At 65.1% G+C, this 57,671-nt stretch carries 46 protein-coding genes, 1 tRNA gene and 1 pseudogene (2 of these 48 cut by a window edge); 18 read left to right on the forward strand and 30 right to left on the reverse strand.

All coding sequences use genetic code 11. The features are described from left to right. From CXY72_RS13065 to dapD, 4 genes are all read right to left on the reverse strand, one after another. On the reverse strand, positions 1-135 hold the start of the coding sequence (locus CXY72_RS13065; protein WP_146071176.1) for a hypothetical protein. Its footprint begins 570 nt before the window's first position; only the first 135 of its 705 coding nucleotides appear in the window; its start codon is at positions 133-135; its stop codon lies beyond the left edge, outside the window. A 149-nt stretch (positions 136-284) separates the two neighbouring features. Continuing rightward, complete coding sequence (locus CXY72_RS13070) at positions 285-902, reverse strand: hypothetical protein (RefSeq protein ID WP_146071177.1); 618 nt, start codon at positions 900-902, stop codon at positions 285-287. Between the two features lie 89 nt (positions 903-991). Continuing rightward, the gene (locus tag CXY72_RS13075; RefSeq protein WP_104128119.1) at positions 992-3,676 is read right to left on the reverse strand and encodes a penicillin acylase family protein; all 2,685 of its coding nucleotides are present in this window, start codon (positions 3,674-3,676) and stop codon (positions 992-994) included. Between the two features lie 94 nt (positions 3,677-3,770). Next, positions 3,771-4,754, reverse strand: a complete 984-nt coding sequence (gene dapD, locus CXY72_RS13080; protein WP_104128120.1) for a 2,3,4,5-tetrahydropyridine-2,6-dicarboxylate N-succinyltransferase — start codon at positions 4,752-4,754, stop codon at positions 3,771-3,773. A 26-nt stretch (positions 4,755-4,780) separates the two neighbouring features. Here dapD and dapE point away from each other — a divergent pair, with 26 nt between their 5' ends. The 3 genes from dapE (at position 4,781) to CXY72_RS13095 (ending at position 7,474) form a co-directional block, all read left to right on the forward strand. Then, a complete protein-coding gene (dapE, locus tag CXY72_RS13085) occupies positions 4,781-5,914 on the forward strand; it encodes a succinyl-diaminopimelate desuccinylase (RefSeq protein WP_255409290.1) in 1,134 nt (377 codons plus the stop codon). A gap of 15 nt (positions 5,915-5,929) precedes the next feature. Then, a complete protein-coding gene (locus CXY72_RS13090) occupies positions 5,930-7,192 on the forward strand; it encodes a hypothetical protein (protein WP_233197819.1) in 1,263 nt (420 codons plus the stop codon). Between the two features lie 105 nt (positions 7,193-7,297). Beyond that, the gene (locus tag CXY72_RS13095; protein ID WP_092108645.1) at positions 7,298-7,474 is read left to right on the forward strand and encodes a DUF3117 domain-containing protein; all 177 of its coding nucleotides are present in this window, start codon (positions 7,298-7,300) and stop codon (positions 7,472-7,474) included. Between the two features lie 74 nt (positions 7,475-7,548). On the opposite strand, the gene CXY72_RS13100 is transcribed toward CXY72_RS13095, so the two are convergent. Further along, a complete protein-coding gene (locus CXY72_RS13100) occupies positions 7,549-8,181 on the reverse strand; it encodes an O-methyltransferase (RefSeq protein ID WP_104128121.1) in 633 nt (210 codons plus the stop codon). A gap of 86 nt (positions 8,182-8,267) precedes the next feature. On the opposite strand from CXY72_RS13100, the gene CXY72_RS13105 reads away from it, so the two are divergent. Further along, on the forward strand, positions 8,268-8,657 hold the full coding sequence (locus CXY72_RS13105; RefSeq protein ID WP_104128122.1) for a sec-independent translocase: 390 nt from the start codon (positions 8,268-8,270) through the stop codon (positions 8,655-8,657). 43 nt (positions 8,658-8,700) lie between these two features. Continuing rightward, positions 8,701-9,522 (forward strand): polyphosphate kinase 2, encoded by an 822-nt coding sequence (ppk2, locus tag CXY72_RS13110; protein WP_104128123.1) that lies wholly within the window; start codon positions 8,701-8,703, stop codon positions 9,520-9,522. 3 nt (positions 9,523-9,525) lie between these two features. On the opposite strand, the gene CXY72_RS13115 is transcribed toward ppk2, so the two are convergent. The 3 genes from CXY72_RS13115 to CXY72_RS13125 are packed head-to-tail and all read right to left on the reverse strand — an operon-like array spanning position 9,526 to position 12,567. Beyond that, a complete protein-coding gene (locus CXY72_RS13115) occupies positions 9,526-10,677 on the reverse strand; it encodes an Mrp/NBP35 family ATP-binding protein (protein WP_104128124.1) in 1,152 nt (383 codons plus the stop codon). After that, entirely contained in the window at positions 10,674-11,249 is a 576-nt protein-coding gene (locus CXY72_RS13120; protein WP_104128125.1) for a DUF1003 domain-containing protein, read from the reverse strand. Before CXY72_RS13120 ends, CXY72_RS13115 begins: the two co-directional genes overlap by 4 nt. Continuing rightward, positions 11,236-12,567 carry a magnesium transporter MgtE N-terminal domain-containing protein gene (locus CXY72_RS13125; RefSeq protein WP_104128126.1) on the reverse strand — a complete coding sequence of 444 codons (1,332 nt, stop codon included), beginning with the start codon at positions 12,565-12,567 and terminating at the stop codon, positions 11,236-11,238. Before CXY72_RS13125 ends, CXY72_RS13120 begins: the two co-directional genes overlap by 14 nt. Positions 12,568-12,702: 135 nt before the next feature. Between CXY72_RS13125 and CXY72_RS13130 the strand changes: the two genes are divergently transcribed. Beyond that, positions 12,703-13,260: a general stress protein gene (locus CXY72_RS13130; protein WP_233197820.1), complete on the forward strand. Its 558-nt coding sequence runs from the start codon at positions 12,703-12,705 to the stop codon at positions 13,258-13,260. Between the two features lie 73 nt (positions 13,261-13,333). Here CXY72_RS13130 and CXY72_RS13135 read toward each other — a convergent pair whose 3' ends face one another. Both CXY72_RS13135 and CXY72_RS13140 read right to left on the reverse strand, forming a co-directional pair. Continuing rightward, positions 13,334-14,878 carry an aminopeptidase P family protein gene (locus CXY72_RS13135; protein WP_104128127.1) on the reverse strand — a complete coding sequence of 515 codons (1,545 nt, stop codon included), beginning with the start codon at positions 14,876-14,878 and terminating at the stop codon, positions 13,334-13,336. Positions 14,879-14,963: 85 nt separating this feature from the next. Further along, positions 14,964-16,016 carry an endonuclease/exonuclease/phosphatase family protein gene (locus CXY72_RS13140; RefSeq protein ID WP_104128128.1) on the reverse strand — a complete coding sequence of 351 codons (1,053 nt, stop codon included), beginning with the start codon at positions 16,014-16,016 and terminating at the stop codon, positions 14,964-14,966. An 86-nt stretch (positions 16,017-16,102) separates the two neighbouring features. Here CXY72_RS13140 and CXY72_RS13145 point away from each other — a divergent pair, with 86 nt between their 5' ends. Further along, entirely contained in the window at positions 16,103-16,972 is an 870-nt protein-coding gene (locus CXY72_RS13145) for a PHP domain-containing protein (protein ID WP_104128129.1), read from the forward strand. A gap of 108 nt (positions 16,973-17,080) precedes the next feature. Here CXY72_RS13145 and CXY72_RS13150 read toward each other — a convergent pair whose 3' ends face one another. Then, positions 17,081-18,691: a DEAD/DEAH box helicase gene (locus CXY72_RS13150; protein ID WP_104128130.1), complete on the reverse strand. Its 1,611-nt coding sequence runs from the start codon at positions 18,689-18,691 to the stop codon at positions 17,081-17,083. 145 nt (positions 18,692-18,836) lie between these two features. Here CXY72_RS13150 and CXY72_RS13155 point away from each other — a divergent pair, with 145 nt between their 5' ends. Continuing rightward, on the forward strand, positions 18,837-19,577 hold the full coding sequence (locus CXY72_RS13155) for a ferritin-like fold-containing protein (protein ID WP_104128131.1): 741 nt from the start codon (positions 18,837-18,839) through the stop codon (positions 19,575-19,577). Between the two features lie 29 nt (positions 19,578-19,606). On the opposite strand, the gene CXY72_RS13160 is transcribed toward CXY72_RS13155, so the two are convergent. From CXY72_RS13160 to CXY72_RS13175, 4 genes are all read right to left on the reverse strand, one after another. Continuing rightward, on the reverse strand, positions 19,607-19,795 hold the full coding sequence (locus tag CXY72_RS13160; protein WP_370446264.1) for a helix-turn-helix domain-containing protein: 189 nt from the start codon (positions 19,793-19,795) through the stop codon (positions 19,607-19,609). A gap of 349 nt (positions 19,796-20,144) precedes the next feature. Beyond that, the gene (locus CXY72_RS13165) at positions 20,145-20,336 is read right to left on the reverse strand and encodes a hypothetical protein (protein WP_104128133.1); all 192 of its coding nucleotides are present in this window, start codon (positions 20,334-20,336) and stop codon (positions 20,145-20,147) included. A gap of 15 nt (positions 20,337-20,351) precedes the next feature. Further along, on the reverse strand, positions 20,352-20,660 hold the full coding sequence (locus CXY72_RS13170) for a hypothetical protein (RefSeq protein ID WP_104128134.1): 309 nt from the start codon (positions 20,658-20,660) through the stop codon (positions 20,352-20,354). A gap of 6 nt (positions 20,661-20,666) precedes the next feature. Continuing rightward, the gene (locus CXY72_RS13175) at positions 20,667-20,891 is read right to left on the reverse strand and encodes a DUF3107 domain-containing protein (RefSeq protein ID WP_092108379.1); all 225 of its coding nucleotides are present in this window, start codon (positions 20,889-20,891) and stop codon (positions 20,667-20,669) included. Between the two features lie 95 nt (positions 20,892-20,986). Here CXY72_RS13175 and CXY72_RS13180 point away from each other — a divergent pair, with 95 nt between their 5' ends. Both CXY72_RS13180 and CXY72_RS13185 read left to right on the forward strand, forming a co-directional pair. Continuing rightward, positions 20,987-24,163 (forward strand): ATP-dependent DNA helicase, encoded by a 3,177-nt coding sequence (locus CXY72_RS13180; protein WP_104128135.1) that lies wholly within the window; start codon positions 20,987-20,989, stop codon positions 24,161-24,163. Continuing rightward, positions 24,160-27,426, forward strand: a pseudogene (locus CXY72_RS13185) (UvrD-helicase domain-containing protein); the annotation flags it as partial. The gene CXY72_RS13180 and the pseudogene CXY72_RS13185, both read left to right, overlap by 4 nt. Positions 27,427-27,437: 11 nt before the next feature. On the opposite strand, the gene CXY72_RS20700 reads toward CXY72_RS13185, so the two are convergent. Then, positions 27,438-28,610: a phosphotransferase gene (locus CXY72_RS20700; RefSeq protein WP_104128137.1), complete on the reverse strand. Its 1,173-nt coding sequence runs from the start codon at positions 28,608-28,610 to the stop codon at positions 27,438-27,440. An 84-nt stretch (positions 28,611-28,694) separates the two neighbouring features. Here CXY72_RS20700 and nudC point away from each other — a divergent pair, with 84 nt between their 5' ends. Next, the gene (gene nudC, locus CXY72_RS13195) at positions 28,695-29,678 is read left to right on the forward strand and encodes an NAD(+) diphosphatase (protein ID WP_104128138.1); all 984 of its coding nucleotides are present in this window, start codon (positions 28,695-28,697) and stop codon (positions 29,676-29,678) included. A gap of 2 nt (positions 29,679-29,680) precedes the next feature. After that, entirely contained in the window at positions 29,681-31,390 is a 1,710-nt protein-coding gene (locus CXY72_RS13200) for an ATP-dependent helicase (RefSeq protein WP_199184048.1), read from the forward strand. Positions 31,391-32,248: 858 nt separating this feature from the next. Here the strand turns inward: CXY72_RS13200 and adhP are convergent. Both adhP and CXY72_RS13210 read right to left on the reverse strand, forming a co-directional pair. Next, positions 32,249-33,259, reverse strand: a complete 1,011-nt coding sequence (gene adhP, locus CXY72_RS13205; protein ID WP_104128306.1) for an alcohol dehydrogenase AdhP — start codon at positions 33,257-33,259, stop codon at positions 32,249-32,251. Positions 33,260-33,389: 130 nt separating this feature from the next. Further along, the gene (locus CXY72_RS13210) at positions 33,390-34,691 is read right to left on the reverse strand and encodes a zinc-dependent metalloprotease (protein WP_104128307.1); all 1,302 of its coding nucleotides are present in this window, start codon (positions 34,689-34,691) and stop codon (positions 33,390-33,392) included. A 225-nt stretch (positions 34,692-34,916) separates the two neighbouring features. On the opposite strand from CXY72_RS13210, the gene CXY72_RS13215 reads away from it, so the two are divergent. The 3 genes from CXY72_RS13215 to CXY72_RS13225 all read left to right on the forward strand — a co-directional run bounded on the left by CXY72_RS13215 (position 34,917) and on the right by CXY72_RS13225 (position 39,319). Further along, positions 34,917-36,020 (forward strand): PDZ domain-containing protein, encoded by a 1,104-nt coding sequence (locus CXY72_RS13215; protein WP_104128140.1) that lies wholly within the window; start codon positions 34,917-34,919, stop codon positions 36,018-36,020. Positions 36,021-36,152: 132 nt separating this feature from the next. Further along, positions 36,153-39,077, forward strand: coding sequence for a UPF0182 family protein (locus tag CXY72_RS13220; protein ID WP_233197821.1), 2,925 nt, complete (start codon positions 36,153-36,155; stop codon positions 39,075-39,077). Between the two features lie 168 nt (positions 39,078-39,245). Next, a tRNA-Met gene (locus tag CXY72_RS13225) sits at positions 39,246-39,319 on the forward strand. Positions 39,320-39,422: 103 nt separating this feature from the next. Here CXY72_RS13225 and CXY72_RS13230 read toward each other — a convergent pair. The 9 genes from CXY72_RS13230 to CXY72_RS13270 all read right to left on the reverse strand — a co-directional run bounded on the left by CXY72_RS13230 (position 39,423) and on the right by CXY72_RS13270 (position 50,753). Continuing rightward, positions 39,423-40,805, reverse strand: a complete 1,383-nt coding sequence (locus CXY72_RS13230; protein ID WP_233197822.1) for a short-chain fatty acid transporter — start codon at positions 40,803-40,805, stop codon at positions 39,423-39,425. Positions 40,806-41,249: 444 nt separating this feature from the next. Then, positions 41,250-42,362 (reverse strand): right-handed parallel beta-helix repeat-containing protein, encoded by a 1,113-nt coding sequence (locus tag CXY72_RS13235; RefSeq protein WP_233197823.1) that lies wholly within the window; start codon positions 42,360-42,362, stop codon positions 41,250-41,252. Positions 42,363-42,628: 266 nt separating this feature from the next. Then, positions 42,629-43,771 (reverse strand): cysteine desulfurase family protein, encoded by a 1,143-nt coding sequence (locus tag CXY72_RS13240; protein WP_104128142.1) that lies wholly within the window; start codon positions 43,769-43,771, stop codon positions 42,629-42,631. 4 nt (positions 43,772-43,775) lie between these two features. Further along, positions 43,776-44,654, reverse strand: coding sequence for a carboxylating nicotinate-nucleotide diphosphorylase (gene nadC, locus CXY72_RS13245; protein ID WP_104128143.1), 879 nt, complete (start codon positions 44,652-44,654; stop codon positions 43,776-43,778). Beyond that, the gene (gene nadB / locus CXY72_RS13250; RefSeq protein ID WP_104128144.1) at positions 44,648-46,267 is read right to left on the reverse strand and encodes an L-aspartate oxidase; all 1,620 of its coding nucleotides are present in this window, start codon (positions 46,265-46,267) and stop codon (positions 44,648-44,650) included. Before nadB ends, nadC begins: the two co-directional genes overlap by 7 nt. A gap of 1 nt (position 46,268) precedes the next feature. Next, complete coding sequence (nadA, locus tag CXY72_RS13255) at positions 46,269-47,579, reverse strand: quinolinate synthase NadA (RefSeq protein WP_104128145.1); 1,311 nt, start codon at positions 47,577-47,579, stop codon at positions 46,269-46,271. 47 nt (positions 47,580-47,626) lie between these two features. Next, positions 47,627-48,346, reverse strand: a complete 720-nt coding sequence (locus tag CXY72_RS13260; protein WP_233197824.1) for an NUDIX domain-containing protein — start codon at positions 48,344-48,346, stop codon at positions 47,627-47,629. A gap of 87 nt (positions 48,347-48,433) precedes the next feature. Further along, positions 48,434-49,204 carry a polyprenol monophosphomannose synthase gene (locus CXY72_RS13265; protein WP_233197825.1) on the reverse strand — a complete coding sequence of 257 codons (771 nt, stop codon included), beginning with the start codon at positions 49,202-49,204 and terminating at the stop codon, positions 48,434-48,436. 4 nt (positions 49,205-49,208) lie between these two features. Next, positions 49,209-50,753 (reverse strand): glycosyltransferase family 39 protein, encoded by a 1,545-nt coding sequence (locus CXY72_RS13270; protein ID WP_146071178.1) that lies wholly within the window; start codon positions 50,751-50,753, stop codon positions 49,209-49,211. 129 nt (positions 50,754-50,882) lie between these two features. Here CXY72_RS13270 and CXY72_RS13275 point away from each other — a divergent pair, with 129 nt between their 5' ends. Beyond that, positions 50,883-51,728, forward strand: a complete 846-nt coding sequence (locus CXY72_RS13275) for a carbon-nitrogen hydrolase family protein (protein WP_233197826.1) — start codon at positions 50,883-50,885, stop codon at positions 51,726-51,728. Positions 51,729-51,732: 4 nt separating this feature from the next. On the opposite strand, the gene CXY72_RS13280 is transcribed toward CXY72_RS13275, so the two are convergent. After that, positions 51,733-52,125 (reverse strand): ATP-dependent DNA ligase, encoded by a 393-nt coding sequence (locus tag CXY72_RS13280; RefSeq protein ID WP_233197827.1) that lies wholly within the window; start codon positions 52,123-52,125, stop codon positions 51,733-51,735. Positions 52,126-52,294: 169 nt separating this feature from the next. After that, a complete protein-coding gene (locus CXY72_RS13285; RefSeq protein ID WP_158252572.1) occupies positions 52,295-53,395 on the reverse strand; it encodes an alpha/beta fold hydrolase in 1,101 nt (366 codons plus the stop codon). Between the two features lie 189 nt (positions 53,396-53,584). Here CXY72_RS13285 and CXY72_RS13290 point away from each other — a divergent pair, with 189 nt between their 5' ends. Next, positions 53,585-54,658 (forward strand): alkene reductase, encoded by a 1,074-nt coding sequence (locus CXY72_RS13290; RefSeq protein WP_104128148.1) that lies wholly within the window; start codon positions 53,585-53,587, stop codon positions 54,656-54,658. A 185-nt stretch (positions 54,659-54,843) separates the two neighbouring features. Here CXY72_RS13290 and CXY72_RS13295 read toward each other — a convergent pair whose 3' ends face one another. Further along, positions 54,844-56,043 (reverse strand): aminotransferase class I/II-fold pyridoxal phosphate-dependent enzyme, encoded by a 1,200-nt coding sequence (locus CXY72_RS13295; RefSeq protein ID WP_104128149.1) that lies wholly within the window; start codon positions 56,041-56,043, stop codon positions 54,844-54,846. A gap of 146 nt (positions 56,044-56,189) precedes the next feature. Between CXY72_RS13295 and CXY72_RS13300 the strand changes: the two genes are divergently transcribed. Beyond that, positions 56,190-57,671: the 5' portion of a S1C family serine protease gene (locus tag CXY72_RS13300; protein WP_104128150.1), read on the forward strand. It continues 138 nt past the right edge of the window; only the first 1,482 of its 1,620 coding nucleotides appear in the window; its start codon is at positions 56,190-56,192; the stop codon falls past the right edge of the window.

Here is a 57,671-nt window from a genome sequence, read left to right on the forward strand (position 1 = left end):
CTTGATGCCGGGCTTCGCCGGGTCGCCGTTTGCGCAGACCGTTGGTGTCGCCGGCGTGTCCGATGCGCTGCGTCCTCGTCGTGGGTGGCTTCCGGTTCCGGTGCCGCTGGAGCCCGTGGTGGTATCTGCTGTCACGTCAACACTGCCGCCGTTAGCTTTCCCACCCGTTTCGGGAGCATCCGGGCAGAGTCCCATTTTTCGATTTTCAGCCGTGCAGGCTGAAATGTCGGCGCGAGAAGGTGATGAGGGTACGACGCTAAACATCATCGCGGCAACCACGCCGATTACGAGCAGAAGTTTGAACCGGACCATATTGGAGACTCCGAAATCAGCAGTTGTCGGGAATTCTTATCGGGGGTAACAAAAACGACGACCATCGGTGATCGCACGGGACGATCTGATTTGACGACAGACTCACCCGCCTTGTTGACCGTGTCGGTGGAGCTGAGATCTAGGCATAGATAGGCTCGAATCTCCCAAGTGGAATCTGGGAGGGCTCGAGACGATTGGATGGTCATTGAATCAAACCGGGTGACCCCGGTAAACGCCCAACCATTTTCTTCCATCAGCTCTCTTCCGCGTATGAGCCCCTCTCGTTCAACCCCAGTCGTCAGGTCTAGGTATCCATCCCAGGATTCGGAGCGCATTGAAGGGACAGCATCGCCCAGCGAGAGATAGTTTCCATACGCGGCTTTCGCGGCAGCCAGAGCCTCGACGTTCGAGGCGAAGACCGGGGGAGTCTCGGTTGGCGCGCCCGTCGCCTTGGCGATGCGTGCGGCCGTGTCGCTGGGTTCGGGAACGGGAGCGCCCATGCATCCGCTGAGCGTGCCCAGGGCGAACGGCAACGCAATAGCAGCGAGCACAAATCCGTGCACGCGGCGGCGACGTGATGGATTTCGCATGCGGTTACCATAGACCGGATCACTGCGATCCCATTTAACTTATGCACAGGCTGGTGTCCCGCCCCAAATGAGGCTAGTAGAACTCCTCCTTACGACGGCGGCTTGAGGGTCAGGGTGTCGGCCGCGTTGCCGTTGATGGCAGCGGGGGTGAACAGCCAGGGGCGGGTTTCATGGTCGCGCCAGAGCGGCGCCTGGTCTGTGTAGTTGGGGTGGAAAGCGTGTCCGGATGCCCCGGTGAGGTTGATCCAGCTGGAGTCGTCGAAGTTCTCCAGGCTGACGACTTGTCGCATCGACGGTACCCAGTCCACCTGGTAGCCCAAGGTGGCATCCCAGCCGACCGCGTTGACGACGGCTGACCCTCCGGCGAGCTCGTACGGGCCTCGGTTGAATAACCATTCCAGCGGGGCAATCCCGGACTTGCCGAAGCTCTGGTTGGTGAGCTCGAGGGTGTGGATATTGCCCCACTGCCAGTCCGTCGGGTTAGATCCCATGAGGTCGGCAGCCTCCACCGACGCATCCGTCATTACTCGACGCAGCATGCTGTCCTGCCCGACGGTTCCGTAGGCGGCGTTGGACCACCACGGGGAGTTCGGCTCAGCGAGCAGGCTTGTGACCACGGAGAAGGCGCGATCACCGCCGGTGAGGGCAGCGCCGGCGGCGATCTTGCCGGTAAATATGTCGTGCACAAGCGTGCGCCAGACCACGTTGAAGTACGCGGCGGCGGCACTGTCGGCGTCCATTTGGTAGTCCCAGCCGTCGAGCAACTTCTGTGCTTCGGTGGCGTCGCCGGTGAGTCGCACCTGCTGCAGGGCCGGCACCAGTGCCGCCGCGATAGCGCTGTAGTTGTCACCCTGAATCTCGCTCATCAGCTCTGCGGTCAGCGGGATTTTCGCGGCAATGAGTTCCTGCAGCTGGGCCGTGATCTGGTTTGCTCGATAGCCCAGGTCCCAATCGGCGGTCAGAAGGTAGGGGTAGCTCTGATCGGCGGCCGCGTTATTGGCCGTGACGATGTATCCGCTCGGCGGATTGAACATGCTGGGCAGGGCGTCAAAGGGGATGTATCCGGTCCAACCGTACTGGCTGGTATAGCCCGGTACCGGCAGGGTGCCGTTGCCGCTGGCCCGAATGGGGATAAGCCCGGGCGCTTGATAGCCGATATTTCCGTCGACGTCGGCATAGGTCAGGTTTTGCGCCGGCACCTCGAACAGGGCGGCTGCAGCGCGAAAACTGGTCCAGTCGGTCGCCTGGTTCAGGGCGAATATAGCGGATGCTGTATGCCCCGGCGTGAGTGCCGTCCACTGTAACGACAGCTCATACGTGGTTGGGTCAGCGCTGGTTGGGTCAGCGCCGGTCTGGCCAGCACCCGCCTCGGCGATCGGAGTTGGAGGCAGACCTGCCGCCTCCGGAAAATCACTGGCGATCTGGGGGTAGGCGGTGCCCTCGAAACCGCTCAATAGCGGACCGTGTCCGGTCGAGCGGATCTCGATCTTGACGTCGTCACCGCCGGCGACGGAAATCTTTTCGTCGCGCAGCAGCAGGGGCCTGAGAACGCCGTCCAACTCGTAGCTGTCGCCGGTGACCTTCTCGATATACAGATCGGCGACGTCAGGGCCGAGGTTGGTGAAGCCCCAGGCGATGCGCTCGTTGTGCCCGATGATCACGCCGGGCATTCCCGAAAAACTGTACCCGGCAACGTCGAACGGGCAGTCGACCGTGATCGACTGGCAGCGTAACCCCACCTGGTACCAGACCGAGGGCAGCGCCGGGCCGAGGTGCGGATCGTTGGCGAGCAGGGGCTTGCCGGTGTCGGTGAGGGCCCCGGCGACGACCCAGGAATTGGAACCGATCTCCCCGCCGGCCGGCCCGAGTAATTCAGGTACCGACCCGAGGTGCGAGCGCAACTCGGTGAGAGCCCGCGCGTACGAATCGACGGAACCGGAACCGGGTGCGTTGGGCGCGATGCTCGGGGTAGCGCCGCGCTCGGCGGCGGGGACATCCGTTGAATCAACGTTCGGCCGAGCGGCCAGCGCCCCGGGTGACGGCTTGGTGACGGCCTGGCTGCCGGTGATGGTGGGATGCTGCTCGGACGGAAAGTCCGGGTGCAGTTGGCGCACCTCGGCGGGGGTGAGCGTCGTTGACAGCAGGGCACGGTCGATCTCGTCGTCGAGGTTGGAACGCAGGTCCCAGGCCATGGCTTTCAGCCACGCGACGGAGTCGGCCGGGGTCCACGGTTCCACCTCGTATCCGGGGTTCTGGAGACCCAAGACGGCATACTCGAGCGACAGGTCGGCTCCGTCGTGGGTACCCAGGTAGGCATTCACGCCATCGGCGTAAGCCTGGTAGTAGCCGAGGTTGACCGGGTCGAGAAGGGCAACCTCCTGCTCGGCGACAGCTCGCCAGCCGAGCGTGCGCACGAATGTGTCGGTGCCGACCTGACTTTCTCCGAACAGTTCCGACAGTCGCCCACTCGTGATGTGCCGGCGAAAGTCCATCTCCCAGAACCGGTCCTGCGCATGCACGTAGCCCTCGGCGAGAAACAGGTCGGCGGCAGTCTTCGCGGTGATCTGGGGAATTCCGGCGTCATCGCGGGTGACCGTGACCGTGTCGGCGAGCCCCGGAATGTCGATGGTGCCGGCCAGCGTCGGAAACGACCGCGTGACCGTCCAGACCCCGAGACCCGCGGTGACCACAACCAGGCTGACTAAGATACCGAGCGCGATCAACACCCGCCGAACGCGACGGTGCCCCCTGCTGCGCGGTGCGTCGGTGCCCACATCACTCCCTCGTGAATCGAGCGATCCCCACCCGAACGGAAGCCGCTACCCGGATGCTAGCGGAACGCGCCGACATCCGCTTGGCGGCCGCCGTCTACGCGTGCAACGCGGCGTTCAGCGTGATGCCGCTGCCACGGCGAGCGAGCACCTCGACGGCGCCGGAGATGGAGTTGCGGCGAAACAGCAGGTTCGGCACGCCGGAAAGCTCGACCGCTTTCACCGTGGACGGGGCGCCCTCCGCTGTGACCACTTCGCCGACCAGGACAACCTTGGTGCCGGCTGTGACGTAGAGCCCGGCCTCCACAACGGTGTCGTCGCCGATGGCGATACCGACGCCGGAGTTAGCGCCGAGCAGGGCGCGGGCGCCGATCGAGATCCGCTGCGTTCCCCCGCCGGACAGGGTTCCCATGATGGATGCTCCGCCACCGATATCGGCGCCGTCACCGACGACGACACCCTGCGAGATACGGCCCTCGACCATGGAGGAGCCGAGGGTTCCGGCATTGAAATTCACGAAGCCCTCGTGCATCACGGTCGTGCCGGGGGCGAGGTGGGCGCCGAGCCGCACGCGGGAGGCATCCGCTATTCTCACGCCGACCGGCACGACGTAGTCGAGCAGCGGCGGAAATTTGTCGACGCCGCTGGCCTGGATGCCGGCGCGTTGCAGGGTAGGGCGAAGCCGGGCGAAGTCGATGGGCAGCATCGGGCCGGCATTGGTCCAGACCGCCGTGGGCAGGTGCGCGAAGATGCCGTCGAGGTTGATGGTGTTGGGCCGAACGAGCAGGTGCGAGAGTAGGTGCAGCCGGAGATAGGCATCCGAGGTGCTTGCCGGCGGCGCATCGAGAGTGATTTCCACCGTGATGGCCTCGAGACGCACCGCGCGGCGCGCGTCGTCACCGGCGGCTTCGCACAGTTCGGCCGGAACGATCCAGCGGTCGCGGCCGGTCGGCAATGCTCCCAATGTCGGGGACGGAAACCAGGTGTCGAGCACGGTGCCATCCGAGGCGACGGTGGCGAGACCATACCCCCAGGCCTGAGTCGGTGCGGATGGGGCGTTTTCGGTAACAACAGAGGGCATACCTCTAGATTAGTAGGGTGACTTCTTTGACTCCGGCCCCGGCCGCTCCCGCCAGCGCCGCCGCAAGGCCGGCACAGCTCACCGTGCTCGACCTAACGGCGACCTCGATCGACCTGACCCGGCAAATCTGCGACATGGAGTCGGTGTCGGGCAACGAGACCGCCCTCGCTGACGCGATCGTGGCTGCCCTCGCCGGTTGCGATCACCTCGAGATCATTCGCGACGGCGACACCGTCGTCGCCCGCACCAACCGCGGCCGCGCCCAGCGCGTCGTCATCGCCGGCCACATCGATACGGTTCCGCTCAACGACAACCTGCCCACCCGTTACGAGACCATCGACGGCACCGAGTACCTCTGGGGTCGAGGCACCGTCGACATGAAGGCCGGCGTGGCCGTGCAGCTCAAGCTCGCTGCCGAACTGACCGACCCCGCAGTCGACGTGACCTGGATGTGGTACGACCACGAAGAGGTCTCCGACGACCTCAACGGCCTCGGACGCCTCGCCCGCAATCGTCCCGACCTGTTCGCCGGCGACTTCGCCATTCTCGGGGAACCGACCCGGAGCCAGGTCGAGGGCGGCTGCAACGGCAATCTGCGCGTGGAGATTCGCACCTTCGGGCTGCGTTCGCACTCCGCGCGCAGCTGGGTCGGTGAGAACGCCATCCACAAAGCCGCTCCCATTCTCAACATTCTGGCCGGGTACCAGGCCCGCGAGGTCGAGGTGGAGGGCCTCGTCTACCGCGAAGGCCTCAACGCGGTCGGCATCACCGGCGGCGTCGCCGGCAACATCATCCCCGACGAGTGCATGGTGCATGTCAACTACCGCTTTGCGCCGAGCCGCAGCGGCGACGAAGCCGTCGCCCATCTGCGCGAGCTCTTCGCTGGCTACGATCTCACCGTCGTCGACCGGGCCGAGGGTGCCCGTCCCGGTCTCGACGCCCCGCTCGCCCGCGAATTCCTCGCCGCCGTCGGTGGCGTAGCTACCCCGAAATACGGCTGGACCGACGTCGCTCGCTTCTCGGCCCTCGGCGTTCCGGCCGTCAACTACGGGCCCGGTGACCCGCTCAAGGCTCATGCCGACGACGAACGCGTCGCCGTGGCCGAGATCACGGCCTGCGAGAAGGGTCTGCGCGACTGGCTGAGCGCATCCGTTCGGTAGCGCAGTGACAGCACCATGACTGAGCGGATGCTCGGCCCCCGCCGTCCGGCTGCCCGCAGTCAGCGCGCCCGCAGCCAGCGCGCCCGCCGGCTGCCAACCGTCTGGCACGTCCGCTACCGGCTGACCCCGTGGTGGGGCAAAGTGCTCGTGGTTTGGGCGCTCTCGCGACTGGTCACAACGAGCCTCATCCTCGTGTTGGAGAGCGTTCAAGGCCCCAACGCCTGGACCGGTGCCAGCCCGAAATACGCCGATTTCGCGACCATGTGGGACGGGCGCTGGTACAACATCGTCGCGATGCTCGGCTATCCGAGCGTACTGCCGATCACCGACACCGGCCAGGTGGGCGAAAATGCCTGGGCATTCATGCCTGGCTATCCGTTCGTGGCCAGGCTGCTCATGGAGCTGACTAGCTTTCCGTGGGCGCCCGTGGCCGTGTTCGTGTCGGTGGTGTTCAGCCTGGGGACCGCCCTGCTGTTCTACCGCCTGATGGCGCGGGTGCAGCCGCCGAACACGGCCCTGTTCTCGGTCGTGCTGTTCTGCGCCGCCCCGCTATCGCCGATTCTGCAGTTTGCCTACGCCGAGTCGATGTACCTATTTTTTCTGACCCTCGCCCTCTACCTGCTGCTGGAGCGCCGCTACTGGCTGCTCTACCCCGTCATCGCGGTCATGGCCCTGACTCGGCCGAGCGGGCTCGCATTCGCCCTCGCCCTCGGCCTGCACGTCATCTATCGCTTCGTTACCCGCGCCCGCGACCCGTTCCCCCGTCACGAGCGGATGTTGGCGGCATCCGTCGCCCTGTTCAGCGCGTTGATGGGATTGGCCTGGCCGATCGCGGCCTGGGCAGCCACCGGCGACCTGATGGCCTACACCGACACCGAACTGGCCTGGCGAGCGCCGTACATCGGCTATGTGGAGCTGGTCCCGTTCACCGCGTGGTTCCAGGGCGGGATCTGGTGGCTCGGCAACCCGTGGGGCATTGTCGTGGTGACCGCCCTTATTCTGACCTTCACCGTGCTGCTGTTCACCCCTGCCGTACGGCGTCTTGGCGTGGATTTGAGGCTCTGGCTGGCCAGCTACGGCCTCTACCTGCTCGCAGTGTTCTTTCCGCAATCGAGCACGTTTCGGCTGCTCATGCCGATGCTTCCCCTGCTCGGAGCGGCCGCGCTGCCGCGCAGCCTGGTCTACCGCGTGGCCATGGTCGTACTGTTCGTCGCCGGCCAGTGGGGATGGCTGCTGATCTGCTGGGGCGTCGACGGCTACGACTGGACACCGCCCTAACGGGCGGGTGCATCCCCCGAATCTGACGCTGAGTCCGACCCGAATTTACGTCTCGGGCTGAGATAGTCGATAATAGGGGTACACAGACGAATGGAAGGGGAGTTCATGGCGGCCATGAAGCCACGGACCGGAGACGGGCCAATGGAGGCTGTAAAAGAGGGACGCCTGATCATCGTGCGTGTACCGCTCGAAGGTGGGGGCCGGCTCGTCGTGTCAGTCAACGACGCCGAGGCCAAGGAACTTCACGATGCACTCGCCGGGGTTGTCGCAGCGGCGAAGTAGCCTCGTGTTCCTGTAGGTGACACACCAGAACGGCCGCGCAGTGACTGCGCGGCCGTTCTGGTGTTCCGAGGGCGTCAGGCGCGCAGCTTGGTGATCTGCAACAGGCCGTCGCCGACGGGGGAGAGCGCACTGATGACAGCGCTCGACGCGGCAATCTCGGTCAGCAATGTGCGAAAGCCGGTCGCGACATCGTCGCGCTGGGCGGGGTCGGCCACCCGGCCGCGCCACAGAGCGTGCGCGACGAGCACGGTGCCACCCGGACGAGCCAGACGCAGTCCGTGTTCCACGTATTCGATGACCGACTGCGGGTCGGCGTCAATGAACACAATGTCGTAAGAATTCTCGTTCATACGCGGCAGTACTTCGCTGGCCTTGCCCGTGATCAGGCGCACCCGGTTGGCGGGAATCTTCGCCTCGGCGAAATTCGCCTTGGCGTGCTGCAGATGGTCGACCTCGGTGTCGATCGACGTGAGAGTGGCGCCAGGAGCCCCAGTCAGCAGCCAGATGCCCGAAACTCCGGCACCTGTGCCGACCTCGAGGATACTGCGCGCGCCGGTCGCAGCGGCCAGAACGGCCGATTGCGCCCCGACCGCAGGCGTTATCGCGTCGATTCCCAGCTCGAGGGATTGCTGGCGCGCTCGAATGATGGCTTCGGATTCCACGACACAGTCGTCGGAGAATTTCCAGTTCAGTTCAATGTCAGACACAAATAACTCCAGTAGATGATTAGGTCAAGACTAGGGCCGTGGCGCGTGTGGTCTGTGGATGCCTCGCCGGGCGCTACTCTAAGGACATGTTTGGGCTGACGTTCGAAAAGATTCTGCTGATCGGGATCATCGCTGTCTTCTTGCTCGGCCCCGATAAGTTACCGCACTATGCCGCCCAGCTGGGACGCCTCGTGCGGCAGCTCCGCGACATGGCCAACGGTGCCAAAGATCGTATGCGCGATGAGATGGGCCCGGAGTTCGACGATCTGGACTGGAAAAAACTGGACCCGCGCCAGTATGACCCGCGCCGCATCATCCGGGAAGCCCTCGCCGACGAAGACCCGTCCAAGGAACAGTCAGCGACGATTTCTCGCGCCGAGCCCAACCCTGAAGGCGCCTACCTGAAACGCAAACGTGCCAGAGATGCTGCCCTAACCGCGCTCGGACCGGCCCCGTTCGATTCTGAATCCACATAGATAGCACGCGTTTGCGAGTAGGGCAGAGCGGAATGAGAGGCTGATGTCTGCTGTCAAGAAACCCAAACGCGTCACAAAGACCGTCTATGAGGCCGAGCTCGCCCGCCTGCAGGCCGAATTGGTCACGATGCAGCAATGGGTGAAGTCATCCGGTGCCCGGGTCGTGGTGATCTTCGAGGGCCGCGACGCCGCTGGCAAGGGGTCGGCGATCAAGCGCATCACCCAGTACCTCAATCCGCGTGTTGCGCGCGTGGTCGCCCTGCCGATGCCCACCGAACGCCAGCGCGGCCAGTGGTATTTTCAGCGCTACATCGAGCACCTGCCGTCGACCGGTGAGATCGTTCTGATGGACCGCTCGTGGTACAACCGGGCCGGTGTCGAGCGGGTCATGGGCTACTGCACCAGTGATGAATACCGTCGGTTTCTGCATCAGGCCCCCCTGTTCGAACGGATGCTGGTCGAAGATGGAATTTTGCTGGTCAAGTATTGGTTTTCGGTGTCTGACCTGGAGCAGGAGCGACGTTTTCGTTCGCGTCTGAAAGATCCCATGCGTCGGTGGAAGCTGTCCGAAACCGATGTGCTGTCGATTACCAAGTGGGTGGATTACTCCAAGGCGAAAGACGAGATGTTCGTGCACACCGACATTGCCGAAGCGCCCTGGTGGGTGGTGGAGAGTGAAGACAAGCGAGCTAGCCGGCTGAATGCGATCAGCCATCTACTCTCGCTCGTGCCCTACGAGAAGACCGACCCACCCAAGGTGCACATTCCGCCGCGCCCGCCGGCTTCCGACTATGAGCGGCCGCCGCGCGAGAGCAACCACCAGGTTCCCGACCATGTGGCGACGTTGGTCAAGCCCAAGGAGTAGGCGTCAGCGGGGCGTGAGTCTCAGGCTGAGTCCAGCCAGGCTTCGAGTGCGCGTTTTCATCCGGTGGGCGAGCGCGAGGATAGCGCGGGCTGAGGGGTCATCCGGGGCCCCTAGTACGACCGGCAGGCCGGCATCGCCGCCGGTGCGCAGCGCCAGGCTCAGCGGAACCTGCGTGAGCACCGGCACCGGCGCCGTCTGGCCGACGGAGAGTCGCCTGGCCACTTCGGCGCCTCCGCCCGAACCGAACAGTTCGAGCAGGCTGCCGTCGGGCTGCACCAGCGCCGACATGTTCTCGATCACCCCGTACACGCTTTGTCCGGTCTGCCGGGCCACGATTCCGCTACGCTCGGCCACATCGGCCGCCGCGGCCTGAGGGGTGGTCACGACGATGACCTCGGCGTGTGGCAGAAGCTGGCCCACCGTGATGGCAACGTCTCCGGTACCGGGCGGCAGGTCGAGCAGCAGCACATCCAGATCACCGAAATACACGTCGGTCAGAAACTGTTTGATCGTGCGGTGCAGCATCGGTCCGCGCCAAGCGACCGCCGCCGACGCATCGTCGATGAACATGCCGATCGAGATGACCTTCACGTTGTGCGCGATCGGCGGCAGGATCATATCGCCCACCTGGGTCGGTTTGACCGCGAGACCGTCGTGCACGAGGCCGAGCAGGCCAGGAATGCTGAAACCGTGCACATCGGCGTCGACGATACCCACCCGCAGTCCCTCTCCGGCCAAGGCCACGGCCAGGTTGGCCGTAACGGTAGATTTACCGACGCCGCCCTTGCCGCTCGTGATCGCGTAGACCCGGGTGAGTGACTCCGGGCCGAACTGCACGCTGCGTTCCGCCTGGCCGCCGCGCAGTTTCTCGGTGAGCGCGGTGCGTTGCTCGCGAGTCATGACGGCGACCTCGACGCTCGCGCGGCCCTTCCCGGACACCGACTCAGCGGCGGCGAGAACGTCGCTCTCGATGCGTGCAGCGGCCGGACAACCGGCAATGGTCAAGCGGATGCCAACGCTCACCCACCCGGTGTCGCTCACCGTCACCCCCGATACCATGTCGAGTTCGGTGATGGGCTTGCGAATCTCCGGGTCGGTCACCCCGGCCAGGGCGGTGAAGACACGGGAGCGGATGGTGTCGGGGGCAGAATTCATGCGGTCGGGCGGCTTTCCGTGGTGCTGTTTGGGGCAGGAGGTTCATCCACATGATTGCGCTCGTCCGCGCGACTGCGCTCATCCAGGTGCTCGAGCAGAGTGCGCAGTTCCGCGCGAATGAAATCCTTCGAGGCCATGTCCTTGATCGCTATGCGCAGTGCCACGACCTCCCGAGCCAGGTATTCGGTGTCGGCGAGGGTGCGTTCTGCGCGCTGCCGGTCCTGTTCGAACTGCACCCGGTCGCGATCGTCCTGCCGGTTCTGGGCGAGCAGGATCATCGGAGCAGCATAGGAGGCCTGCATCGATAAGACGAGGGTCAGCGCGATGAACCCGAGCGCAACCGAGTCGAACCGCCACGCCTCCGGGGCGAGGGTGTTCCAGGAGATCCAGGCGACGGCGAACAGGGTGAGCCCGAGCAAAAACCAGGGGGTCCCCATGCCGCGGGCGATGGCCTCGGTGAAACGGCCGAAGCTGTCCCGGCTGTGACCTGTGCGGCCTAGACCCACGAGATTGCCGGTGCGCAGGCCCTTGGGCGCATCCAAGCGCAGGTCGGCGCGGTTATTGCGGGCCACGAGGTGTCCTTTGCGCTCCGGGCAGCGGAATGCTGCCGGTTCTCAATTCGCTGCGGGCAGCGGCCCGGCGGCGCACATCGTCGTTACCGTCGTGGCTGCGCCAGTCGTCGGGCAGCAGATAGTCGAGCACGTCATCAATCGTCACCACCCCGACCAGTCGGTAATTCTCATCGACCACGGGCACCGAAACCAGGTCATAGCTGGCCAGAATCCGGCTGACTTCAGCGGCCGAGGTGTCGGCGGTCACCGGGTCGAGGCCGGCGTCGAGCAGCGTGCCGAGACGTTCGTGGGGCGGGTAGCGCAGCATCCGCTGAAAATGCACCATGCCCAGAAAACGACCGGTCGGAGCTTCGTAGGGGGGCAGGGTAACGCAGATCGCCGCGCCGAGCGCTGGTGCCAGGTCGTGACGACGGATGCGGGCGAGCCCCTCGGCGACGGTGGCGTCCGCCGAGACGATGATCGGCTCGGTCGTCATGAGCCCACCGGCGGTGTCGGGGGCGTAGGAGAGCAGAAAACGTACGTCTTCGGCTTCTTCGGGTTCCATCAGGTCGAGCAGTTGCTCGCCACGCTCTTCCGGCAGCTGGGCGATGAGGTCGGCCGCGTCGTCTGGCTGCATCTGGTCGAGCACATCGGCGGCGCGCGCATCGCCGAGGCTGGTCAGAATACCGACCTGGTCGGTTTCGGGCATCTCCTCGAGTACATCGGCGAGGCGATCATCTGGCAGTTCGCCCGCCACCTCGAACATGCGCTCCCGTGGCAGGTCCAGCAGCGTATTGGCGAGGTCGGCGGGCTTGAGTTCGGAGTAGGTCGCGATGAGGTGCTCGGCGGACTGCGCCTGGCCCTTGGTCTCTTTTTCGCGCATTTCGGCCCAGGTCGCGAATGACGTGACGCCCTTGACGAAAGGCGAGGCGCTGGTCTTTGGGCGACGCACGAACAGTTGACTGATAGCCCAGTCGGCCTCCGTACCTTCTTTGATCGCGACGTCTTCAATGGTCGCTTCGCCGGAACCGTCGGTGAAGAGCACTTTGCGGCCGAGCAATTCGGCGATAACGCGCACTTCGCCGCCGCGCTGCTCGTAACGGCGCACGTTGATCAGGCCGGTCGTGATGATTTGGCCGCTGCCGATGCTGGTGACCCGATTGATCGACACGAATACGCGCCGTTTACCGGGGATCTCCACGATCAGGCCGACGACGCTGGGCGGGTCGTTTTTTCGATACACCACGAGAACATCGCGCACCTTGCCCACGCGGTCGCCCGCGGGGTCGAAAACGGTGCACCCGGCCAGTCGGGCAACAAAAACTCTGGTGGCACTCACATGACAAATCTAGGCCACTCGCGCCGTAATACGGCCACTCTCAGTGGCCCAGCAGAAATGTCAGAGCGTGATCCGACATCGAACATCGCTGTTCAGGCACATTTCACCACCAGCACGGCGTGGGAGAATGGCGGGATGAGTAACCAGAGCCTTTTCTCCCGACGCCGCCCGGTGCTTCCTCCCGTGTTGCCCCGCGGGGAGGTGCTATCCACCTATGGCACCTATGCCGACGCGCAAGCCGCGGTCGATACGCTCGCGAAGGCTGATTTTCCGGTGAAACAGCTTTCGATCGTGGGCAACGACCTCAAGAGTGTCGAGCGGGTGACCGGCAAACTCACCTACGGCCGGGTCGCGCTCGCGGGGGCGGCATCCGGTGCCTGGCTCGGAATCTTCTTCGGCATTCTGTTCTTTCTGTTCTCGCCCACCGGGTCGAGCCTGCCGTTCGTTTTCGCCGCACTCATCATGGGCGCCGGTTTTGGCATGCTGCTTGGTATCGCGAGCTATGCCATCAACCGGCGTCGACGCGACTTCACCTCGACCATGCAGGTCATTGCGACCAGTTATCAGATTGTCGTCGACGTCGAATTAGTCAACCGGGCGCGAAACCTGCTGGGTGGCAGTTCGAACGAACCCGCCGCCCCTGTACGCCCGGCAGACACTGTCGACCCGGCAGCCCCGGTGAATCCGGAGTAAGCCGCACGATAACGCGAAAAGAGCACCGGGCCAGCTGCGCTGAACGGGTGCTCTTTTCGCTTCCACGATGAAGTCAGCGCTGTGCGGCGGCGATCCAGGCCTCGACCTCGGTCGCGGTGCGCGGGATCGCAGCTGAGAGGTTCTCGGCACCGGTGGGAGTCACCAGGATATCGTCCTCGATGCGCACGCCGATACCCCGAAACTCCGCCGGAACGGTGAGGTCGTCTGGCTGAAAGTACAGTCCGGGTTCAATGGTGAAGACCATGCCCGGTTCGAGCACGCCATCCAGGTACATGTCGCGGCGCGCCTGCGCGCAGTCATGCACGTCGATGCCGAGGTGGTGGCTGGTGCCGTGCACCATGTAACGACGGTGGTGGCCGTTCTCCGGCAACAGGGCTTCGTCAGCGGTGACTGGCAGCATGCCCCACTCGGCGGTGCGCCGGGCGATCACGGCCATTGCCGCGGCGTGTACGTCACGAAACACCGCGCCGGAGCGAACGACGGCGAAGGCGGCATCCGCTGCCTCACGCACGGTCTCGTACACCAGGCGCTGCACGTCGGTGTAGAAGCCGTTGACTGGCAGGGTACGGGTGATGTCGGCGGTGTAGTAGCTGTCGAGTTCAACGCCGGCGTCGATCAGAATGAGGTCGCCGGGGGCGACGACGCCGTCGTTGCGGGTCCAGTGCAGGATGCACGCGTGCGGTCCGGAGGCTGCGATGGTGTCATAGCCGACCGTGTTGCCGTCGGTGCGGGCGCGGGTATTGAAGACACCCTCCACCAGCCGCTCGCCGCGGGCGTGCTGGCTCGACCGGGGCAGATCGGCGACGACATCGTCGAAGCCGCGGGCTGTTGCTGCGACGGCGAGGCGCATCTGCGCGATTTCAAAGGCGTCCTTCACCAGGCGCAGCTCGGAGAGGTCGCGGGTGAGACCGGCGTCGGGCTCGTGCTCGGCGTTTATCTCGATGCTGAACGGTGAGTCGGTGGCGGTGCTACCGAGCACGCGCTCGGCGGCGAAACGCAGGCGGGCTTCATCGACCTGCTCGGTGAAAGTCGGGTCTGCCTCACGTACTACGAGCGTTTCGCTGTCGACGGCGCTCAAGACGCCAGTGAGCTCGGCGATGCCGCGGACATGGAGGGCGAGGTCGCTCGCGACCTGGGTTACCGATGGGCGCGGACCGATCCAGAATTCACCGATGTCGGGATTGGCGTAGAACTCGTCGGAGTCGCGGCCGGCTCGTTCTCGAAAGTACAGGGTTGCGTCGTGGCCGCCCGCCGCTGCCGGTTCGAGCACGAGTACGGCGCCGGGTTCGCTGTCGCTGCCCCAACCGGTGAGGTAGGCGAAGGCGGAATGCGCGCGGAACGCGTAGTCGGTGTCGTTGGAACGCGGTTTCAACCGGCCAGCCGGAATGATCAGGCGCTGCCCCGGGTACTGAGCCGAGAGACGTGCGCGGCGCGCGGCGGCGAAGGGCGCCTGCTCGCGGGCACCCGGCAGTGCATCCGTGCGATCGGCCCAGCCGCTCGCGATGAACGATTTGAAACCGGTGGATCCGGGAGTCGTCGAACGGTTCTCGTTCGAGCGGGCGGCGGGAATGAGAGGAGGAGCAGTGGTATCAGCCATCTCCCCAGTCTGGCACCGCACGCTGGGCAGTGGCCGATCATGCTGGTGCGGATGCTGCGCTCAGCACCGCTGGATCCGGCCGAAACTAGGTGACCGGTGTGAGCGTGGCGACGATCGGGCGGTGGTCGCTGCCAGCGTCGTCGAGCGACTCGATCACCTGCAGCGTGGTCACCTGCCAGTTCACCGTCGCCATCACATGATCGATCGGGGTGCCGAGGAGCGCCGGAATGCTTGTGGGCCAGGTGCCGACGGCTGCCGCACCGGCCGAAAGGGCGGAGTCCGCGCAGTTGCCGAGAACAGCAGTCACGCCATCGTTGGCCCGGCCGGCCATGTGGTCGAGCGTTGAGTTGAAATCGCCCGCCAGGATCACGTTGTCGCCCTGGCACTGGGTGGCGAGCCAGTCGAGGTCGCTGCGCCAATTCGACATCTCGTACTGAATCGGGGCGACGGCGTGCACGGCAACAATGGTCGGGCCGCTTCCGTCGACCGGTTCAGCCACCACGGTGGGCAGTACGTTGGTGTTGCCCGGCGGGCCGGAACCGGCAGCGTTGGTCACGGCGTAGTCACCGAGGTCGGGGCTGATCAGCAGTGTCGTTGACCGAGCCTTGGAGATCAGATCGAACGCGAGCGTGTGCACCCACATGGGGCGGCCGGCTTCGCGCATCATTTCGGCGATCTGAATCCCGGTTTCCTCCGTTGTCTCGGGCAGGGTCAGGACGTCGGCGTTCTGGGCGAGCGCCAGTTCTGCGATGACCGCAGCGCCGGGAGCATCGCCGAGCGTGTTCCAGCTGAGCACCGTGACGGTGTCGGCATCCGTTGTGGCGTCGGCTGGACCCGTGCTTTCCCGGGCGGTATTCGCGGTGAAACCGCGAGAGGCGAGAATGCTGACATTGGCCACGGCGAATAACACCAGCAACACCATGGCCATGCTGAAGAGTGGGCGCAGTGGCCGCATGAATCGCAGTAATCCAAGCACAATGAGGCCAACGATCGCGCTGATGACGGCGATCGCACGAAACGAGACGAGATGCGCAACGACCCAGGTGGTGTGCAGGCCGAATGCCTGCGGCCAGGTCAGGACCAGCAGGACAACGGCGGCAGCAAGGAGAATCAGTGCCCGGAAGAGTCGCGTGAACATTATTCTGAACCCTAGATCAGAATTCTGGGGAATCCCCAGCGCTGCGCTGCGGGGAGGCGGTGGGGGCGTCCAAGTAGCATGGGGTTATGGCAGTCGTGCGGCAATTTCAGGGTCCGATTGATCTGCACGCGCACTCGAGCGTGTCAGACGGCACCGAAACGCCGGCTGAATTGGTGCGTGCGGCGGCCGGTGCGGGGCTCGGAACGGTTGCCCTGACCGACCACGACTCTACCGCCGGCTGGGCTGCGGCATCCGCTGCCGCGCGCACCGCACGGATCACGCTTATTCCCGGAATGGAATTCAGTACGCGGGTGCAGTACGCCAGTGTGCATCTTTTGGCATATCTTTTCGATCCGGCCGATTCTGCACTACTCGCTGAAATGACGCGGGTGCGGGCCGCTCGCCTGAGCCGGGCGGAGCAGATGGTGGCCCGCATCGGTATGGACTACGACCTCAGCTGGGACGACGTACTCGCCCAGACCACGCCCGGTGCCACTGTCGGCCGGCCGCACATCGCCGACGCGCTCGTCGCGCGCGGTCACGCGCTCAACCGCAGCGCGGCTTTCGCCGACATTTTGCATTGGAAGGCGGGCTACTTTCAACCGCACTACGCGCCAGATCCGTTACGCGCGATCGAACTCGTGCGTGCCGCCGGGGGAGTGCCCGTTATCGCCCATCCCGCCACGCGCGGTATCGCCGACGTGGTCTCGGAATCCCGGCTGAAGACGATGGTGCGAGCGGGGCTGTTCGGCCTCGAACTCGAGCATCGCGAGAATAAGCCGGAACCCACAGCGCGCCTGTACGAACTCGCCACCAAATTCGGGCTGTATGTCACCGGTTCGAGTGACTACCACGGCACCGGCAAACCCAATCGGTTCGGCGAGAACACGACCGCCCCCGAGGTACTCGACCGCATCATCGCTGAGGGTCACGGCTCCGCGCCCGTCTACGGCTGACCTGCTCAGCGAGTGCCGTGGCCGTACTCGACAAAGCCCGGCACGACAGCTGCCACGGCCGAAACGGTGGCAGCCCGCATGCCGGGCGTTGACAGTGCTGACCAGGGACTAGATCGTGTTGCCGGTCTGCGGCGAGCGACGACGCGTGCGACTGCGGCGCAGCGGTGCGTTGTTGCCGTCGTGGTGCTCGGTTCCGCCGCCGTCGTGTGTGCCGGCTGCCGGGGTTGCGGCGGGGGCGTCGGGATTGGTGCTGGAACCTACGCGGGTACGTGACCGCGTCGGTCGACCAGTGTCGTCCCCACCGTCGCGTACCGGGCTCGTTGCCGACCGATCGGAGCCGCGCGGTGAATCGCCACGCCGGTCGCTATGAGTACCTTCGGGGCGAGCGCCTTCGGAGCGAGCGCCGGCAGAGCGGCCGCCTCGTACCGCACCGGAGCGACCAGTGTCTGAGCGGCTGCCGGCCCCGGAGCGTGCACCCCCGGAGCGACCGGCACCGCCGGTGCGAGCATCGCCAGCAGCGATGTCCTTCACCGGAGTCGCGCGCAGGCGTCCTTTGGATCCGGCCGGAATATTGAGGTCGGTATAGAGGTGCGGCGACGACGAGTAGGTTTCCAGCGGTTCCGGCTGGCCGAACTCCAGTGCCTTGTTGATAAGGGACCACTTGTGCAGGTCGTCCCAGTCGACAAAGGTCACCGCGATTCCGGTTTTACCGGCGCGGCCGGTGCGACCCACGCGGTGCAGGTATGCCTTCTCGTCCTCGGGAATGGTGTGGTTGATGACGTGCGTGACATCTTCGACGTCAATGCCGCGAGCAGCGACATCCGTTGCGATCAGGATTTCTTTCTTGCCGCTTTTGAAGCTGGCCATGGCGCGTTCGCGCTGTTCCTGGTTCAAGTCGCCGTGCACGGCCGTGGCGTTGAAGCCGCGGTCGCCGAGTTCTTCAACGAGCTTCGCGGCGGCGCGCTTGGTACGGGTGAAGATGATGGTCTTGCCGCGGCCCTCGGCCATGAGGACGCGGCCGATGACCTCGTCCTTGTCCATGTTGTGCGCACGGTAGACGAGGTGCTCGATGTTGGCCTGCATCAGGCCCTCATCGGGATCGGTCGCGCGAATGTGAATCGGGCGGTTCATGAAGCGCCGGGCCAGGGCTACGATCGGTCCGGGCATCGTCGCCGAGAACAGCATGGTGTGGCGGGTCGACGGAGTCTGCGCGAACAGTTTCTCGATGTCGGAAAGAAAACCGAGGTCGAGCATCTTGTCGGCTTCGTCGAGCACCATTTCACGCACGTTGGCGAGAGTGAGCAGACGCTGGCTGGCAAGGTCGAGCAGGCGGCCGGGGGTTCCGACCACGATCTGTGCGCCGGCCTTGAGCTGTTCGATCTGACCTTCATAGGCCTTGCCACCATAGATGGAGACGATCTTGGTGTTACGGCCGGCTGCGGCGAGCTCGAGATCTTCCGAGACCTGCACGCAGAGTTCACGCGTCGGAACGACGATGAGGGCCTGCACGCCGGACTCGGGATCGAGGCCGAGGCGCTGAATGACTGGAAGGCCGAAGCCGAAGGTTTTGCCGGTGCCGGTCTTGGCCTGGCCGATGATGTCCTGGCCGGCGAGCGCGAGCGGAATGGTCTGGGTCTGGATGGGGAACGGTTCGAGGATGCCCTTGGCGGCAAGGGAGTCGACCATGTCCTGGTCAATATTAAGTTCGGAGAAAGTCACGAATGTTTGCCTGTCATTAACTGGAAGCGAAGTGCGCCCGTTTTTGCGTCTCGGGCAGCGGCCGCCGATCCTTGTCGACGACGTAATTCCAGCTTACTGCCCCGTCTGTACCGCGGCCACAGGCGCGCTGTCCTAAGCTGAGCCAGTGGTCACGTGGTTCGGTCGGCGCCCGCAGCGCAATGAAGCCCCGCGGCTTTCCGCCCGCGGGGCGCTCCAGCCGACCGAAAAAGTGGACATCAGTTCGCTGGCTCCGGGCGTACAGCATTTTCTGGGCCAAGCCGCCTACTGCGAGCTCGGGGAGTTCGAAAGTCTGGCCCGCGCCGTGGCCACAGCGCCGAATCTTGCCGTGAAGGAAGGCCTCAGCGCCGCCGCAGGTCGAGCCTTGAGCAAGCATCACGGTCTGGTCACCGAGATTCGACGCCGCGGGCATGATCCGGCCACCGAGATGGCCCCGTTCGTCGCGAGTCTCGACGAATTTCGCCGCAACACCAGCGGCGCCGACTGGCATGAGCTGCTCCTGAGCTGCTATCTCGCGGGCGGCCTCCTCGAGGACTTCTTCATCCGGCTCTCGGACGGCCTGCCGCGCGATATCGGACCGAGGGTGGCGCAGCTCCTCGGCGAAAATTCCGGCACCGACGTGCTCGTGCACGAACTGCAGACCGCCATTGAAAACGACGTCGAGCTCGGCTCCCGGCTGGCCATGTGGGGCCGTCGGCTCGTCGGCGATACCCTGCTTGTGGCTCGCTCAGCGATGCCGGCAGCGGACCCAGGCACCGACTCGGCCGCTGGCCCTGGTGCCGCGGCCGAGGCGCGAATCGAACCGGTCTTCACCGAACTCATTGCCGCGCACACCCGCCGCATGGACGGCCTCGGTCTGACGGCCTAACGGCCTATCGGCCGGAGTGGGGCCGTCGGTCAGTCGATCGCTGCGGCCTCAATGGTGAACAGCTCGGCTGGCGTGGCCTGAAGTACGTCGCAGATGAGAGTCAGTGAGGTGAATCGCACGGTCTTCGCGCGATTGTTCTTCACAATCGAAAGGTTGGCCATGGTGGTTCCGCTGCGAGCGGAGAGTTCGGTGAGGGTTATCTCCCGATCCAGCAGCACGGCGTTCAAGGGGCAGCGAATCCGGTGCGGCAGCGCATCCCTTCGAGCTGGATGCGGATCAGACGATACCGTCGACCGCCTCGTCGAGTAGCGCGCCCGATCGAAACGCCATTCCGAGGGCGAGGGCGATCACGCCGGCCAACAGAATCGCTACGGGCCACTGGGGGCATATTGCGGGTTAGCGCGGCGTAGTCGCCGCCGAGTTGAGTGAGAGCGCCAGCGCGAGCTCCCGGAGCTTCGCTGAACAACCCGGCGATGAGAGAACCCACGTAGACGCTCGCTGCTGTGTCGGCGAGTCCCTGCAGAGCTCTGCCGACCAGGAGTGTGATGGTCAGCCAACGCCACCGAATCAGCACCGCCCGCAAATAACGCTCGCCACAGCGGCGCGATAGAGAATGCCGATCAGCAGCACGGAGCCGGCCGCGATTGTGACAGCGTGCACAAGAGTCGGAAGGGCGGGCAGAATCCGCAGACCGAGATCCGCGTCGGCCCGGGTGTCCTGCGTTCCGGCACGGAGATCGGCCCACGCCAGCTGCGGCAACGCGCTCAGTTGAATTTACGCGGTGGCGGAGGACCCGGTGTTGGCGAGGCGTTGCAGCAGCCGATGGTCGGCGTGAATGCGTCGCCGACTGATCACCAGATTCAGCACGATGGATGATACGGCGGCGCCCCCAAGAGACACCCACCAGATCCAGCCACCGGCCCAATTCCAGCCGACCCAGGTCAGCGCGACCCAGACAGCAGATGCAGTAGCCGTTCCGATCGCCGGAACCAGCACCGATCCCTGCGTCGACCGACCGGGCAGAAAATACCGCGCGCCGAGACCGATGAGAGCGCCGAACAGCGCTACGAACAGGAGTTCCATGGTGCTTTAGGCGACGAAACCGACGCGACGCGATTCTTCGCTGCCAAGTTCGACATAGGCCAGGCCGACGGTTGGAACGATGTAGACGCGACCCTTGCTGTCGCTGAGCTTCAGATAGCCGGTCTGACCGGAAAGAGCCGCCGCAACGGTCTCCTCAATTTCGGTCGCTGGCTGCGATGTTTCGAAACCGATCTCCCGGGGGGAGTTGAAAATACCAATGCGAATGTCCATAGAACTGCCTTTCGTAGCCTTGCGCCCAGAGTACGACAGAACGCGCCACCGTCCGGACAGAGTTCACTGTCGGCGCAACCCGTTACCGTTGAAATGTGACACAGCACACCCTTAATTCCGCCCAGACGGCCGTTCTCGACCTCCCCGACGGGGTCAGCGCTGCGGTGATCGGCGCGCCCGGCTCGGGCAAGACGACCACGCTCGTCGAACTCGTCGCCGACAGGGTGCTCAACCGGGGATATTCTCCGAGCGAGGTACTGGTACTGGTACCGACCCGCGCCGGAGCCACGGAGCTGCGCGACCGGCTCGCGCTGCGCCTGGGCGTGCCGACGAACGGCCCGCTGGCTCGCAGCGCCAACTCGGTGGCTTTCCAGATTGTGCGTTCGGCCGTCGCGCAGGTCGGTGGCCCGACTCCCACGCTGCTCACCGGTGGTGAGCAAGACCAGATCATTGCGGAGCTGTTGCAGGGCCACATTGACGATGAGACCGGCCCGGCCTGGCCGACTACCCTCGGTCCCGATGTGCGTAGCTTGCGGGGCTTTCGCACCGAACTTCGCGATCTCATGATGCGCGCGGTCGAATACGGTGTCTCGCCGGGCCAGCTCGAGCGTTTCGCACGCGGACGTGCGGAGTGGGTGGCGGCGGCCGAGTTCATTCGCGGCTATGAAGAGGCCAAAGACCAGGCCCGCCCGGGCCAATACGACTCGACCGAGCTGGCTCGCTATGCTGCCGCTGTCGTCGCGGGTGCCCAGGCCGGCCCGGCCGGAGTTGCAACGCTCGGCTCCCTCGCCCACCTGCGCCTGATAGTGCTTGACGATGCCCAGGAAGTCACGCAGGCCACGATCACGCTGTTGGCCCAGTTTCAGACGCGCGGGGTGGCGATCATCGCCGTCGGTGACCCCGACATCAGCACCGGCTCGTTTCACGGTGCGCATCCGGATGCCCTCGGTCGCCTCGGCTCGTATCTCAGCGAGGGCCGGGCCGTACCGGAAGGCCGTGTGGCCGCGCCGATTGTGCTGCAGACGGTGTATCGGCACGGCGCGAACATCCGTCGAGTCGTTGCGCAGGTCACCGGCCGGATCGGCGCTGCCGCGGCTGGCACCCAGCGTGCTGCGGCCGGTCGCGATTCAACAGAAGCGAGTGAGCGTTCAGTGCGGACCGTGGTTGCGACCAGCCCGGCCGATCAGCTCGCAGTGATCGCCCAGCTGCTGCGCGAACGCCACGTGATCGATGCAATTCCCTGGTCGCGGATGGCTGTGATCGTGCGCACCGGAGCGCTCGTCCCGTCGATTTCCAAGGGGCTGGCCGCCCTCGAGGTACCGACACAGATTTCTACCGCGAGCACAGCCCTGCGTGACGAATACGCGGTGAGGGCATTCATCCTGGCGCTCGAGGTGACCCTGGGGCGCAAACCGCTCGACCCCGAGGCGGCGATCCAGCTGCTGCGCGGCCCGCTCGGCGGGCTCGACCCGATCACCCTGCGCCGGCTACGCGCCGCGTTGCGCCAGCACGAACTGGCCACTGACACCCCCACACCGCGCAGCGCTGACGAGCTGCTCGTCGTCGCACTGCAGACCCCCGACCTGCTCGCCGCCATCGATAACCGCACCGCTCGCCGCGCTGCCAGCTGCGGAGCGAGCCTGCGCGACGCGAAAATCGAATATGAAGCCGGTGCCACCATCGAGGAACTGCTCTGGGGCCTCTGGCAGCGCAGCGGACTCGATCGCGAGTGGAAAGAGCAGTCCACCGGCACCGGAATCGTCGCCGACGAAGCCAATCACAACCTTGACGCCGTCGTCGCCCTGTTCTCGGCAGCGCAGCGTTACGTCGAACGCACCCCGTCGGCCCCGCCGGTACTTTTTCTGGAACATCTCGTCGACACCGATGTGCCCGAAGATACCCTTGCACCGCGTGCCCTGGGCGCGGCCGTCACCGTGTCTACCCCAAGCGGCACCATCGGGCGCGATTTCGACATTGTTGTGGTGGCCGGCGTGCAGGCCAATGTCTGGCCCGACCTGCGCATCCGTGGCTCCCTGCTCGGCGCTGGCGACCTTGCCGTGGTCGCCACGGGACAAGAAGGCAGCGGGAACGACGCTGCCGGCACCGACGCGCGCACTGCAGTTCTCCATGACGAATTGCGCATGTTCGCCCAGGCCGTCAGTCGTGCCACGGATGAACTGCTCGTCACCGCCGTGAGCAATGAAGAAAACGAGCCGTCGGTGTTCCTTCGTCTGCTGCCAGACCCCGAGCCTGAGCGGGCTGATGATGATTTTGCCCGTTACCCTCTGTCGTTGCGCGGCCTGGCCGGGCGGATGCGCCGTGACCTGACCCGGGCTATCCGCTCACCGGCCCGCATCGACTCCGAGACGGCCGCCCGCGCAGCGGATGCCGCGGCCATTCTGTCCCGCCTGGCCAGCGAAAACGTACCTGGCGCCGCACCGGATCAGTGGTACGGTCTGACCGACCCGAGCACAGTGCGCCCGCTCAATGACTCCGCGGCCGGTGATGATCCGGTGCGTGTCTCGCCGTCGCGAATGGCCGCCTTCGAAACCTGTCCGCTGCACTGGCTGATCGGGCAGGTCGGCGGCGGCAGCTCGAGTACTGCCGCCAACCTCGGCACAATCATTCACAAGGTCATGGAAGACTGCGTCGACCGTCGGCCAGAGGCGCTCTGGCAGGGCGTCGAGTCCCGCTGGAACGAACTCGACTTCGACGCCGACTGGCAGTCACGCGTGCAGAAAGTCGCCGCGAGAGCGCTCACCGACCGGCTCGCCTCGTACCTGCTCGATTTCGAGAACGGGGGCGGTGAGCTGCTGAGCGCCGAGGGGACCTTTCAACTGGACGTGAGTGGTGCCGTGCTGTCGGGCACCATCGACCGAGTGGAACGCCAGGCCGACGGACGGGCCGTGATCGTCGACCTGAAAACCGGCAAGGGCGACGCGACAAGCGATGTAGGCGTCGCAGAGCATCCACAGCTCGGCGCCTACCAGCTGGCGTTTCAGGAGGGCGTCATCGAGGGCGTTTCGGGCGATATGGCGCTGGCCGGTGCCCGCCTGGTCATCATCTCCTCCGGCACGGTCAAACAGAACTACCGCAATCCCACCCAGCCCACCTTCACCCCGGAGCAACTCGACGCTTTTCGCACCCGGGTAAGCGACGACGCGGCAGGCATGGGCGGCAGCACTTTCATCGCCGAAATAACCGCGCACTGCCTCGACCCGCGAAGCCACGGGTCCTGCCGCATCCACATCATCAAGCAGGTCAGCTCATGAGTCTCACGACAACGGTCACAACATCAGTCACCACGGTCTCCGCCCTCGACATAGCCTCAGAACTCAAGCTTCCTCCGCCCACCGATGAGCAGCAGGAGGTCATCGAGGCGCCGCTCAGGCCGACCCTGGTGGTCGCCGGCGCCGGAAGCGGCAAAACCGAGACGATGGCCAACCGGGTGCTTTGGCTACTGGCCAACGGCCACGCCCGCCCTGACCAGATTCTCGGACTCACCTTCACCCGCAAGGCCGCCGGCGAGCTGAGCGATCGCATCAACAAGCGCATCGCCGACCTCGATGCCGCTGGACTGATGCCGATCACCGCCAGCTCAGACGCCAGCTCAGGCACCGGTTTGGCAGCTGAGTCTTCCGACCTCTTCAACACACCGAGCGTCTCCACGTACAACTCCTTTGCCAGCCGGTTGTTCACCGACAACGCCCTGCTGCTCGGCCGGGAGCCGGAATCTGTCCTGCTCAGTGAAACGAGCGCCTGGCTGCTCGCTCGGCGCGTGGTCATCGATCACGGCGACGGTCGCCTGGTGCCCTACGGCAAGAGCGTCGACCAGGTCACCGACGCCGTGCTGCAACTCAGTCGTGCCGTCGCTGAGAACCCGCCGCCCTGGCACAACGGCGCACCGGGAACCCCGCACGACCTCGCCGGCCTGGCCGAAAGTTTCGCTTACCTGAGTGATTTGCCCTACGGCAACCCGCGTAAGAAAAAGCCGTACGACTCGGTGATCGATGCCCTGGCCGCAGTAGCGCCATTGCCGGTGCTCGCCGAACTCGCTGCGCAGTACAGCAGTGAGAAGCGCCGCCTCGGGCTCATCGAATTCTCCGACCAAGTGGCCCTCGCGCTTCAGGTCTGCCAGAAAGTCGATGCGGTCGTCGACCGCTATCGCGACCAGTTCAGAATCGTGCTGCTCGACGAATACCAGGACACCTCCGTACTGCAGACCGAGCTGTTACATACGCTTTTTCACAACCACCCGGTGATGGCCGTCGGTGACCCGCACCAGTCGATTTACGGATGGCGCGGCGCCAGCTCGGCAAATTTGCTCGGCTTCGGACGAGACTTCAACACCAGCGACGCCAGTCCCGCAGCCGCAGCGCCAACCATGTCGCTGTCCTTCACCTGGCGAAACCCCTCCCTCGTTCTCGACGCTGCGAATGCCGTCGTCGATCCGCTGAGTCAGACGCTGCGCGCCCAACCTGGCGGAATCCAGGTTGAAACACTCAAGGTGCCAGCCGGCACCAGGGCCGGCGGCATTGACGCGCTCATGGCGGAGACCATTGCCGATGAGGCCGATGCGATAGCCAACTGGTTCGCCGCCCGGCTCGTTGGTGATCACACCGGTGCCATGCTTTTTCGGGCGCGCCGGGAGATGGACTACTTCGCCGAGGTGCTGCGCTCCCATGGCGTACGCGCGCACGTGCTGGGCCTTGGCGGATTGCTTTCCACCCCGGAGGTGGCCGACGTCGTGAGCGTTCTGCGGGTCGTGCACGATCCGGCTGCCGGCAGCGAGCTTGTGCGCCTCCTCAGCGGCGCCCGCTACCGCGTCGGCGCACGCGACCTGCAGGCTCTTGCCAATGTGGCACGCTGGTTGGCCCGGCACGACTGGGCCCAGAAGGCCATTTCGGCCGATCTGCGGGGCAAGCTGCGGGCATCCGTCGCCGGTGATGAGGGCAGCTCTCTGGTTGATGCGCTCGACTTTCTGGGCACAGCCCCTGACTCTCACGGCCAATTCGCGGAATTCAGCGAGCTGGGGCGTGCCCGCGTGCAGTCGGCCGGCCGGCAACTGGCGTGGCTGCGTTCCCGCGCCAGCCTGCCGCTGCTCGACTTCGTGCGGCTGATCGAACAGGAATTTCGGCTTGACATCGAACTGACCGCGAACGAGGACAACGACCTCGGACTCGCTAACCTGTATTCCTTCCACGACACGGTGGCCGCGTTCCTCGACAGCGATGAGCAGGGCACGCTGGCCAGTTTTCTGCGCTGGCTGAAGCGGGCAGAGCTGCAAGACGACCTCGGCCCGCGCGCTGAAATGTCGGAACAGGGCACCGTGCAGTTGCTGACGATTCACGGTGCCAAGGGCCTCGAATGGGACTTTGTCGCCATTCCAAACCTCACCGAGAAAAGCCTGCCAGCGTTAGCTCACGATTCCAGCGGATGGCTGCGCTTCGGTGAGCTGCCCTACGGCTTTCGGGGCGATCGCTCCGAGCTGCCCGAGCTCGAAGTCGCCGGCCATGACACGCAGCTCGATTATGACCTGGCCTTCCAGACCTACAAGGAGCAGTTGGCGACGCGGCACGACGACGAAGAACGCCGCCTCATCTATGTCGCCATCACCCGTGCCAAGCAAGATCTCTTGCTGACCGGCTCTTTCTGGGGCCCGGGACTGACGGTTCGAAAGCCCAGCCGCTACCTGGTGGAACTCGCCGAAGCCGGGCTCATCCGGGCCATCTCTGATACGAGCGCCGAGGCCGACAAACCTGGCTCCGCCTCCAGCGGCACGGAGCTATGGCCGTTCGACCCTCTTGGCACCCGCCGCGCTCTCGTTGAAGCCGCCGCGACCCGCGTTTTGAGCAGCACGGCGGATGCTCCCACCCGCTGGTCCCACGCGGTCACCCTGCTGCTGGAAGAACGTGCCCTGCGGTTGGCCGGCGGCGCGGTCACCGCCGTTCCCACCCGCATCCCCGCATCCCGGTTCAAAGACTACGTCGACGACCCTGCCGGAGTCGCTGCCGAACTGCGCCGCCCCATGCCGCAGCGCCCCTACCGCGCCACACGGCTCGGCACCCTGTTCCACTCCTGGGTGGAGCGGCGTGCCGGCGGCGCGACCGGCACCGATCGCGTCGATGCCGCGCTGAATGAACTGGACTTCGGCGATGATGATGCGGGCGACGACGACGGTACCGGCGCACTGAATGACCTCGCCGTGCCCGAGCAGGAACAGTTTGCGGTTCTGCAGGCCACCTTTGAACGGTCCGAATGGGCCGATCGAGCGCCGGTCGACGTCGAGATTGAAATTCACCACGTGCTCGCGGGCCAGGTCTTCGTCTGCAAGCTCGACGCCGTGTATCGCACCGGAGCGGGGTATCAGGTCGTCGACTGGAAAACCGGGCGGGCGCCCAAGAATGCCGCTGACCTCGAACTGAAGCAAACCCAACTCGCACTTTACCGATTGGCCTACGCCCGGTGGAAGGGAATCGATCCCAGCATTGTCGACGCCGTGTTCTATTTCGTCGCCGACGATACCGTCATCGCCCCCGAGCGCCTCTACTCAGAGGCTGACCTTCTTGCTGCCTGGTCGGGGGCGATGACCCCGGCGCGCGAGTCGCCGGACCCGGAGTCGTCGGTGGACTCCTTATCGGAGTCGGAGTCAGAGTCAGAGTCCATGCTGAGCCCCGAGAAGTTGTAGCTGTCGGTGTGCATAGCCGCATGCTGATCGTAGTCGCGGGCCGCGCGCGGCATATGGTCGAGCATGTCCTCCACGTCACCGACGGTCATGATCGGGCCGGTTTCGGGGGAGAGCGGCTGCTGGGTGTGGCTGTGTACCGTGTCGACGAGGCCGTCGAGCATCGCGACGGCGTCATCGACGATGGACTGGTCGTGGCTGCTGACGCCGTGCAGCAACCAGCGGGCCAGTTCGAGCTCGGCGTAGAGCATGGCACGCTGGGTGATATGGCTGTCGCTGCCCTGACGAGCGGTCGAGTACGTGGTGATGGCCAGTTCAGCGGCATCGCCGCGCGCGGCGAGCAACCAGTGGAGGTCGCGGGCTGGGTCTCCGACGGCCAGGCCGGACCAGCCGAGAATACCCGATACGGCGTCGTCGGTGATCAAAATAGAATCGGACGACATCGACCCGTGCACCACCGCCGGTGCGAACTGCCACAGGGCATCGTCGTCGGTGGCCTGTTCCCAGCGGCGCAGCAGTGCGGCGGGCAAGTAGCCGGTATTGGCGGCCCGGTCGATGAGGTCGATGGCATCTTTGCGACACTGTTCGGCGCTCTGCTGGGAAAGTCCGGCCGTGCCGATGAAAGCGCTCGGTAGTGAGTGGATCGCGGCGATGGCCCGGCCGATCGACCCCGAGACGCCCTCGTGTCCGGTGAGGGCATCCGCATCGAAACTGTCGCCGGCCAGCAGTTCGTAGACGACAGCGCGGGTTCCCTGGATCGGGGTTTGACCGACATATTCGGGCACGTCGAACGGAAGCCGGCTGCGATTGCCGGTGGTGAGCGCGCGCAGCGCCACGAGGTCGGCGGACTGTTCGGTTTCGGCCGACTGGCTGGTGGGAACGCGAATGATCAGCGCCCGCCCGTCTGTGTCGATAACGAGCGCTGAGTCGAACAGTCCGTGCGCGCCGGCACTGTGCTTGCGGGCGTAGGCCACGTCGAGCCCCGGAACTGCGGAGGTGGCTAACGCGGCTAGAGTGAGTTGAGTTCTGGCCATGCCTACTAGGTTAGATCGACTTCCGGTTGCGTGGCTGTTCGCCACGCCTCCACCCCCACGTTCTCGCAGAGCTCGGAGATTACCATGTCGTTCACTTTCACGACGCGGTTGCCGCTGTCTCGCCACGCGGTCGACCGCGATCACCTGAGCCGGGCCATTCCCGAGCTGTTCGATCAGCTCTGGGCGGATGCCGCCACCCGCGTTCTGCCGGTTTGGCACGGCAAGATACTGCTCGCGCCAAACGACTCGACCAACGCCGCTCGCCTCGCCCTGCTGCCTCCGACGAGCGTGATGATGAGTCGAGAGAATCCCGGCTTGCGCGTCTACCTCGGCCGGTCCCTGCCGACCGACCTGCCCGAGCCGACCGGCACCCGAATTGTCGCCGCGCAGCTCGACGACGACGCTGCGGCCCGGCTGGAGCCCGACGAGACCCGTTGGGTGAACCTTCGAATGGTCGCGACCGTTCTCAATGACCGTGACGCCGGTCTGTTCACCGAGGCCCTCGGTGTGCTCAACTGGCACGTCTCGCACGCGCACTGCCCGCGCTGCGGCGCCGCAACCGTGGTCGAGGAGGCCGGTTGGGTGCGTCGCTGCCCGGTGGACAATAGCCAGGTGTTCCCCCGTACCGACCCCGCCGTGATCGTGCTCATCACCGACGCCGACGACCGCATCCTGCTCGGCTCCAACGCTATGTGGGAGAACAACCGCTACTCGCTGCTCGCCGGATTCGTCGAACCCGGCGAAAGCCTCGAAGCGGGCGTGATTCGCGAAATGTTCGAGGAGTCCGGCCTGCGTGTGACCGATCCGGCTTACGTCGGCTCTCAGCCGTGGCCGTTCCCCGCCTCGGTCATGTGCGGGTTCACCGCTCGCCTCGCCGACGGCCAGCGGGCCCGTGATCTGCTGCCCGACGGTGCTGAGATTCTGGCGCTGCGCTGGTTCACCCGGCAAGAGCTGGTCGATGCAGGCGAGTGGATGCTGCTGCCCGGCCCCTCGTCAATCGCGCACGCCATGATCGAACGCTGGCTCGGCGCTCCGTTGCCGGCCTCGACGGAACTGATTCGCCCGTGACGGTGACCGCCGACTCGCTGCTGAAGGGCCTCGATGAACAACAGCGCATTGCCGCCGAAGCGCTGATCGGCCCGGTCTGTATGCTTGCCGGCGCCGGCACCGGCAAGACCCGCGCCATCACCCACCGCATCGCCCTGGGCGTGTTGACCGGCGCGTATGCCCCCAACCGGGTCATGGCGCTCACGTTCACGAGCCGGTCGGCAGCGGAACTGCGCGGGCGCCTGCGGCAGCTCGGTGCCGGGGGAGTGGCCGCGCGCACGTTCCACGCTGCAGCGTTATCTCAACTGAACTACTTCTGGCCACACGTGGTCGGCGGGCAGGCTCCGCGCATCCTCGACGGGAAGGGTCGCATCCTCGGGCATGCCGCCGAGGCCCTGCACCTCAAAATCGATACGGCCACCCTGCGCGACCTTGCGGCCGAGGTGGAGTGGCGCAAGACCAGCGGCCTGAGCATCGAGCAATACGCGGCCGGCATCGCCCGCCGCAGCCTGCCAGGACGGCTCGACATCGACCAGGTCGTCGCCCTGCAACAGACCTACGAGAAGCTCAAAGACGAACGCAAGCAGATCGACTTTGAAGACGTGCTGCTCGCCATGGCCGGCATGATCGAGGCCGAACCGTCGGTGGCACTGCAGGTTCGTGAGCAGTACCGGTTCTTCGTCGTCGACGAATATCAGGATGTCTCGCCACTGCAGCACGACCTGCTCGCGCTGTGGCTCGGCGACCGCCGCGATCTCTGCGTCGTTGGCGACGCCAGCCAGACCATCTACTCCTTCGCCGGTGCCCGTAGCGACTACCTGCTCGACTTTCCCAAACACTACGAGGATGCCACCGTGGTGCGGCTCGAGCAGAACTACCGGTCGACCGCGCCCATCGTTGCTACCGCGAACCAGCTCATGCGCGGTCGTTCCGGCGCACTGACCCTGCATGCCGCGCAATCCGACATCGGCTCCGATCCGAACGTGCGTGGCTACGCCTCGGATATGGCCGAGGCCCGCGGTGTCGCGGAGCAGATTCTGCAGCTCATCGGTACCGGTACCAAACCCGAAGATGTAGCCGTATTGTTCCGGGTCAACGTGCAGGCGGCACTGCTTGAAACAGCGCTGACCGAGGTCGGGGTGAGTTACCAGATTCGTGGCGCCAAACGGTTCTTCGACCTAGCCGAAGTGAAGCAGGCGGTGATGAGCCTGCGCGCGGCATCCGTTTCGATCGTCGGAGAACCGCTGTTCAAGTCGGTCAGTGACGTGCTGCGGTCCCTCGGCTGGAGCCAGACCGCCCCCGAGACGCGCGGCGCAGTGCAGGCTCGGTGGGAATCGCTCAATGCCCTGATGGGTCTGGTCGACCAGGCCGCTGCCGGCACCACCTTTCGCCAGTTCACCGACGATCTGATGGAACGCCAGGCCGGCCAGCACGAACCGACCGTCTCGGCGGTGACACTCGCCACCATGCATTCCGCCAAGGGTCTCGAGTGGGATGTCGTGTTCGTGGTCGGCCTGAGCGAAGGACTGGTCCCGATCAGCTATGCGAGTACCTTCGAGCAGATAGACGAGGAGCGCCGACTGCTCTACGTCGGTATCACACGGGCCCGTAGGCGGCTCGCGCTGAGCTGGTCGTCCTCCGGAGTGCAGGCTCGTGCGCCTCGGGAACGATCTCGTTTTCTGCAAGAGCTTGACAGCCGCACCGCTCGTGGAGCCGGTGCGCGCTCCGCGTAACGGTGCCGGAGGTGGCGTCAATGCGCAACGACCGGGCGAACATCGCTGACCGTCCGGTTTCGAGGCGATCCTGAACGAGCCCGGCTACCCGCACGGCGACCTCAAAGCTCAGCCGGGGTGTTTCGCTCGGTGCCTGCCGCGGGGCCAGCTGGCAGGCCATGGCCGGCCAGGCGGGATCGTCATCGACATGCGCGAGCTCGAGACAGGTCAGGCAGGGCCCAAATCCCGGTTCGATTAGCGGTCCGACCCGGGCGGCGCTGTCGCTGAACACCACCGGCAGGTGGGGAATGTCCCGGCGTAGCCAGCGCCCGTGACGCTCCGGTGAGAAGACGTACTGTCCGACCAACACTGCCAGTTCTGGTTCATTGCCCGGTAGCGGCTCCTCGATTCCGAGGTTGGCCAGCAGGCTACGCACGCGAAAAGCGGTCGTTCCGATACCATCAACGAGCACGGTCCGGGGCAACGGCGTGACCGGAGGTTCCGCATCGTCTGATACATACAGCAGCGCCGGCTCGAGCAGTTCGAGCAGATGCGTCACCTCGGCAGCGGATGCTCCGGCCAGCGTTCCCAGCAGCATCGCACCGGAACGATGCACCCCAGCGACGAGGGCTGACAGCACAGCCTCGTGGGCGACAGTGAGCCCATCGATCCGCACAACGGCATGGTCGATGCCGAGTTGTACGCAATCCGGTGTGCGCCACACCAGGGGGTATCGAGGATTCAGTCGAAGAGCCATGCCGACATGATGACGCACATGGCCCCGACTGGATGAGTTCTCCACAGGCTGGTTATCACGGGAGTGCGGGCGGTCACGCACGAATACTGGGGATTCGACGATAACGCCGCCCGCACCGGATATCAGTAGCGGATGACCACGCGACCGTCAATCTTGCCGTGCTTCATTTCGTCGAGTACCTCATTGACTTCGTCGAGGCGACGCTCGGAGACCGTGGGGTGAATCTGGCCGCGGGCGTAGAACTGCAGGGCTTCTTCCATGTCCTGACGGGTACCCACGATGGAGCCGCGGATGGTAAGGCCCTTCAGCACGATGTCGAAGATCGGGGCGGGGAAGTCTCCTGGCGGCAGGCCGTTGAAGACGATGGTGCCGCCCCGACGGGTCATGCCGATGGCCTGGCCGAAGGCGGCCGGGTGCACCGCGGTCACGAGTACGCCGTGCACTCCACCGGTGGCTTTCTGGATGGCGGCAACCGGGTCGCCGTCGAGTGCGTTGATCACGAGCTCGGCGCCGTGCTGGCGCGCCAGGGCGAGCTTGTCGTCGGCGATGTCGACGGCAACAACCCGCAGGCCCATCGCCTTGGCATACTGCACGGCAATGTGGCCGAGGCCGCCGATCCCGGAGATGGCAACCCACTGGCCAGGACGGGCCTCGGTCATTTTCAAGCCCTTGTAGACGGTGACGCCGGCGCACAGGACAGGAGCGATTTCGATCGGGTCGGCGCCGTGCGGGATGCGCACAGCGAAGCGAGCGTCGACGAGCATGTACTGCCCGAACGAACCGTCAACGCTGTAGCCGCCGTTCTGTTGCGCTTCGCACAGGGTTTCCCAACCCGTGCGGCAGTACTGGCAGCTTCCGCAGGCACTCCAAAGCCAGGCGTTTCCGACGAGGTCGCCGATGGCGAGGTCATCGACGCCGGCGCCGAGGGCGACGATCTCGCCGACACCCTCGTGGCCTGGGATGAACGGCGGGCTCGGCTTCACCGGCCAGTCGCCTTCCATGGCGTGCAGGTCGGTGTGGCAGACGCCACTGCTGAGCAGCTTGACCAGGGCCTGACCCGGGCCGGGTGTCGGTAAGGGAACCTCATCGATTGTGAGGTTTTCGCCGAACTCGTGCACGACGGCCGCGTGCATGGTCGTCGGCACCCGGGTGGATGTCTTCGTATTGCTCTCGGTTACTGTCATTGCCAAACTCCTTCGTTTGGGACGTTTCGTCCATTAAACGACGGTATCTCAGCGAAGGTTGCGGCAACGTTGCGCGCCTCTATGCCTCGTGTGGACGCTCGGCACCGTCATCGCGCAGCAGGTCTTCCAGGGCCTGATCGACATCGTCGAGCACCTCGGGCTCACCTCGTGCCGCGCTCGACAGCCGGGCAATCAACTGCTGGGGGTCGTCGATGTCTTGCTCAGTGGGCAGCAGGTCGGGGTGCGACCAGAGGGCGTCGCGCGCTTCGTTGCCAACGGCATCCGTCACGGCTTGCCACATCGCTGCGGCCTCCCGTAGTCGGCGCGGGCGCAGTTCGAGACCGACCAGGGTCGCGAAAGCGGATTCGGCCGGACCGCCGGAAGCCCGGCGGCGTTTGACGGTCTCGGCGATGGCATCGGCTTTGGGCAGCCGAATCGTGGCGCGGGCGGTGACGACATCAACCCAGCCTTCGACCAGGGCGAGCATCGTTTCGAGCCGCGATAGCGCCAGAAGTTGCGACTCGGACTTCTGTTGGATGAGCGAACCGTCCACCATGGCCTGACGCAGGTCTTCCGGGTTGGAAGGGTCGAAGCTTCCGGCGAGTTCTTCAAGACGGCTGGAATCGATGCTGATACCGCGCGCATATGCCGTGACTGCGCTGGTCAGGTGCAGGCGCAGCCAGCGGGCGTGCCGAAACAGTCGGGCGTGGGCAATCTCACGCACGGCCAGGTAGATCTGCACCTGGTCGGTGGGAACGTCGAGGCCCGCACCGAAATCGGAAACGTTCTGGGGGAGCAAGGCAGCCTGCTGCTCGCCGAGCAGCGGGATGCCGACGTCGCCGCCACTGACGACCTCGCTGGCCAGCTGGCCGACGACCTGGCCCAGCTGCATTGCAAAGAGGGTTCCGCCGATACTGCGTACGAGCTGGCTCGCGTTGGCCACCATGCCCTGCATCTCTTCGGGCACCTGTTCGGCGAAGACCCGGGTGAGCGAATCGGAGATACTCGTTGCCACAGGTTCGGCCAGCTGAGTCCACAACGGCATAGTCGCAGTAACCCACTCGCGACGGGTCATCATCCGGGGTTCAACGGTCAGTTCGGCCACGGAAATGACGTCGTCGAGCCAGAGGGCCGCGATGTGAAAAGCCTGGCGCAGCTGGGTCTGCTGCTCGTCGGTCGCCGTGAGCTGCCCGTTAGCCGCTCGCTGCTGGCCCTGGGTGAGCGCAATCTGCCAGTCCACGCCGGTACCTTGGGAGTTCATAGCGCCCTGGAGCTGTTGCATGAGAGCCGCCACACTGGCCGGGTCACTGGGCAGGCCGGCCGCGTTGGCGAGCTGGCCCGGGTCGATGCCGCTCTTGCCGCTCAGAATGTCGCGCAGCATGTCACGGAACTCGTCACTGGGGCTGTTATCGCCGGGCTCGCCCGGGTTCTGGTCGTTCGGGGGTAGGGAGTCGTCGGCCACTTCAGGCCCCTCTCAGTTGCATACTTCTACGCTAGTGCGAGTAGCCCGCTCGGGGCTGGGAAATATCCTAGGCTGAAGGGCTTGTAGTGCGCCCGTCGCGAACACGACCCTGGACCTGGCAGGAACCAATACGGAAGGAGCACGGTGGCTCTCTTCACCGATGACTCACCGGCACCCCAGGGTGCACGGCGTCGCCGCCCCTCGATCGGCTGGACGGCGTTGTTGATCGCCCTCGTCGCCGGGGTGATTCTCGGCGTCATGCCGGCCCCCTACGTCATCGAGAAGCCCGGACCGGTCTACAACACTCTTGGCTCCGCCACCGATGCCAACGACGTCGAGACCGCCCTCATCACCATCCCGGGTGAGACGGTGTACCCGACCAAGGGCACGCTCGACCTGCTCACGGTATCCCTGCTCGGCAACCGGGAGAACCGCCCGAGCTGGCTCAGTGTCGCCGGAGCATGGCTGGATCCGAGTGAAGCCGTCCTCCCCATCGACCAGGTGTTTCCCGCCAATGTCAGCACCGAACAGCGGGATGCGCGCTCCAGCGCCGACATGATCAATTCCCAACAGGATGCCATCGCCGCGGCCCTCACCCATCTCGGCTACGACTACCCAACGACAGTCACGGTGGTCAGCTTGCCCGATGGCTCCCCGGCGGCGGGCGTGATCGAGCCCAAGGATCAGATCACCGCGGTGAACGGGACGCCGGTTGTCAACGTCGCGGAACTGCGTGCCGCGTTGCAGACCAACGGCGCCGAGACGGCGGCCAGTCTCGACATCGTGCGAGGCGGCGTAGCGCGCACCGTCGAGGTCACCCCGATCGACAGCGCCGGCACGGTCGTGGCCGGGGTCAACGTCTCAGTCGCCTACGATTTTCCGTTCGAGGTGCAAATTCAACTCGACAAGGTCGGCGGACCAAGCGCCGGCATGATGTTCGCCCTCGGAATCATCGACAAACTCACCCCTGGAGAGCTGCAAGGCGGTGAGAACGTGGCCGGTACCGGCACGATCGACCAGTCCGGTGTGGTCGGCCCGATCGGCGGCATCCAGCAGAAGCTCTATGGCGCCGTCGAGAATGACGCGAGCTGGTTTCTGGCTCCGGCAGGCAACTGCGACGAAGTGACCGGCAATATCCCCGACGGTCTGAGCGTGTTCTCCGTTGCTACCCTCGATGAGGCACTGGCCGCCCTTGACGCGATCAAAACCGGCAACACGAACGGGGTCCCGACCTGTCCAACAAGCTAGCGTCGCAGGAAAAACTTCGGACAGCTCGGCAATGGTGACTCTCTCAGGGGTGCTTAAGTAAGATAGACGTGACCCTGATCACGCGGTTAATGATCACCCTGTACCTAATGACTGAGCGCAAGAGGCCAATTCGTGAGTTCATCAGCAGCCGACAACGCCCCCCGGCGCGGCCGAGCCCCGCTAGCAATTTCCGCAGCAATTATCGCGGGGTTGGTGATCCTGTTCTTTATCTTCGCCGGACTATATACCGATGTGTTGTGGTTCGACCAACTCGGATTCCTCAATGTGCTGACCACCCAGTGGATCGCCGGCACCGTGCTGTTCCTGATCGGGTTCGTCGCCATGGCCGTGCCGGTCTGGGTGAGCATCCAGCTGGCCTACCGCCTGCGCCCGGTGTATGCGAAGCTCAACTCGCAGCTTGACCGCTACCAGCAGGTCATCGAGCCGCTGCGTCGCCTCGCGATGTTCGGCATCCCTGCGCTCCTGGGCCTGTTCGCCGGCGTGGCCGCCGCCACCCGCTGGCAGACCGTGCTCATGTGGCTCAACCGCACCGAGACTGGGCGCGTTGACCCGCAGTTCGGCTTTGACATTTCCTTCTACCTGATGGATCTGCCGTTGTATCAGGCCGTGCTCGCCTTCGCATCCGCCGTCGTGCTCATCTCGGCCCTGGTCTCGGTCGCTACCAGCTACCTGTACGGGTCCATCCGGGTGTCCGGCCGTGAGGTGCTCATCTCCAAGGCGGCCCGTGTACAGATCGCCGTCACGGCGGCCGTGTATCTGCTGCTACAGGCCGTGAGTATCTGGTTCGACCAGTACTCCACCCTGACCAACCAGGGCACACTCATCACCGGCGCCGGCTACACCGACGTCAACGCCACCATCCCCGGCCGCGCCATCCTTGCCGGCATCGCTGCAGTGGTCGCCCTGCTCTTCATCCTCACGGCCATCATCGGCCGCTGGCGTCTGCCGGTCATCGGCACCGCGCTGCTGATCGTGTCGAGCCTGCTGATCGGATCGCTCTACCCCTGGGTCGTGGAGCGCTTCCAGGTGGAGCCGAGCGCTAAGTCGCTTGAGGCACAGTACATCGAGCGCAATATCAATCTCACCCGGGATGCCTACAACGTCGCCGGCATCGAGGAGATTCCCTACAACGCGAAGACCACCGCCGAGCCCGGCGCCCTGCGCGCGGACGCCGCAACCACCGCCAACATTCGTATTCTCGACCCGGCGCTGGTCAGCGACTCGTTCGCCCAGCTGGAGCAGTTCCGCCAGTACTACCAGTTCCCCGGCAACCTCGACGTTGACCGCTACATGATCGACGGTACCTCGCAGGACACCGTCGTCGCCGTGCGTGACCTCAACATCGACGGCCTGAACACCGGTAATACCTGGGTCAACTCGAAGACCGTCTATACCCACGGTTATGGTGTGGTCGCCGCCTACGGCAACCAGCGCTCGGTCGACGGGCAGCCGGTGTTCCTTGAATCAGGCATTCCCACCAGTGGTGCGCTCGGTGACTTCGAGCCGCGCATCTACTTCGGTGAGACCTCGCCGGAGTACTCCATCGTCGGTGCCGAAGAGGGTGCCAACCCGATCGAACTCGATTATCCGTCGGGCGAAGAGGGTGCGGGCCAGACCTACACGACCTTCTCCGGAGATGGTGGACCAAAACTGGACAACGCGTTCAAGAAGCTCATCTACGCGCTCAAGTTCCAATCAGAGCAGATCTTCCTGGCGGCCTCGGTCAACGACAAGTCGGAGATCCTCTACGACCGTGACCCGGTCACCCGCGTACAGAAGGTCGCGCCGTACCTCACGCTCGACTCCGATGCCTACCCCTCGGTCGTTGATGGTCGGGTGAAGTGGATCATCGATGGCTACACGACGTCGGCGAATTACCCATACTCCACTCCGGTCAGCTTGAGCGATGCCATCGCCGACACCGAGACACCACCGCAGCCGTACGCCCTCGACAGCATCAATTACATGCGAAACTCGGTCAAAGCCACCGTCGACGCCTACAGCGGCGAAGTCACCCTCTACGCCTGGGACGACAAAGAGCCGTTACTGCAGACCTGGCAGAAGATCTTCCCGTCGACGCTCAAACCCATGAGCGAGATGAGCGGTGACCTGATGAGTCACGTTCGCTACCCGGCCGACCTGTTCAAGGTTCAGCGCTCGATCCTCGGGCAGTACCACGTGACCGACCCGGGATCGTTCTACTCCAAGGACGACGCGTGGATCTCACCGAACGACCCGGACTCTCCGGCGACGAATCCCACCTTGCAGCCGCCGTACTACCTCACCATGCAGGTACCGGGAGCGGATGCCCCGTCCTTCTCGCTCTACACGACCTTTCAGCCGGAAGCAACGGGTGAATCCAGCCGAAACGTGCTCTACGGCTATCTCGCCGTTGACGCCGACGCCGGATCGGAAGACGGTGTGCGCGCCGAGGGGTACGGTCAGCTGCGACTGCTCAATCTGCCCAAGGACGGCACTGTCCCAGGCCCCGGCCAGGTGCAGAACGTCTTCAACGCCGATCCGGCCGTGTCGACCGAACTCAACCTGCTGCGCCAGGGTTCCTCGACCGTGCTGAACGGAAACCTGCTGACCCTGCCGGTCGGTGGCGGACTGCTCTACGTGCAGCCGGTCTATGTGCAGTCCACGGGTGAGACGAGCTACCCGCTGCTGCAGAAGGTGCTCGTGGCCTTCGGCGACCAGATCGCGTTCGAGGACACCCTCGACGGTGCTCTCGATGTGCTGTTCGGCGGCGATTCGGGTGCGACGGCCGGTGATACGGCCGTGCCGGACCCGGCTGCCACGGACGGAGCAACGGGCGGCACGACCGGTGGTGCTACCGGCGGCACGGACGTGCCGACCGAGTCGACCGGCGATGCGGCAACAGATGCCCAACTCAAGTCGCTTCTCGCTGTCGCCAAGACGGCGCTCGCCGACAAGGCAACCGCACTCGCCGCCGGCAACTTCGCCGACTACGGCACCGCTGACGCCAAGCTTGCCGAGACGATCGCGAGCATGCTCGCCCTGCTCGGCGAATAGTCCCACCGCAAGACCGGTCGCAAGCCCTCACGCGTCTCGGGTGGGGGCTTGCGCTCGTTGAGCCGATGGTATTCGATACCAGATAAGGCAAAATTTCAGTAGTTTTTTGCGATACCAACCCAAAGTGGTCAACCGCGCTTTGAGGGTGTGCTAAATTTGATTTTGTAGCGCGGGGTGGAGCAGTTCGGTAGCTCGCTGGGCTCATAACCCAGAGGTCGTAGGTTCAAATCCTGCCCCCGCAACAGATGCCCCCGGAACCCCTGGTTCCGGGGGCTTTTTCGTGCCCGAATTCAGTCAGGCAACGAGGAGCCGATCAGGAATTCTCCTCGCTCATCTCGCCGGCGCCTAGGGGATGACCGGTGCCACGAACTCGAAGGTTCGTCCAAGCAGCCAGACCAGAAGCAATACCACCGGCAGGTGGAACATGAACTGCAGGAACGTGAATCCCACGAGATCTCGTGCTTTGAGGCCAAGGACCGCGAGCAGGGGCAGCATGAAGAACGGGTTGATGAGGTTGGGCAATGCTTCGGCCACGTTGTACACCTGCACCGTCCAGCCCAGGTTCATCTGAACATCGGTGGCCGATTGCATGACATACGGTGCTTCCACCAACCATTTACCACCGCCCGAAGGCACGAAGATTCCCAGGATGACCGTGTACAGCGCGACAATCACTGTGAAGCCGCCGCCTCCGCCCACGCTGGTAAAGAATTCGGCCAGGTGCTCCGAGACGGTCATGCCCCCATTTCCGACTGCCCGGGTCAGAATTGCTGCCATGGCCGCGTAGAGCGGAAACTGAACCAAGATTCCGGCAGTGGCAGGAACGGCCTTGGACACAGCCTGCAGAAACTTGCGCGGTGTTCCGTGGAGCACGAGCCCGAGCATCAGGAAAACCAGAAGGTACCCATTCAGACTGCTGACCACCGACAAGACGGGACTCGTCACGAACTGCGAGACGAGCCAACCCAGCGTCAAGAGCGCGATCAGGATGGGAAGGATGCGGCTGTACTCGAGCCATTCGCCGGGTCGTGAGCGTGGCGCTGCCGGCTCCGGCTCGTCATTGAGGTCCACGCCAAGATCCTGTGCTGTTCGAATGGCGTCGCCACGCGGAGCGGAGAAATGCGCGATCAGTACGGTCAGGGCAATGATGATCGCGCACATGGTGAGCGACTGCCAGGTGAAAATCGTCGTGCCGAAGTCGAGTACGCCGGTGACCTGCAGAAGGGCCGGCGGCAGGGACGTTGCCGTGGCTTGAAGTTGTGCAGCAGATGATGACATGCCCAGTGCCCAGACTGCTCCCAGGCCCATGAATGCAGCGGCCCCGAGCGCTCGGTAGTCCACACGAAGATCGGTTCGGCGGGCAATGGCTCGCGCCAACAAGCCGCCGAAGACCAGGCTCAGGCCCCAATTGACAAAAGAAACGGACATGGACAGGAACGCGACAAAGCTCACCGCCGTTGCGGCTGACTGGGGCACAGCCGCAAGCGTATCGATCAGCCGAGCCACCGGTCGGGATGTCGCCACGACGTACCCGGTCAAGACGACCATAGCCATTTGCAGGGTGAACGCCGTCAGGTCCCAAAAGCCGTTGCCGAAAGAATCGACGATGATCTGCGGGCTTGAACCATTAGCCAGGGCGGCGACGGCGACGAGGAGTACACCGACCAGGGCGAAAATGTACGCATCCGGAAACCATTTCTGAGTCCAACCTGCGAGAGACTGGGCCACACGCGCGAGCCCCTTTTCTGTGCGAATTTGTGGGATGGTAGCCGTCACGGTGGATCTCTCTTCTTTGAGGCGAGTGTGCACGCGCGCTGGCGCGATTGGGGGATGGCCGCATCCCGATGGGGATGAATAGCCATGTGCAGGCTAGGTGCGGCGGGATGGGCATGTCAATGTGCTCAGATTTCGCGGCATCCCGTCAAGCCGGGAGATGTCATGACCTGCTCACACCGGCTTGAAAAGAATTCTTGTAAATATGTCGGGTGCGGTACGACCTCAGATGACGTCTTCGGGGAGCTAGTTCTTCAGGACGGCGACGGGCACGGCGTCGGCTGGACGCACCGGCGCAGGTGCAGCGTGGGACTGCCCTCGTTCTCCAGCGGACCAGACGGGCAATTCGCCGCTGAGGATAGCCTTCTGTCATGACGATGTCGGGTCATGCTCTCGCCGTCAGGGGGTCTGGCACGCCACGTTCGAAACGCCTTCGGCGGCACCGGTCGCGGTGTTACTGCACTCGACGCGATTGGTCAGCTCGGGAGTGAGTGAATAACCGAAGCCCGGCCCGTTCACAGCGGCGGAGTTGTTGCGAAAGATATTGTCTTTGCCCCAGCCCTCGATGATCTCGTGGGTCTGAAAACCATCCCGCAACGAATTCGTTCCCAAGTTGGAGTCGACGACCCAGCCGTTGCCCTTGACGTCGACCCACGAGTCTGCTTCCCGGAGAGATGACCCGTCGAATGTGTTCTTGCTGACGATTCCGTTGCTCGTGCCCTCCTTCACATCGACGCCCTCCGCTGTGGTCTGCGAGAAAGTATTACCGGTCACGGTATTGCGATCGCTGCGATCCGGCAGGCATCCGCTGATCTTGCACCAATTACTCTCGGCGGTGCCGATATAAACCCCTTCGCCGAATTTCGGTTTGCGCAGCCCCGTGTCGAACACGGTATTGTCCAGCACCAGATTGTCGGTGCTGAACCGTCGCAGATGGATGGCCTCGTCGCCGATCGTCGACACGGTCAGGCCGCGGAAGGTGGATCCGACGGTCCCGTCGGCCATCACCCCTTTCTGCCCGTTGGTGACGGAAAAGCCCAGCAGGTTCCAGTACTGGGCACCGTCAAGGTGCAAGACGTAGCCGTCCATGGGATCACCGCCGTCAAGAACGCTGTCGGATCCGCCGCACAGAGTGATCGGCTCGTCGACGGTGCCCGAGGTCGACGCGACGAAGTTGCCCTGGTAGTTTCCGGGGGCCAGCACGATCAGGTCGCCGGGAGCGGCATCGATGAGTGCCGAGGTCAATTCGTCAGCGGATGCAACCTCGGTTGTGGCGCGGGCGCAGCGGGCGTCGGTACGTGGTCGCGCGGAGGCGGTGGGTGTCGAGGTCGGAGCGGAAGACGGAGCGGAGGTTGGAGCGGAGGACGCGCCTGGGGTCGACGTCGGACCGGGGGAGGTAGCCCCGCCCTGCGCCCCGGCAACCGACACCCAGACGAGCCCGATAACCAAGGCTCCGCTCAGGAAGGCGGCCCCCAAGGCCAGCCAGGGTCGAGTAGTGAGCAGCTGTTTCACGGAGAGAGTTCCATTTCGTCGGGTCTGAACGATCGCGGTGAGTGCGTGAACGCCAAGCGCGACGAGGGTTAGGAGCACCAACGTCGCCAGCAGCAGCGCGCCGATTCGGTGATGAGTGTACGAGCCGTTTGGCCCTTACGTCCGACGGTGTCAGCGTCGCGCGTCAACCAACCCTGCTTGTTCAGGGTGACGAAGGCAAGCGCCGTGGTGGGGCGCGCACTGAAAATGACTGTCAGCGCTACTACCGGCAGGAGAATAAATTTAGTTCAGGCACCGAGCCGGGCCACCGCGGCGACAGCAGCACGAACGGATGCCGCGGCCGCGGCCGCATCCGCCGCCGTCGTACCAGCGCCCAGCGTGAACCGCACCGCCGTCTGAGCCACGTCGGCCGACAAGCCCATCGCCGTGAGCACGTGCGACGGTTCGCTGCTTCCGGCCGCGCAGGCGGACCCACTCGAACAGACGATGCCGCGTTGTTCGAGCTCGAGCAGCACCGCCTCGCCGCTCGTGCCCGGAAACACGAACGACGCGGTGCCCGGCAGACGTTCGGTGCGGTGTCCGGTGAGGCGGGCCGATGGGGTCTCGCCCAGCACGGTGGCGATAAATTCATCGCGCAGAGCGTCGGTTCGGCTGGCGGCCAGAGCGCGTTCCGCGACGGCCAGGCGTAGCGCCATGGCCAGAGCCACCGCCCCGGCGACGTTCTCGGTACCGCTGCGTTTGCCGCGTTCCTGCCCGCCACCATGCACCAGCGGTTCGATTGCCAGACGCCCGCGCAAAAAGACGGCACCGATGCCGGGGGGAGCGCCGAGTTTGTGGCCGGACAGGCTCAGCGCATCCACGCCGAGCCTCGTCACATCGAGGTCGAGCCAGCCGCCGGCTTGCACCGCATCGGTGTGGAACGAAACACCAGCGGCGTGAGCCACAGCGGCCAGCTCGACCAGGGGCTGCACCGTGCCGACCTCATTGTTGGCATAGTGCACGGAGACCAGGGTCGTGTCGGGCCGAAGCGCGCGGGCCAGGCCAGCGGGGTCGACGCGGCCGGCGGCATCCACCGGCAGCAGTGTGATCTCGAAACTGTGCAGGCGGTGCAGGTAGTCGCAGGATTCCAATACGGCTTCGTGCTCGATCGCGGTGGTGACCACGTGGCGGCCGCGCGGGGTGCCCAGAGCTATACCTTTGATTGCGAGGTTGTCGCTCTCGGTGCCGCCGCTCGTGAACACGACCTCGCCGGGACGACACCCCAGCGACTGCGCCACGCTGCTCCGTGCCTCCAGCAGTGCGGCCGCCGCAGCTTCGCCGACCTGATGGTGGCTCGACGGGTTGCCGAAACTGCCGGTCAGATGCGGCCACAGGGCCTCGAGTGCTTCGCGGCGCACCGGGGTCGTCGCGGCGTTGTCCAGGTAGATCATGGGTCTAAAGCGCGAACCCGGCCGGCGTGTTCACCCGAATGGCGATATCGAGGCCGAGGTCGAGAGAGTGCACGCTGTGCGTGAGCGCTCCCACCGAGATGACATCGACACCGGATGCCGCGATCTCGCGCACACTCGCCAGCGACACACCGCCGCTGGCCTCGACGATCGCACGCCCGGCGACCTGAGTGACGCCCGCGAGCAGGTCGTCGGGGCTGAAATTGTCGAGCATGATCGTGTCGATGCCCGCGGCGATCACGTCTTCGATCTGGTCGAGGCGGTCGACCTCCACCTCGAAGTGGGTGGTGTGCGAGAGGCGGGCGCGCACGGCCAGCAGCGCCTCGGTCAGGCCGAGTGGCCCGGCCGCGAGCACGGCGAGGTGGTTGTCCTTGGCCATGACGGTGTCGGAGAGGCTGAACCGATGGTTGTGGCCGCCGCCATCGCGCACGGCCTGCCGCTCCAGGGCGCGCAGTCCGGGGGTGGTCTTGCGGGTGTCCACGATGCGGGCCTGGGTGCCAGCCGTCTCGGCCACGTACCGGGCGGTCAGGGTGGCGATTCCGCTCATCCGCTGCACGAAGTTCAGGCCGATGCGCTCCGCCTGCAGGATGCCGCGGGCTGGGCCGGTCACCTCGGCGAGCGTTGCACCCGCATCAAACGGGTCGCCGTCGGCGACGAACCGGCGTACCTCGATGCGGGCGTCGGTCAGGGCGAAGGCGGCGGCGAACACGGAGCCTCCGCTGAACACGCCCGGTTCGCGCGCTTCGAGCCGGGCCGTCGCGACGGCGTCTTCGGGAATGAGCACGGCCGAAGTGAGATCGCCCCACGGGGCGTCCTCGTCGAGGGCGGCCTGCACAACAATGGTGATGGAATGGTCGGTCAGCATGCGATGGCCTCCTGGGCTGCAACGAGTGGGAGTGGTTGTACGTGTCGTGCTTGCGAGACTGAGTGGGCCAGTTCGGGCCGGGGTTCGGGAAAGTCCGAGCGGTAGTGCGCGCCGCGGGACTCTTCGCGGGCCAGGGCGGCGGCCACGAGCAGCCGGCCGAGACCGAGCAGGTTGCGGTCTTCGAGGGCAGCGACCGAGGTGCTGGTGTGTTCCGGTGCGGTCCACTCGGCGAGGATGGCGGTGGCGGTAGCCAGGCCGCCACCCGAACGGTGCACCCCGGCGACGTCCCAGAGGAGCTGTTGGAGCGCGGGGCGATCAACCAGCGTGCTGGCGTCAGCCGACGGTAATTTTATGGCGGTCTCGTCGGAGAGGCCATGAATCGAGCTGGTCGAGAATTCAACCGGCGGATGGGGGCGCATTGTGGTGTGGGTCGCGCCGACCGGCCACGGCTGGCCGAGCGCGCGCACTGCACGGTCGGCGAAAACCGCCGCTTCGAGCAAAGAATTGGAGGCGAGCCGGTTGGCGCCGTGCGCTCCGGTGCGAGCGACCTCGCCGACGGCGAAGAGCCCGGGCAGGCTGGTGCGGGCCCAGGTATCCGTTGCGACACCGCCCATCCAGTAGTGCGCGGCTGGCGCCACCGGGATGGCCTCGATCGCCCAGTCGAGACCTGCCGTCCGGCAGGCTGTCGTGATGGTGGGGAACCGGGTTTCGAGCAGCTCGCGTCCGAGCGCGGTCGCGTCGAGCAATACCGGGGCGCCGCCCTGTCGTTCCATCTGGCGGGCGATGGCACGGGCGACGACATCGCGTGGCGCGAGTTCGGCGTCGGGGTGTTCGGCGAGCATGAAGCGATCGGCGAGGAGACTGCGCAGAACGGCGCCTTCACCCCGCACCGCCTCGGACACGAGCGGGGTGCCGGGCGCAGCCAGGGCGGTCGGGTGAAACTGGTAGAACTCCAGATCGGCGACGTCTGCGCCGGCACGGTACGCCGCCGCTACCCCATCACCGGTCGCGACCGAGGGGTTGGTGGTGTGGGTATAAAGGGCTCCGGCACCGCCGGTGGCGAGGATCACGGCGTCGGCGTCGATGGTTCGCTGCATGTTGTCCGGGCCGAGCACGCGGGCGCCTCCCACGACGCCGCCCTCGACCAACAGGTCGACGAGCATCGTATGTTCGCGCACGTCGATCGAGGCCCGGCGTCGCACGGTCGCCACGAGGGCAGCCTCGACGGCGGCCCCGGTCGCGTCGCCGCCGGCGTGCACGACCCGCGAGCGTGAGTGTGCCGCTTCCAGTCCGCGGGCCACGCCCGACTCGTCCCGGTCGAAGTCCACGCCGAAGCGGATGAGGTCGCGCACCCGGGCCGGACCTTCTTCGCAGAGCACCCGTACTGCGGCCGGCTCACACAGTCCGGCACCGGCGCGCAGGGTATCGAGCACGTGCGCGTCGACCGAGTCGTCCCGAAACAGGGCAGCGGCAATGCCACCCTGCGCGTAGCGGGTATTGCTCTCCGGCAGTACCGACTTGGTGACGAGGATCACGTGGTGTCCGGCATCCGCTGCGCGCACCGCGGCCAGCAAGCCACCGAGGCCGCTGCCGATGACGAGGATCGACGCCATCTCAGGCGCCGACCAGAACCGGTGGCCGGGCTGCGAGCATGCGCTCGAGGGCCAGCCGGGCGTGACCGGCAACATCGGCCGAGACCGTGATCTGGTTGAGAACCTGACCTGGCGCTTCGCCACCGCCGACAAGTGCCTCGAGCACCCAGGCCAGGTAGCCGGCGTGGACGCGGTACATGGTCGAGCAGGGGCAGATCACCGGGTCGAGGCAGAAGATCTGATGCTCGGGATGCTCGGCGGCGAGACGGTTCACGAGGTTGATCTCGGTTCCGATCGCAAAGGTCGTGCCGGCCGGAGCGGCGGCGATCGTCTTGGCGATGAAGTCGGTGGATCCGGCCGCGTCGGCGGCATCAACGACCTCCATCGGGCATTCCGGGTGCACGATGACCTGCACGCCCGGGTGTTCAGCGCGGGCGGCCTGAATCTGCGGCACGGTGAAGCGGCGGTGCACGCTGCAGAAGCCGTGCCAGAGCACGACCCGGGCGTCATCGAGTTGGGCAGCCGTGTTGCCGCCGAGGGGCTTGGTCGGGTTCCACATCGGCATCTGCTTAAGCGGAACGCCCATGGCCTTGGCGGTGTTGCGGCCGAGGTGCTGGTCGGGAAAGAACAGAACCCGCTGGCCACGTTCGAATGCCCACTCGAGCACGGCCTGGGCGTTCGAGGAGGTGCAGACGATGCCGCCGTGCTCGCCGCAAAAACCTTTGAGCGCCGCGGAGGAGTTCATGTAGGTGACGGGGATCACCGGAACTCGGCCCGAAGCATCCGGAGCTGTGCCGTAGAGTTCCTCGAGCTGCTCCCAGCACTCGGTGACGGAGTCGATGTCGGCCATGTCGGCCATGGAACAGCCGGCGGCGAGGTTGGGCAGAATCACGGCCTGGTCGCCGCCGGAGAGCAGATCGGCGGTTTCTGCCATGAAGTGCACGCCACAGAACACGATCGCAGCGGCGTCGGGACGGCTCTGCGTGGCCTGGGCCAGCTGAAAGGAATCGCCGACGAAATCCGCGTGGCGCAGCACCTCATCGCGCTGATAGAAGTGACCGAGGATGACCACCGAATCGCCGAGCACGTTTTTGGCTTCGATGATACGCGCGCTGAGTTCCTCCGGTGAGGCAGTGCGGTAGCGCTCCGGCAGCGCGCCCTGACGGGGCGACCCGGCCGGTATCACGTCGCCCATCGACGAACCGGGTCCGTAGCCGAGCGTGCCGGCGTCGAACTCCCACGGAGGCGTCGCCAGGTCGGTGCTGCACGTGCTGCCGGCGATTGTGCCGGTGCTGATGAGACGGATGGTGGTCTCGACCGAGGGAATATTCATGGCCGTGCTCCTTGAAAGTGGTGGGCTGGAAAGTGCGACACAGTGGGTCAGACAGTCGGTCCGGGTGGATCGTGCGCGGCGGCCCGATCGTCGTAGCGGTAGAGCCGAGCTGGGCGATGCCGCGCCCCGGCCACATGTTGGTCGGTGCTGATCAGGCTGCCGCTCGCCTCGATCGACCGGCGAAAATTGGCCGGGTCGAGTGCTTTCTGCAGCACGGCTTCGTGTACCCCGCGCAGTTGGGCGAGGGTGAAGGTGTCGCCGAGGAATGCGTGGGCGATGCGGGCATATTCCACCTTGGTGCGTAGCCGCCAGAGCGCGTATTCCACGATGCGGTTGTGGTCGAAGGCGAGTAGAGGAAGTCTGTCCGCGGCGAACCAGCGCACGTTCTCTCCAACGGATGCCCGCTCCGCGACTTCGGAACGCACGAGCGCCCAGTAGACGACGGAGACCACGCGCAGCCCGGGGGAGCGGTCCATGTCACCGAAGGTGTACAACTGCTCGAGGTACCGCGGCGAGAGATCGGTCGTCTCACGCAGGGTGCGGGCGGCGGCCGCCGCGAGTTCCTCGTCGGCCGGCAGCCAGCCGCCGGGCAGCGCCCAGAGGCCGAGGTGCGGTTCGCGCGTGCGGCGCACGAGGGGCAGCCATAAAGTCTTGCGTCCCGACGTGTCGTCCCGGCGTAGGGCGAAGATTACCGTTGAGACGGCCAGGGTTGCCCGGGCACTTCCATGCTCGAGCGGGCTCTGCTCGGTCAGATGATGCTCCAGCACGGGGATCCCGTCGTAAAGGTCGGATTGACTTTAACTGCTGGGATTATCATATAGTCAAATCGACTCAAACACCGAAATAAGTGAAATTCAGTTTTGACGTGCGGCCGCAGCGGCCTCGCGTGCGCCAGTGCGGCTGATACCCATACCCATCACGCCCCACAGTGTGACGCGGGCCATCGCCTCCACGGCGATGCGTGGACTCATCTTCGACGCTCCCCGTACCCGCTCGACGAATGTGATCGGCACCTCGACCACGCGCAGGTCGGCCCGCACGGCGTGCAGCAGCATTTCGATCTGAAAGCAGTAGCCGAGGCTGTCCACGCTGGAAAGGTCCATCCGTTCGAGGGCCTGGGCCGAGTAAACCCGGTAGCCACCGGTAGCGTCTCGTTGCGGCAGCCGCAGCAACAACCGGGAATAGAACGACCCTCCGCGGGAGAGCGCACGCCGGTGCCAGGGCCAATTCTCGATGGCCCCGTCGGGCACCCAGCGTGACCCTATCACGACGTCGGCCGTGTCGGCCGCCGCCAGCAGTCTCGTGAGCTGCTCTGGCAGGTGGGAGCCGTCGGCATCGATTTGCACCAGTTGGGTATAACCGCGGGAAAGACCCCAGCCGAAGCCGTCGAGATACGCTGCACCGAGCCCGGTCTTTTCGGTGCGGTGCAGCACGTGAACGCTCGGATCCCGGGCCGCCAGGCCGTCGGCGAGTGCGCCGGTGCCGTCGGGGGACGAATCATCGACGACCAGGATGTGCACGTCGGGCACGCTGCAACGCAGTCGATCTACGATTGAGGCAATATTTTCTGCCTCGTTGTAGGTCGGTACGAGGACCAGGGTGGTGGGCACAGAGTTGGTCGGCACGACGTTACCTCGTCATTTCAATGATGCGGGTGCGGTTTACCAGTGTCGACTGGGCGACGTGGAATCCTTGAAGGGTGAGCGTGCGGACATCCGTTTCTCTTTTCGAATCTCCACTCCCCGAGTATTGCAGGAGCCAGACGCGGTCGAGGGTCGTTACGGCCGGCAGCGCGTCGGTCAGTGGTTCGACCTCGTCCCACAGCCAGGTCGTCGCGTCGTATGGCCGGGTGAGGGTCACATCATGCAGGCCGGCGAAGGCTTCGGGGTAGAGATGCATGGCCAGCCGCGGCAGGCGTGACGGTCGCACGCTCTGGTCGAAGACAACGCCATCACCGGGCGTCGCTTCGCTGGCGATGATGTCGGCGGCCTGACGCCAGTCGCTGCCCTCGTTCTTGCCGAAGTCACCGCGTTGCGCGGCGTAGGCAGGCACGATCACGACCACCAGTGCCAGCATGCTCGCTGCCCGCAACCAGTTGTTGGCGAGCGCTGCAACACCGATGGCAATCACGATGCCCACCGCCGGGGCACAGAGCGACAGGTAGCGCAACGAATACATCGGTACCAGTTGGGTGCCGATGAGCAGGATGGCACTGGGTATCACCATCCATGCCACAAAAATTGCCAGTCCGGCGCGTCCGGGTAATCCGGTGGACCGATGGGCAACGGGACCGCGCAGGAACACCGCGAGCACTGCCCCGAGGATGAGCGCCCAGGCCACGATTGCCACCGGGACAGTGTCGAACCACTGCATCACCGCGGCCTCTGAGACCGTCACCTGTGGCCGTCGGCCGATGAAGGCGATCTGTTCCCGCTGCGCGGAACCCGCCAGAAATATCGGGGCGGCCAGCAGCAGCCCGAGTGCGCTCGCGCCCATCCAGGCGGCGGCGCTGCGCCTTAGAAGATGCCGTCGCGCTAGCACTAGAACCGTTACCGCGTGCACTGGCAGCAGCAAAGCCAGAAATAGAAAGACGTAGATGCCGAGCGCGAGCAGCAGGGAATATCCGCCCCACAGCAGGATCTGGTGGCTTCGACGCGCGCCTTCGCTGCGCACCGCGTGCACGAGGAGCACGGTGAGCCAGACCCCGATGGCCGTCGCGATAGCGGTGGATCGCGCTTCGGAGCCCATATAGGTGACCCGGGGAATCAGAGCGAAGACCAGGCCGCCGCCGATGGCCACCCGCGGCCCCATGAAGAACCGAGCCAGAACGACAGTCCCCGACGCGGCAACACCGATCGCGATCGCACTCGGCAGCCGGGTGGAGAGCTCTGAAGTGCCAAAGAGATCGATCCAGCCGTGTAGGAACAGGTAATACATGCCGTGCACGGCATCCACGTTGTCGAGCATGCCGAACAGCGAGGGCAGCGATCGTTCAGCCGACATAATGCTCGCAGCCTCATCGCCCCAATACGACGGCTGCCAGGACCAGGCGAACGAGATTAGACAGGCTATGAGGCCTACGAGGCCTGCCGACCAGCCGGGTGAACGCCGCACCCTCAGGAATCGTCCGGGTAGCGGGGATGCCGTGAGGTGCGAAGCGAGAACGGAAGTCACCCTATGAACCTACCCAGCAATTGTTAACGAAAGCCTTTGAAACCCCCCGAGTTGCCTGCCAAGTCCAATCCCTTCACTGGTCGGCCTCGGCAGAAGAGCCGGTATCGAGCCAACGGCTAGGCTTTCGCCATGACTCCAGGCACCGCACGTGATCACGCCAGCACCGCCGAAGCGAGCATGGTCGGCGTGGCTGTCGCCCAGTTCGCGCCGGGGCCTGATCGGGCGCACAATCGCGCCGTGCTGCGACAGCTTGCTACCACGGCCGCTGGGCGCGGCGCCCACCTCGTGGTTTTTCCCGAGTACTCCGCCTTCTTCGAGCCGAAACTCGGGCCGTCGTTTGTGGCGGCAGCCGAACCACTCGATGGAGAATTCGTCACGGCATTGGCCGCGCTCGCCGCGGAGCTAAGCGTTCATATTGTCGCTGGCATGCTCGAAACGACCGCAGACCCGGCCCGGTTTTCCAACACCCTCGTCGCCGTCGACCCAACCGGACGCCTCGTGGCGACCTACCGCAAACTGCACCTCTACGACGCATTCGGCGCTCGCGAATCACAGTGGGTACTGCCGGGCACAGTGACCGATCCAGAGATCTTTGACGTGGGCGGGCTGCGAGTGGCCCTGCAAACCTGCTACGACGTGCGTTTTCCCGAGGTCACACGTCGGCTCGTCGATGCTGGGGCTACCCTCGTGCTCGTGCCGTCTGAGTGGGTGCGAGGCCCGCTCAAAGAACACCACTGGCGCACCCTGCTCACGGCCCGGGCTCTGGAGAACACCGTCTTTCTGGCCGCGGCCGACCACACACCGCCAATCGGCGTCGGAACGAGCTTGATCATCGACCCGATGGGCGTTGCCCTGGTCAGTCTTGGTGAAAGCGCGGATGTCGCCGTCGCATTCCTGGCGCCAGGACGGGTCGCCGCCATACGGGCGATCAATCCGGCCCTCGCACTACGTCGCTTCGCCGTCGTTCCGCGCTGAATACTCAGCGTTCGCTGACGCTGGCTTTGGTTGCGCGGGTTTGTGCGGCCACTCGAATGCCGAGGGACGGTTCGATCTTGGCCGCCGCGTCGGTGTCGACGGCGGCGCTTTCTTCGGCGGTGACGACCAGTCCTTGCGCGCTGTTGGCCGAACGAGTCAGCTGGGCAACCCACTTCGGATTGATGGTCGGTGCGTGGCCACCGGCGAACTTGAAGTACAGCGGAATCGCCGGGTGCAGCCAGACTGAACTGCGACCGTCACCGACCACAGCGGCGTCCCGCCAGGACAGCAGAAAGCTCTCGCCGCGGCGCAGCTTTTGAATGATCACGAGCTGCAGGTGTGCCAGCATGCGGTCTTCGAATTCCACGACGACACGGTCATACGTGAGGGAACCCACGATCGCCACTTCCACTTCGATTATCGGTTACGCGTTGCTCGGTTACGCGTTGTTCGGTTGCGCGTTGTTCGGTTGCGCCGGCCGGAAGCCGGGATCGTATGCAAGCGCGGCCTGCCCGGTAGTTAAAAACTGAGGACATCTTCTACTGTCCTCCATTCGGGGGGTAAGTTCAAGGTTTAGAGAAAGTGTTCGGCTGACTCGCGGGTGCCAGGATCGGCCGGGGATCGGCGAATTCGAGCCTGAGCAAGACCTCGAGGGGGCGCTCGATCTGGCCGAAATGCCCGGCTCCGGCGATGGTGGTGATCACGCAGTTCGGTACCGCAGCGCGCAGTCGTTCGTCATCGTCAGCCGTCACGAACACATCGTGGTCACCGTGCACTGAACGTACCGGGCAGCAGATATGCGCCCACCGGGCGGCTGTGTCGTAGGCGCCAGCCCGCACGGCCGCGCCAACGAAACGGGCTGGCCTGACCTCGGTGCCGAGCGCAGCGACGACCGTCGAGGTGACAGCCCCCGGACGGCTGAACAATGGGGCTGCGAGGGCGCGTAGCAGGCCGAGGCGCGCGACAGCCCGCACCAGGCCGCGGCCGAGGGGGCCGGCGAACTGCAGCATCCGCATGGTCAGGAGCAGCGCCGTGAACGAAGGCAGCACCAAGAAGTGTCGGATCGGGTGACGAACGCTGTTCTGGATCGAGAACGTGGTGGCCGAGACCAGTCCAACGGATGTCGTCGCGCGCTTTTCGCTCGCCGCCAGCTGCAGCGCGATGAAACCACCCATGGAGTGACCGACAACGTTCCAGTGCTCGTAGCCGAGAGAGCGGGCTGCGTCGGCGACCAGCTCGGCCATCGAATCGACGCCAGATGGCGACTCGTCGGTGGCCACGGGAGAATCACCCCACCCGGGCAGGTCGGGAATGATGAGATCGACCAGATCGCGGCCTGTCGCATCGGCTGCCTGCAGCAGGGGCGTCCACGTCGTCCACGAGCCGGCGGCGCCGTGGAGAAGAATGGTCGCCGTGTCGCTCGCGGTGCGGCGTCCGTGCCGAACCACGACCGTTCCGCCCCGAAGGCGCATGGTACTCGTGGTGAGACCGAAGTGATGAGCATCGGCGTCAAGGGGAAATGGACTGTACCCCAACGCTGTGGCCGGTGGGGCTGGCTGTGGCCGAATGGGCACCCGTGGGCCGGACGCGGGAGCATCCGGGGTCCCGAGCGCTGCCACGGGGTGGTTACGGGCCGCTGGTCGGGACATCAGGGAGTTCATGGTCATAGTTCGGTGCCGCAAGCAAACCGGATTGCCCATTCGAATGATTCGGGCAGCCGAACTTACAGTGAATTGGCAGGCAGGAATATCGTGCCGCTGCGATCCGTTCTGCCTACGGATGCACAGGACTTCCCTGGAGCCTCCCAGAACAACATGTCCGGTCTGACTGACCGGATGATTTAGAAAGAAGTGTCTGTGAAACTCTTTTCTCCGCTGAACGTTGGCGACCTCGAACTTCCCAACCGTCTCGTCATGGCGCCGCTGACCCGCGTCCGCTCCGGCCAGTCGGGTGTTCCCGGTGAACTCGTTGCTCGGTACTACACGCAGCGAGCCACCCTCGGCCTGATCGTGAGCGAGGGTACCTACCCGAGCCATGCGGGCCAGGGTTTCACCGGCCAGCCGGGGCTCGTCGAACCGGAACAGCTTGCCGGCTGGAAAGCGGTCACCGACTCAGTGCACGCCGCCGGAGGCCGTATCGTCGCCCAGGTCATGCACGCCGGCCGGGTCACCCACGAAGCGACCACCGGTGGCTACCCGGTCGTCGCGCCAAGCGCCATCGCCGTCAACGGCGTTACGCGCACCTATGACGGCAAGAAGGACTACCCAGTACCGCACGCTCTGACTATCGACGAGCTGGGCGGCATCCTGGACGAATTCGTGCAGGCCTCGAAGAACGCCGTCGCAGCCGGATTCGACGGCGTCGAACTGCACGGCGCCAACGGTTACCTGCTGCATGAGTTCCTGTCGCCGGCCTCCAACGTGCGGGACGATCCCTTCGGCGGCTCGCCCGAAAAGCGCGCGCAGTTCGTCATCGATGTGGTGACCGCAGTCGCTCAGGCGATCGGCGCCGACCGGGTGGGCCTGCGTATCTCACCCGAACACGACATTCAGGATGCGCTCGAAACGGATGCCGTCGACGTCACGGCCACCTACGGTGCTCTCCTCGAAGGGATTGCCTCGCTCGACTTGGCGTACCTGAGCGTGCTTCATGCCGACCCGCGCAGTGAATTCGTGCAGAATCTGCGCTCCCACTTCGGCGGTGTCTTCCTGATCAACAGTGGATTTGGCACCATCACCGAGCGCGACGAGGCTCTGGCCATCGTTCGCGACGGTGTCGCGGACGCCGTCGTCGTTGGTCGTGCGGCCATCGCCAATCCTGACCTCGTGCGCCGCTGGCGTGACGACCTGCCGGTGAACGAGCCCAACCCGCTCACGTACTATGCCGACGGCGCAGAGGGCTACACCGACTACCCCGCCCTCGCTTCTTAACCCCCCGCTCAGCCCACCTCACTCGGGTGCGGCGCATAACTCCTGCAATTTGGGGGCCGCCGGTGAGAATTCCGCGTCATTTCGGGGTTCAGACCGCGCTCCCACAGAAATTGCAGGAGTTACGCCCGCGGGGGTGTTCGGTTAGCGTCGGGTTGTAGGAGTTATGCCCGGGGGGGGGTATGCGATCAGCGTCGCGACAGCGCCGCGAGCTGGTTCGACGCCTGCTCCAGAAGTTCTATCTTCTTGCAGTAGGCAAACCGAACAAGCGGCGCATAATCGGCCCGGTTCGCCGGGGAGCAGAACGCGGTGACCGGCACCGCGACCACACCAGCCAGCTCCGGCAGGAGTCGGCATAGCTCTGCGCCATCCGTGAACCCGAGCGGTGTCGCATCTGCAACGATGAAGTATGAGCCCTGCGGCAGCGTGATTTCGAAGCCGGCCGCGCGCAGCCCGGTAGCCAGCACATCGCGTTTGTGCTCCAGCTCGGCGCCAATGCGGGTGAAGTACGAATCGGGAAGGTCGAGCCCCGCTGCGATCGCGGGTTGGAACGGCGCCGCACTCACATAAGTGAGAAACTGTTTGACCGCGAGGATTGCCGTGATGACGAAGGAAGGGGCAGAGACCCAGCCCACCTTCCACCCGGTGAGGCTGAACGTCTTCCCGCCCGAGGAAATGGTGACCGTTCGATCCCAGGCTCCTGGCAGGGTGGCGATTGGAATGTGCGGCGCCTGACACGTGAGGTGCTCATACACCTCGTCGGTGACGATGATCGCGTCGTGCCGATGTGCGAGTTCGACGATTAGCTCCAGCGTGTGCCGGGCAAAAACCGTGCCGGTGGGATTGTGCGGATCGTTCACGATAATCAGCCGGGTGCGGTCGGTGACGGTTGCCCGCAGCGCGTCGAGGTCTGGTTGATAGTCGGGTGCCCGCAGCGGCACTGGTCGATGGATGCCGCCACCGAGGCCGATGAGGCCGCCGTAGGCGTCGTAGAACGGCTCAAAGGTGACGACTTCGTCACCCGGCTCGATCAATGCCAGAATCGTGGCTGCGAGAGCTTCTGTGGCCCCCGCAGTGACGAGAATTTCGCTGCCCGGGTCGAGGGCTAACGCATAGAACCGGTGCTGGTGCCGGGCGATTGCCTCCAGCAGTATCGGCTGGCCCCGGCCGGGCGGATACTGGTTGACCCCGTCGCTGATGGCTTGGCGGGCCGCCTCGAGCACGACGGCTGGCCCGTCTTCATCGGGAAAACCCTGCCCGAGGTTGATCGCACCGGTGCGCATCGCGAGCGCGCTCATCTCGGCGAAGATGCTCGCTGCAACGGTGCCATCAGCGGCGAGAAGTCCGGCCCCGCGCGCCGTGCGTAGCCACGCGCCGGAGATGGTCATCGGTGGCTTGTTTGAGTGAAGTTCTGCATGGTTTCCAAGCTATCGCTTGGGCAACGTCTGGGCATGATCATTGACTGCTCTCAGCTTGTACATATTGAACGTTCAGGTTTGGGCGCAAAGCTGGCAACGCTTGGAAGGAGCACCCGATGACCGACAACACCAAGGATTTTGGCACCACCCCGGATTCGGCTGATGACGCCGCCGCTTTTGCTGTGAATGAGTCCGGCGAGGCGACCCCACCCACTGCCCCGCCGTCGGTACCGCCCACCGATGCCCCGGCCGCGCCCAGGCCCCCGACCGCGCCGCCGGCGAGTGTCGAGCCCGCTGTCCCGGTCGTCAACGCACCGACCCTGCCGACTCCCGATGTCCCCAACACCGCCCAAACCGTTGCCTACCCGACGGATGCTTTCGGTCGCCCGGTCGAGACCCCGACAGCCGCAAGCCTCGCTGTCGCTCCGAGCCCGTCGTCGCAGTCGTATGCGACCGCGGATTCGTATCCCACGGACGCTTTTTCCGGCCAGCCCTTCGCTTCCACCAAAACGAAGGAACCCGGTCGCCGCAAGGGCAGTGTCGCGTTGATTGCAGCGCTCGCCATTGGTGCTCTCGTCGGCGGATCGTCCGGTGCCGGGATTACTGCGCTCATGATGAATGGCCAAAACAACGGTGTGCCGGTCAGCCAGGTCTCCGGCCCGCGCAATGTCGTGGTGAACGACACCAAGAGCGTCAATCAGATCACCGCTGTCGCGGCGAAAGCTTCGCCGAGCGTCGTGACTATCGACGTCTCCAGCAGTTCCTCGGGTGGAACCGGATCCGGCGTGATCCTCACCGACGATGGCTACGTGCTCACCAACACCCACGTCGTCACCCTCGACGGGGCCGCCTCCGACGTGAAAATCGAGGTGAAAAGCAACGATGGCAAGCTGTACGCCGCCACGCTCGTTGGTACCGACCCGGTCTCCGACCTCGCCGTAATCAAACTGACCGACGCCAGCGGACTCACCCCGATCACCTGGGGCGATTCCTCCAAGCTCAACGTCGGCGACAGCGCCATCGCCATCGGTGCCCCGCTCGGTCTGTCCGGCACGGTCACTGACGGCATCGTCAGTGCCCTCAACCGCAGCATTACCGTCGCAAGTTCGGCAGCGCCGAGCTCACCCGACACCCCAGCGCCCGACGAAGGACAGAACCAGAATCCTTTCTTCTTCGACTTTCCGAATCAGGACGGCTCGCCGTCGAAGGGCGCCCAGGCCGCCACAGCGAATATTGCCCTCCCGGTGATTCAAACCGATGCCGCCATCAACCCGGGCAACTCCGGAGGCGCCCTGCTCAACGGCAGCGGTGAACTGATCGGCATCAACGTGGCCATCGCCAGCGCCGGCAGCACCACCTCGTCGTCCGCTGCCGGCAGCATCGGCGTCGGATTCTCCATCCCGTCGAACTTTGCCAAGCGCATCTCCGAGGAGATCATCGCCAACGGAACGGCTACCCATGGCCTGCTTGGTGCGGGCGTCAAGGACGCGTCCAGTTCGACCAGCAGTACTGTGGGCGCCCTCATGAGCAATCTAACCTCGGGTGGTGCCGCCGCCAAGGCCGGTCTGGCCGAGGGCGACGTCGTCACCAACTTCAAC

Origin of the sequence: Cryobacterium sp. Y57 (assembly GCF_002929505.1) — a bacterium.
GTDB lineage: Bacteria > Actinomycetota > Actinomycetes > Actinomycetales > Microbacteriaceae > Cryobacterium.

Bases quoted from the DNA above. Each gene is read 5' to 3' on its own strand.
- CXY72_RS13140 (WP_104128128.1), bottom strand. From the start codon at position 16,016: ATGTTCACGCGACTCTTCCGGGCACTGATTCTCCTTGCTGCCGCCGTT.
- CXY72_RS13095 (WP_092108645.1), top strand. From the start codon at position 7,298: ATGGCGGCCATGAAGCCACGGACCGGAGACGGGCCAATGGAGGCTGTA.
- CXY72_RS13135 (WP_104128127.1), bottom strand. From the start codon at position 14,878: ATGGCTGATACCACTGCTCCTCCTCTCATTCCCGCCGCCCGCTCGAAC.
- nadC (WP_104128143.1), bottom strand. From the start codon at position 44,654: ATGCTGACCGACCATTCCATCACCATTGTTGTGCAGGCCGCCCTCGAC.
- nudC (WP_104128138.1), top strand. From the start codon at position 28,695: ATGTCGTTCACTTTCACGACGCGGTTGCCGCTGTCTCGCCACGCGGTC.
- CXY72_RS13210 (WP_104128307.1), bottom strand. From the start codon at position 34,691: ATGCTGCGCGACATTCTGAGCGGCAAGAGCGGCATCGACCCGGGCCAG.
- nadB (WP_104128144.1), bottom strand. From the start codon at position 46,267: ATGGCGTCGATCCTCGTCATCGGCAGCGGCCTCGGTGGCTTGCTGGCC.
- CXY72_RS13175 (WP_092108379.1), bottom strand. From the start codon at position 20,891: ATGGACATTCGCATTGGTATTTTCAACTCCCCCCGGGAGATCGGTTTC.
- CXY72_RS13295 (WP_104128149.1), bottom strand. From the start codon at position 56,043: ATGACCATCTCCGGCGCGTGGCTACGCACGGCGCGCGGGGCCGGACTT.
- dapD (WP_104128120.1), bottom strand. From the start codon at position 4,754: ATGCCCTCTGTTGTTACCGAAAACGCCCCATCCGCACCGACTCAGGCC.
- CXY72_RS13130 (WP_233197820.1), top strand. From the start codon at position 12,703: ATGAGTAACCAGAGCCTTTTCTCCCGACGCCGCCCGGTGCTTCCTCCC.
- CXY72_RS13275 (WP_233197826.1), top strand. From the start codon at position 50,883: ATGACTCCAGGCACCGCACGTGATCACGCCAGCACCGCCGAAGCGAGC.
- CXY72_RS13170 (WP_104128134.1), bottom strand. From the start codon at position 20,660: ATGGAACTCCTGTTCGTAGCGCTGTTCGGCGCTCTCATCGGTCTCGGC.
- CXY72_RS13285 (WP_158252572.1), bottom strand. From the start codon at position 53,395: ATGACCATGAACTCCCTGATGTCCCGACCAGCGGCCCGTAACCACCCC.
- CXY72_RS13090 (WP_233197819.1), top strand. From the start codon at position 5,930: ATGACTGAGCGGATGCTCGGCCCCCGCCGTCCGGCTGCCCGCAGTCAG.
- CXY72_RS13105 (WP_104128122.1), top strand. From the start codon at position 8,268: ATGTTTGGGCTGACGTTCGAAAAGATTCTGCTGATCGGGATCATCGCT.
- CXY72_RS13070 (WP_146071177.1), bottom strand. From the start codon at position 902: ATGCGAAATCCATCACGTCGCCGCCGCGTGCACGGATTTGTGCTCGCT.
- nadA (WP_104128145.1), bottom strand. From the start codon at position 47,579: ATGAATATTCCCTCGGTCGAGACCACCATCCGTCTCATCAGCACCGGC.
- adhP (WP_104128306.1), bottom strand. From the start codon at position 33,259: ATGCACGCGGCCGTCGTGCACGAGTTCGGCGAAAACCTCACAATCGAT.
- CXY72_RS20700 (WP_104128137.1), bottom strand. From the start codon at position 28,610: ATGGCCAGAACTCAACTCACTCTAGCCGCGTTAGCCACCTCCGCAGTT.
- ppk2 (WP_104128123.1), top strand. From the start codon at position 8,701: ATGTCTGCTGTCAAGAAACCCAAACGCGTCACAAAGACCGTCTATGAG.
- CXY72_RS13240 (WP_104128142.1), bottom strand. From the start codon at position 43,771: ATGATCTACCTGGACAACGCCGCGACGACCCCGGTGCGCCGCGAAGCA.
- CXY72_RS13145 (WP_104128129.1), top strand. From the start codon at position 16,103: ATGGCAGTCGTGCGGCAATTTCAGGGTCCGATTGATCTGCACGCGCAC.
- CXY72_RS13115 (WP_104128124.1), bottom strand. From the start codon at position 10,677: ATGAATTCTGCCCCCGACACCATCCGCTCCCGTGTCTTCACCGCCCTG.